Source organism: Spirosoma fluminis (assembly GCF_054778895.1).
Map to the genome: position 1 here is coordinate 1 of NZ_BAAGZD010000001.1, position 57,671 is coordinate 57,671.

Sequence of the window (57,671 nt, forward strand, 5' to 3'; positions counted from 1 at the left end):
GAGTGAGCTGGCTACGGCGTTGGTCAAGGACACTGTACCGCTAACACTGTACTGGTTAGTGGCCGATAAACACTCTGAAGGCGTGATGGCCATAGTTAGCACAGGAGCCGGGGTGACTGAGCAGGAAGCCGGTGCGGTGTAGATCAGACTAGCAGGTGTATAACCCTGTCCACTGACAGTGACCGTATGGGTGGATATGCCGGAGGTGAGCCCGCTCAGGCTGAAGTTAGCACTGCTTTGCCCTGCACTCACCGAGACTACTTGGCTCACAGTGCCATCCGTAATGGTTAAAGAACTGGCGATAGCATTGGTCAACGAAAGGCTACCACTCACACTATACTGGTTGATGGCAGATAGACACTCGGTAGGCGTAATGGCTAAGGCTAAAGCTGGTATCTGTTGGCAATTCGCTGGTGCTAGCGTAACGGTTCTATCCAGGTAGCACCCCGATGGGTTGTATACCCGCACGGTGTACTGTTTGGCCGCAGTTGGGTTTGGTAAGTTGCTGGCGATAATTCCAGTAGCGGGAACCGGTTTGGGCGAGCCCGATAACGAAGCGCTGGCGTTGAAATCACTTCCTTCCGAATACTGATACGTATACGTACTGGTGAAATTAGCTAATACAATCTGACCGCCAATTAGGGAGCTGCCGCTTACGCAACTGGTCGATACGGTTGTAACCGTGAAGCTAGGCAGAGGATTTTCTTCTATTATAAAAGGACAGCAACTGAAATCCGGACATTTCCCATCCTCATTGTCGATCGAAAGTTTGTATTCGCCGGGCTGAGTGATGTCTAAGGTATTGGTAGTGGAGGTGGTGATTTCAGTCGTTACTCCATCTACTGTACGAAACCACTGGTACTTGCTCCGGCCAGCCGGGCCCGTCAAGCGAAACGTATACTGATCGCCTGTGCAAACCGTAACCGGAACACTGGTACAGGCTACCGCAGTGTCGCCGGGTATGGTGGCTTTATTGTAGAGAACGCCAACACTATCTACTTTAACCTGATACGTTAACGACAGACTTTGTCCTCCGCTTAGTGACGTTACGTTCCAAAGATTGATCGGTGAGCCAACGGTAAAATTAGTGTTTTGGGGGGATACTGCCGATCCGGGAATGTAGGAAACCCCCTGACCGAGTGAGTCGCGAACCGTGGTTGATGCCGAAGTGCTACCGGTATTTGTTAATACTATAGTATAGGTCAGTATTCCGCCCACGCTAGCCTTTGACTTGTTAACCAGTTTGTTGAGCGTAAGACCTGGATTGGATACGCCAGGCTGCGCCAGGCTCACTAAAGAACTAAATAGCAAGGCAACTGTAAGCCACTGGAATTTAATAAGCCTGTTTGTAGTAAATGTTAGCATAATCCATCTGGTTGCATAGTTGAGCAGTCAGCATATTTGGCTAAAATGACGAGCTACTTGTCATTTTCCATTGTGGTGTGTTTTCTGAATTCGTTGTTACTCCGTCAAAAGACAAGGCGTTGGTCAGTTGATCCGTTGACCAGACGTTACCGTCAGCACGTGTCAAAATGTATGCCAACCGCACTTATTACGTATATCGGTCAATACATTTTAATTGATTGATGTATTATTAAACATAAAATATGTAAACACTTGTAATTGTGAATATTTAGTTACTTTCCGTCTTCTCGCGCTAAAGCCGTACCTTGCGAACAGGAACCAAGGTCTATATGCTAACTGGTTCAAATGAAATGAAGATTGGAAAACACGCTCTGGAAACCGAAGATCTGGTGGCTGCTAACCCGCTCATCGATACCTCTGGTACGGCTGCATCAACGAGCGCCGATCCGGCTCATGCACCGGCGGGCCGCATAAACGTATCGTCAGAAATAGGTACCTTAAAACGGTTGCTTATTCACAGCCCCGATCGGGGATTGGGAAAAGTGATCCCGTCAAAAGCGCAGGATTGGCTGTTTGAAGACATCGTTCACCTCGACATGATGCGCCGGGATGAGTATGATTACTACGTTAAAATTCTTCTGTACTTCCTTGACCCGGACAAAGTACGTGGTCAGATAAAAAAGCTGGGCCCTGATTCCAGTCGTTCATTCTTTAAACCCGACGATGACGATTACTTCCGGTCCGATAAGGTAATTGACATTCAATGTCTGTTGTCTGATATCTTAGCTGACCAGGGCATCCGTACGCGTATGGTCGCGGCTATTTGCGGCATCGAGCGTACATCGTTCCGCACGCAGCAATTGCTTAATGAATACGAGCCTGTGGAACTGGCCAAAATCATGATTTCAGGTTCGCTGCCCGACCGGACCATGCTGTTTGCGCCCCTGCCGAATTTTATTTTTACGCGCGACATCGGTATCGTTATCAACGATCATATTCTGCTGAATAAACCGGCTAAACTGGCCCGTACGCGCGAAGCGCTGTTGGCTCAGTATATTTTCTTTCACCATCCGCTTTTTGCCGATTATCGGGAGAACATTATTGAAATACCTGACAACGAGCACGCGTTTCTGTTGCCCGATGCAGATGTTGATCGCGATGTTACCCGTTCGACCCTGGAGGGCGGAGATGTGATGATGATTGCCCGGCGGCACCTGATCGTCGGTGTTAGCGAACGAACTACCTTGTACGCAGCCCAGCAGGTGATGCGGCTGGTATTTGCCAAAGATCTGGTCGATACGGTTACAATCGTTAAAATTCCCAAGAAACGCGATTACATGCACATCGACACCATTTTTACGCAGGTGAAACGTAACGTGTGGGTGTTGCTGGGGTCATTGGCGCGAACCGGCGACGAAGCCAAAAAAAGCGACGTTATTCATTTTTTTGCGCCGAAGGACGTTTCGGAAGAGTTGAAAATTTTACAGTTCACGAAAGGCCAGGAACAGAAACCTGTTGAGCTGGAGAACCTCGAAGATCTGCTGGCTTCGATCAGCGTAAACGACCTGGGCGTAACGGAGCCAGTACAGTTCATTTACTCGGGTAACAACGAGTTTCCGTTCGGAGCCCGCGAGCAGTGGACTGATTCCTGCAATTTGCTGGCCCTGAAAGATGGGGTTGTGGTTGGCTACGACCGCAACCAGAAAACCGCTGAGGCCTTTCGCGAAGCCGGGTTTGATGTAGTGGAAGCCGCTACGTTGCTGGACCGATTCGAACGGGGCGACGCAGCACCCGATACCATCAAAAATACGTTTATTATGTTGCCATCGGCCGAATTAAGCCGCGCTCGTGGTGGTTCGCACTGCATGAGCTTACCGTTGTTGCGGGAGGAGGTGTAAAGTGTCCGAGCAAGAACGTGCTTGCAGTAAAGGCCCGCCAGTTCACACTAGCGGGCCTTCTTTAATTATACATGAAAAGCTGACGCCGTGGCGGGGATAAGCGTCAGCAACTGATTTGTAGAAATTTTTAGCTTAAGCGGGCTGCGCTTCAACCGAAGCCGGATACCCTCTTGTAGCCAGGGATTCTGCCATATCCAGATAAGCCGCCGGGTCGGCCGGAGCCCAGGTTGCCAGGCCATCCACGTAACGGTTAAACATGCAGAAAGCGGCCGCAATCAATACAGTATCGTGAATATCCCGATCGGTTGCACCCTGTGCGCGGGCGTGGGCTATTTGGTCGGGCGTAACGTGTTTACCGCCTTGCCGCACACTGTCCGCTATGACGAGTAAGGTTTTTAGTTTATCGGATATCGGCGCTGTGGTAGGGTCGGCCCAAACCTGAGCTACGGTCTGATTCTCTCGCCCGAGTACGTAGTCAGCAACCGCTCCGTGACAAGTCGAGCAGAAGAAGCAGTCGTTCTGCCGGGACGTATACGAGGCTATCAGCTCACGTTCGCCCTGCGTCAGTGAGTCACTGGCGTTGGTACGTAACAATACTTCGGCTAAGGCGTTCAGGGGTTTGGTCGTTTCGGGGCTAAAAGCCATAGGCCCTACAATACCGGGTAATCCCTCGGGTAATGCAATGTGTGGCATTCGTGTAAAGAGTTAAGTAAGAAATAGGTTTTATGAATTGGGCAGGCGGAGTAAAATCGCCGGAAGATGACAACGCCAAGTTAATGATCGTTTTCAGGATAGGCAAATGCAACAGGTCTGTTTGTCAGTTAGTTCATAGGTTGATTAACGGGTAGTAGTACCGGCTTTCTGAAAAATGTACGTCTTGTCTATGGTTAGTGGGTCAGTCTTTGAACAGGCAGAGAATCGTCCGCTGCTGAACCCGGAGGCACGACGTGTAGTCAAGTCAGAACGATGCCGTTGATAAGCGAACGCAGCAGTTTTATGTACTCCGAAAAAACGGTTGCAGTGCCAAAAGTTTTGCCGACTTGGTAATCAATTGCGCTATCAATACTAATTTGCTTACTCTTTCGACAATACTGACTGATCAACTGGTTAACTTCTTATGCAATCGCAAGCTACTTCCCGTATACTCATGATTCGCCCTGTTCGCTTTGGTTTCAACGAGCAAACCGCCGAATCGAACGCGTTTCAGGACATAAAAATGGCCGCGCAGACGAAGGACGTAGCCCAGGAAGACGCCCAGCGCGAATTCGACGAGATGGTACGTCAGCTCCGGGCAATCGGTGTAGACGTTATGGTCTATGACGATACGGTAGAGCCGTACACGCCGGACTCCATTTTTCCGAACAACTGGGTATCGTTTCACGCCAGCGGTACGGTTGTGCTGTATCCGATGCAGGCCGAAAACCGGAGACTGGAACGGAGGACCGACATTATTGACGATCTGGCCAAGCGTTACCACGTAGCAAAAGTCGTTGATCTGACTCATTTCGAACAGGAAGGTAAATTTCTGGAAGGGACCGGCAGCATGGTACTCGACCGGATGCACCGCGTCGCCTTTGCCAGCCTGTCACCCCGAACGCACCCCGACGTGCTGGCAGAGTTCAGCCGCCAGACTGGTTACCGGACTTTATCGTTTCATGCCGCCGACCAAAACGGTAAGCCTATCTACCACACCAACGTACTGATGTGCATTGCCGATACGTTTGTGGTTGTGTGCCTGGCCGCGATCAGTAATCCCGATGAACGGCTCATGGTTCGGCAGGAACTGGAGCGACTCAACAAGCGGATCATCGACATTTCGCTGGAGCAGATGGCCAATTTTGCCGGTAATATGCTCATGATCACAACCCAAAAAGGCCAGAAACTGCTGGTTATGTCGACACGGGCGTTTGAGTCACTGACCGCCAAGCAGATCGATCTGCTGGACGACTATGCTACGTTGCTGCATTTTGATCTGTCGATGGTCGAAGCCAATGGCGGAGGTTCGGCACGCTGTATGATGACCGAAGTACATCTACCCCTGAAATAGATTAAGAAAGAGTTGATCGAGACTGGATAGTTGCCCGATCAACTCTTTTTTTATCTTGTTGTTTGCACATACAAATATTATACCTTACTTTTGTCTCTCAATAGACAGAAGATATATGAACCAAGACGCTAACATAGCTACGGACCAGGAGTCGAAAACTGAAACCCGCTACAGTGCGTGTTTACTGTTTTCGGCCAATGCCTTAGCAAGAGCCATCACGGCGATTGGCGACGAGGAGTTCGGACGCTTTGGTCTTTCGTACTCCCACGCTTATCTGCTGTGCGAAGTGGTTGATCAGCCCGGTATAACCCCATCCGAGCTAAGCGAAAGGTTATGCCTGACTCCATCGACCATCACCCGGTTGGTTGAGAAGCTGGAACAGAAACAACTGGTTCGGCGGGAATCGGAAGGAAAAAAGACCCTGATTTATTCCACGCCCGCTGGTGAGGAAATAAAACCAGCGGTTTCCGAAGCCTGGAATCGGGTAGGGGCCCGGTATTCGCAGTTGATTGGTGAGCAGAACGTTTGCCAGTTAACCCAGCAGGTATTCAAAGCGGCCAAGGCGCTCGATGAGCCTTAACCGTTTTTTTAATGAAAGTTATTGTATGTGCAAGCAAACTAAACAGCCAGATCATTATGAAAACTAACGACGAAACGGTATGCCTCGTGTCGGGCAAGGCAAAGGCTACCACCAAAGATGTGTGCCGACTATTGGCCAAAGAAGGGATTTCGGCTATTGTAGTCGAGAAAGACAAACATGAAATACACGAACCTGAGGCCGAAACGACCACACAGCACTGGTCCGGTCAGCCGGGTAAAGACCTGTTCTTCAATGGCTGGAAACTTCTATTCTAATTATTAAGCGATCAGGTATGCAGTACGTTATCACGGGTTCGATTGGCCATACCGGCAAGCCGATTACCGAGGGGTTGGTCAAGGCAGGCCATACCGTAACAGTTGTTACCAGTAAGCAGGACAACGTTCCAGCGATTGAAGCGCTCGGTGCAAAGGCCGCTGTGGGTACCATTGAAGACGTTGCGTTTCTGACACAGGCCTTTGCCGAAGCGGATGCGGTTTATCTGCTCATACCCGGAAAACGGGGCATCCCGGATTTGCGAACGTACCAGAACCAGATTATCGACAATTACATTGCCGCCATTCGGGCGAACGACATTCGATTTGCGGTGCTGCTGAGCAGCGTTGGGGCCGACCTGGGCGAAGGTACCGGTCCCGTTGACGGATTGTATGATGCCGAGCAGAAACTGAAACAGGTTGCGGGGCTGAATATAAAGCTGCTGCGTCCGTCTTATTTCATGTATAACTTGTCGGGTCTGATCGGCATGGTCAAGGCTATGGGGATGATGGGAAGTAACTTTGGTGAGGAGCCCATTCTCCTGACCCATACCGATGATATTGCCGAAGTCGCCCTGCAGGAACTGCTCAACCTTGATTTTACGGGCCAGCGGGTACGCTACATTTCCAGTGACGAACGAACCGGTTCCGAAATTGCCAACGTACTGGGCGAAGCCATCGGCAAACCTGATCTGCCCTGGGTTGTGTTCTCGGATGAACAAAGTACGCAGGGGTTCCTGCAGGCGGGATTCAGTCCGGAAATGGCTCAGAATTATACCTGGCTTGGGCAGTCCATGCGGGATGGAACAATGCAGGCTGATTTCTTCAGGAACAAACCTGTTTATGGGAAGATAAAGCTTGACGAGTTTGCTACAAACGAATTTGCACCGGCGTATAAAGCGTAACGCCCTCACCAACCACACCTACCAGAACCGGATGGCCGAACAGGTTATCCGGTTTTTTGTTGGCTTATCGGTTCAGGTATGGCTCCTCACCGGACGTAATCCGGAAAATAAACAGCCCCGAACGTATTGAGCCCGGTTGCTCTTTATTCCCCAGCGGATAAGCCGATAAAGAGAAAGTTCTAGTATCTTGGACTGATAGAGCAACGTTCCGGCTTCGGATTGCGTCATTCAACTAAACTTAGAACTTTTTAGAACAGATGAAACTCATTAATACGGCTTTGATTGTGGCGCTAACGGCCCTGGCGAGCCCCCTGGTGTACGGGCAGAATGCGAATGCCATTGTGGGTAATGGCGAGATCGTCAAGCAGCAGCGGACGGTCGGCAGCTTCGACAAACTAAACGTGCGGGTTGGTATGCGCGTACGTATCGTTACCGGCGACGCGGGCACGGCGGATCTGGAAGGAGAAAGCAATATTCTGGAGCATGTAGTGACCGAGGTTAAAAACGGCGAGCTGACCGTTATGCTGGCGCAGAATAAAAGCTATAACCAGACCAAAGGTGTTACGGTAACCATTCACGTACCGAAACTCGACCGAATTCTGGTGAGCACAGGCTGCACGGTCGAATCTGAACTGCCGATTAAGTCCAACAACCTGACCGCGACCGTAGAGACAGGCAGCCGCTTAACCGCTCCCATTGCGGCAAAAACGCTGAAACTAATTGTCAGAGATGGTTCCCGAGCCAGCCTTCAGGGGAAAACTACCGAAGCTGATATCCAAATGTCGGGCGCCGGAAATCTGGATGCCAGTAAGTTGACAGTAGCCCGCGCCGATATCCGACTCGACGGGGCCAGCCGCGCCGACATTCACGTAACCGAAACCTTAACGGCTGAGGCAGATGGCGTTAGCACGGTGAATTACACCGGTAACCCAACCGTGAAGTCGCAGATTGCCAACGGTCTGTCCAGGATTCGCAAGCAGGGCTAAACTGATCGGTGATTTATGAGTTACGATGTATGAGCATCTGCTGAACCTTCAGGTCGAAGGAGTCAGTAGGTACTCATACATCGTACTGCATAAATCGTTATGAAAACCGCTCTTATTACCGGTGCCAACTCCGGCATTGGCTTAGCCACGGCCAAAGCACTCGCTCAACGGTCGTTCAATTTAATTTTACTATGTCGGAACCGGCAAAAAGGGCTTGCCGCGCAGGCCGAAGTACAGCGGGCCAATCCGGCCGTGAAAGTCGACTTATTTCTGGTTGATCTGGCCGATCTTGATTCCGTACGTCAAGTGGCTCAGGATATAAAATCAACTTACCCTAAAATTGACGTACTTATCAACAACGCGGGCTACACACCTGCCCGCCTGGAGTTCGTTGACGGCATCGAAAAATCGTTTTATGCCAGCCATATCGGCCATTTTGTACTCACCCATCACCTGCTCGATGTCTTAAAAGCGGCAAAGGCTACCGGCGAACCTGCCCGAATCATTACGCTTTCGTCAGCGGCCTACCTGGGTGGCCGGACGTCCCGCTTTTTCCGGAAGATCGACGACTTGTCTCCTACCTTCGCGTATTGTGACGATAAACTAGCTAACCTGCTGTTTGCCAAAGAACTCGCCCATCGCCTGGCCAGCGAGGGTATTGTATCGTACTCGGTGCATCCGGGAGCCGTTCGCACAAATTTTGGGGCCGATACGCCGGGTTTGCTAGGGAAAGTGTTCGCGTTGGCGGGACCACTAATGCGTTCGCCGGAGAGGGGCGCCGAAACCTCGATCTTTCTGGCATCCGCTCCGCTCAAACTGATTGGGGAACGTAACAACGGCGCTCTCTTCGCCGATAGCCGACCGAAAACCACCCATAATCGGGACATTACCGACGAGAAAGCCAGGTGGCTCTGGGAGAAAACGATGCCGTTTGTGTGAGTACACAGGAGCGAAGCCACGTAACGATGAGGCTATGTGGCTAGCTAACTAAAAATTGGCAAAACAAAAATGGCAACACCCAGGCGGCCGTTGCCATTCTATAACCCACTCTATGAGAAATTTATAGGCTATCGGCCACCTAGGGGAAATATATAGCCAACGGCTGCCTGACAGAAAATTATATTCGCATCGGTGGCAAAGCCGTTGTCGATGTCGCCTAGTGGATAATGACCACGAACTTCGACTGTAAAGTGACCAGGACCCGCCAGTATAGCCGCTCCTACACCAGCAGCCGCTCCAAAGCCAAATCGGCCTGATGTTCCATCCAGCGATTCTTTCTGACCATCAGCACGGGCGCTGGCCAAATAAGAGCCATACGGCCCTACATTCAGAAAGAAACGGTTACCCTCATAGGTACCGGACGAAATCTTGAGGAATAAAGGCACTTCGATTTGATCAGCCGCAATAGTTGATGAAAATCCCAGAACAGTGATTTTCGAGCTATACCGGGCGTAATTGATTTCGGGTTGAAATGAGAGTGCCCCTTTCCCAAAAGTAAAGGATATGCCGCCCACAAACCCAACCGCTGGTTTAGCGAATGAATTTTCTTCGGTATAAGCCAGATACGTAACGCCACCCCGAATACCGATCCGAACGCCCGATGAACTGCCGTCATCCTTGGGTGAGGCCGCTGCTGATGACTGCGTTCGGCTGGACGTCTGGGCCATGACGGGCTTCTGAGTCTCGGTTTCGACGGCTGCCTGACTGGCTACCACTGGCGACGAAGTTGGTGCCTGGGCGGCTGGTTTCTTAGTTTGGCTGTGATACTGATCGTAGAGTTCCTGCCTCCGATTCGAAGAAGTCGACTGAGTAGATGAACCCGCCTGATCAGTGGAGGAGGCATCCGTCGCTGCGGGGCGAGTAGCCGGTGGTTTAACCGCCGACCGACTTGTAGTGCCCGGCTTTGTTGTGCTGTTCTGAGCGACCGATAGGCTGATGGGTAACAAACTCAGAATCAGAAATGAATAATAGCGTTTCATTGGATACGTAGTCAGATACTGGTTATGTAAGATTAGTCGCTAAAGTATCAAAATCCGTAACAGCACTGAGGAAACGGTCGGGCAGTTGAGCATACGGTTGTTTTCTGGTAAACAATTTAGGCCTCGCGGGAGTAAGATGAGTACTATGAAAACTGAACATCAACGTACGGCGCTGATTACGGGCGCTAATAAAGGCATCGGCAAAGAGATTGCCCGGCAACTGGCCCAGCAGGGATTTGCTGTATTTATTGGTGCCCGCGATATGACGAAAGGCCGGGAAACCGCCGAAGAATTGTGCAGTGAGGGCTACGAGGCCACGTTTATCCACCTTGATGTAACTGATCCGGTCAGTATCAAAAATGCCTGTGGTACGTTCTCGCAAAAAGCGGATCACCTCGATGTGCTGATCAACAACGCAGCCGTTCTGGAAGATCACGGAGAGAACATCCTGAAACTGAACGCCGAAATGCTGGAGCGGACGTTCAAGGCGAATGTTATCGGACCGATATTAGTTATTCAGGATTTTTTGCCGCAACTACAGCGCAGCCAAACCGGGGGACGCATTATCAACGTATCAAGCGGGGCGGGCGCGCTGACGAGCATGCATACGTATGCACCGGCGTATAGCATCTCAAAAACCGCGCTGAACGCCGTTACCAAGCAGTTTGCGGGTGCGCTGAAGCAGCATAACGTCGCCGTGAACTGCGTTGATCCGGGCTGGGTACGTACCGATATGGGTGGACCCAATGCGAGTCGTCCGGTTGAGAAAGGGGCTGAAACCATCGTTTGGCTGGCAACGGAAGCGGCTCAATCCGAAACCGGCAAGTTCTGGCACGACCAACAGGAAGTGGATTGGTAGCTAAAGTTGGAGTCAATTGACTAACGAGTATCAATTCGCGAACACATAAGGAACATACGTGGCCTGGTTTCGGTTAATTGTCCTGAACAGGCACTTATTAACCAGATCATCGGTTAAATTTGCACGTGTAAATGACTCCGTAGCTCAGTTGGTAGAGCAATTGACTCTTAATCAATGGGTCGACAGTTCGAGCCTGTCCGGGGTCACGTTTAAAGCAGTCACTTATGAGGTAAAACTTGTAAGTGACTTTTTATTTGTACACAGGCCGGTTTCACTTTCTCCGGTCGCCCACGACTTATATGCTGAAGTAGTTTGTTCAACTCGCCCAACGACAACAAGGGCTGATGGATGATGACGCCACTTACCTGAACGAACCTAGTGTCAACCTTTACACCCCTTGTTAGGATGTACTGTTAAATTGCAACTGTCTGATAATCAAGCATCCTTAAAAAGAGCAATTTAACAGTACTTCTGGGTTCGTTCGCTGGCGAACACGGTGGCAGTTGGGCTGCAAACCCTCCTTATCGGCGAGCGTCCTGTCGACGGGAAGCTTCCCCACCAGAGCGCACAAAACGCTCATTCTGAAATTAATTTGTTTTCTGAGACACAAGAGCAATTTGAACTGGATAAGAAAAGCCAAACGGGTAATCATGTTTGTTTCCTTCTAATTCAATTAGGTGTCCCCACATATTTCTGCTTCCAACGCCAAAAAACCATTTGGGCATTTCAATCATCCTGTCGCTGTTGTCAACACTATAGCCGGACGCCTTGGAAAGCCAAAAAAAACTGTAAGTCCCCATAAATTCTGTCTCAAGATGCATGACGACACTAACAAACTCTATGTCTTCTAAAATGCGTTCAAATTTTAGAACGTATTCTGTCCAAAAGTCTTCAACAGCTTTATAAGTAGCACCAAATGTTATAATAAGCTCCTCATAAAATAATCGCCCTGTCGTTGTTCCAACTTTAAACATTTCTGGAGAAATGTATAAAAAGGAATCATCAATCGGCATTTGTTCGAAATACGTTTTTACTTTATCAAAGTCTTTGTTGACTGTAATTCGGCCATAGACTGTCGATTGTGTTCCCACTCCTGTTTATATATTGTAAGGTTAACTAAATTACGTATAACTCGTGTCGACCGAAGCTGACAAACGAGCCCCAAAGCTCACTTTTGAGACGTGCGCCCTGTCGCCAGTAACCTGCCTTGCAAGCACATTTTGGCCGGTTCACCCAACATATACAAGTACGCCAATTCACTTAACCACATCTTGTTGATAATCAGCAATAAATAGTTAAGTGGATATGCTTTGTAATAGCTATATTTCCTAACAGACAATAGCACAATGGTAAGCTATTCGCCGTATTTCATCAAACGAAATGACTAAACGGTATAGACTGTTTTTTTGCGGGACATAAGAGATTTACATACCCATCGCCAGCTTCACCGCTTCATAGGCGTTGAGTAAGCCGCCCGAACGACTCAGGTTCTTAAAAGGGACCATATCGGCTGAGCGCCCCGGTTTTCGTACCATAACCTCCGGCTTATAGCTGCTTCTCAGGAGGATGTCTTTCACCTGTACTGCCGAGAGCTTCGGGAAGTAAGCGCGGAGGAGGGCGGCAACCCCCGCTGCGTTCGGAGCCGCCATGCTTGTACCCGAAAAGCTGGCGTACTGATTGTTCGGCAACGTAGACAGAATCTCGGTGCCCGGCGCAAACAGATCAACCGTCTCGACGCCATAATTGGAGGAGCGGCTGGGCAACCCGGACCCGATGCGCCACGTACTGTTACCAACAACCAGGACATTCTGCGCCACCTGCCCGTTCTCGTACCGGGCTGATGGATAGGCGGGGATCGAATCATAGTTCTCACCGTTATTTCCGGCGGCATGAACAATGAGCACATCCTGTTCTTCAGCGAAGCGAATGGCGGCATCAACCTGGGCTTTGAACGGCGATAATCGTTTGCCAAAACTCATATTGATGACTTTGGCCCCGTTCTCAACCGCGTAACGGATGCCGTTCGCTACGTCTTTGTCACGCTCATCGCCATTGGCGGGCACAACCGATACGGGCATAATACGTACGGCATCAGCTACCCCATCAATGCCACGGCCGTTGCCCCGTTTGGCCCCAATAATACCCGCTACGTGGCTGCCATGTACCGCCAGTTGCTGCGACTGACCAATGCGCATGGTTGGGCTTCCGTAATACCGTTCCGTAGGGTTAGTTGGATCGTCGCCAACGGCTTTACGAGCGCTGTAGTCAGGGTTGAACGCAATCTCGGCTTCCCCCGCCGACAGTTGCCGAAACCGGGTCCAGTTCTCGCGGATAATTCCAAGGTACGTATCGAACGTACCGTACTGCGGGTCGTACACGTCGGCCAGCACATTTCGGATGGCGATAGCGGCTGAATCTCGGCCCAGGTCAACGGCCCGGATGGTTTGCCGGGTGATACCGGTGCCGGGCAGCCGGGCAGAAAGCTGATTGGCTATGCGCCAGAACCGGGCGGTATCGGCAAAAGCCAGCCGTTTGGGTCGTCCGGCCTGGTAGCGTTGCAGATACTGTTTTTTTGCCGCCTGATACGTATCGTACTGCCGTTTCTCGTAAGGACTGAGTCTGGCTGGATTCGCCCTATCGTATTTGGCTTTTAGCAGCAGATACGTCTGCGTAATTTCCGGTTGGTCGTATTCATATGTAGTGCCATCTTTGGCACCCATAAAATTCCAGCCGTTTATGTCATCCGCGTAGCCGTTTTTGTCGTCGTCAGTACCGTTGCCGGGTATTTCCTTCGGATTGGTCCAGATCACATCTTTCAAATCCTCGTGCGCCAGGTCAACGCCTGAGTCGAGTACGCCCACGATGACCGGAGTAGGGGTGAGCCCTTTTAGCAACGCATACGCCTTATATAAACTCATACCAGCTACTGAATCGGCCGCTGGGTCGAGGTAAGGCCAGTTGCGGGGAGGCTGGTTTGCACTGCTACGTACCCGCGTGAACAGCGTTTTGGCATCGAAACTGTTCTGACGCTCCAGGCAGTCGTCCCGAATGGGTAGAATCGAGAACTGCTCGCCGTTGTTCAGATAAGCAATTCGATAGAAGCCTGTAATGCTGGTGCCACAGGGATTCTGACCCGCAATCTTCCGAATTGTAAGGGTATCGCCCAACTGCTCATACTGCATGGTTTCGATGGGCGTGCGGTCGGCCTGCGAGTTAATGTAAAGGGTATCGCTACGAAACGTCAGAAACACGCGTACATCCGTCAATATGGTGCCCTGCCAGCGCGAATTACGAATGGGCAGTTGAGCCTGGGCAACGTGCGAAAATCCCAGAAGACTGGATAAAATCAGCAGAGCAGCGATTCGCGTTATCATAGTATGGTCAACGGTCTGATCAGACGAACATCTCTTTGTGGAACACAATCCCTGTACCGCGCAATGTGGTTTTGCCCGTGGCGGGATCAACCACATTGCAGCTGATTTCGGCGGTGTGTCGCTTCGTGTCGATGGACTTACACTCAAACCGCGCTTCGTAGTCGGTATCCGGGTACATAGGCCGGACGAACTCCAGCATCTGCGAGAGGTGAACACCCCCCGTACCGCCAAAGTCCCGACCGAAGACGCGGGCAAATACGCTGGCGCTTAACATGCCGTGCATGATGGGGCGTTTAAAGGTCGTTGTGGCCGCAAATTCCGGGTCAAGGTGAAGCGGATTATCGTCGCCGGTTACCTCGGCGAATTTGCGGACGTCGTCCTGTGAAAAATGATACCGGTAGCTATACGTATCGCCGACTTGCATAGGTCAAAGAGTGAATAGGACCGCAACGGCGGACCGTCGCCGAAGCGGAGTGAATGAGCGAAAGGGTGACTAACGAATATCGCTCATGCAAGCACTCTTTCGCTCATTCACTCTTTCGCTCTTTATGTCTACCAACGTATCAACGCCGAGGCCCAGGTAAAGCCGCTGCCAAATGCCGATAAACAGATGAGCTGACCATCCTGAATTTTACCGGCTTGCCAAAGTTCGCTCAGCGCAATCGGAACCGAAGCCGACGTTGTGTTGCCGTAGTGCTGGATGTTGTTCCACAGTTTGCTGGCCGGTAAGTTCATCTTGCGCTGCACGCTTTCTAAGATACGCAGATTAGCCTGATGCATCACAAAAAAATCAACGTCATCAAGCGTATAGCCATTGGCACAAACCGCTTCGCAGATGACCTGCGGAAACTTTTCAAATGCTTTTTTTACGACCTGTAATCCTTTGAACACACCCGTAAACAGATGAGGCAGCTCGAACGGACCGTCGTTCGGATGGATAAAGGCGTGCTCGGCGTCGAGGTACTGCGGCTTGTATTTGTTGAAATGATAATTTCCGTGACTGCCCGGATTGATGATCGACAATTCCTCGGCATAGGTGCCATCAGCGTGCAGATGCGTCGACAGAATGCCCCGGCCCGCTTCGTCGGTAGGTTGCAGTACGACCGCTCCGGCCCCATCGGCAAATAAAACGGCTACGTCGCGACCCCGCGCACTATAGTCGAGGTTAAACGACTGCCGCTCCGCCCCAACGACCAGGATGTTTCGATACGTTCCGGTTTTAATGAACTTATCGGCCACAGAGAGCGCGTATAGAAAGCCGGAGCACTGATTTCGGATGTCGAGTGCTCCAACCTCGTTGCGGGTAATGCCTAACTCCCGCTGAAGCAGTACTCCACAGCCCGGCACTAAATAATCGGCGCTCATGGTCGCAAATACAATGAAATCAATATCGTTCGGCGTAATACCCGCCCGGTCAATGGCCATGCGGGCGGCTTCGGTACCGAGTGTCGTCGCCGTTTCTTCGCCCGATTTGGCAAATCGGCGTTCGCGAATGCCCGTTCGTTCTTCAATCCAGGCCGCATCGACCTCCATTCGAGGGGCTAACTCGGCATTCGGAACGACTCGTTCGGGTAGAAAATGACCAATACCGGCGATTCTTGAGTTGAGCATCAATGTATAATGAAATGTGCAGTGGTCTGTAGGATAACGCTGAGCAACGAGCTCGTGGGGTGTTCTAAGGACATAACTGATTTAGTGATCATTTGTCCGCAAAAAGCTAAAAACAAAAAGCCCTCCGCGCTAACGGAAGGCTTCTTTAAAGCGGTTACGCAATTGCTAGTTATCCGTAGCCAGATTGTTCAGCGCCAGTTCGGTCGACGAAATTGGCCAGATGTACCCGGATTCCGTTGGGCCTTTGGCCGGGGCCGTTCCCTTAGCCGGAATGGGCTGCAGCAAGCGAACCAAATCGTTATTTCGTAAGCCTTCGCCCAGAAACTCGATCCGCCGTTCCAGCAGAATCGCATTCGCTAAATCGGTAGCCGAGGCAAAGTTAGCTGCGGTATAAGTTGTAGCCGCATCCGACCGGTTACGTACGGCACTCAGCAGGGCAACGGCCTGCGGGTCAACGGTGTTCGTGCTGCGCACTTTAGCTTCTGCCAGGTTCAGTAACACCTCCGCGTAACGAATCACCGGCACGTAGTCGGTGTAGGGGCTAGCCGCTTTGTACTTCGTCAGCCAGCTTTTCGCCGTAGCGCCCGTGCCCGTTTGGCGGATCAGCGACCGGCGCTTGTCGGTGGCTGTCCAGCTTGGTTCGGCAATAATGCCTTTCGGGTTCAACGAGTACTCGGCATTACCGACGCCACCGTTGGCCGAAGTCGGCGAATAGTAATACGCCAGCTGGTTCTGCGTACCCGGAAAGTCGCCCGTTGTCGAGGTCATCGGCATCGAGAAAATAGACTCCGGATTGACATAAGCCGTGAACACGGTCGTGATGTCGGGCTGCAACTGATGGGCAACACCCGTAGGTGCTTTGAACGGAGCAGTCGCACTAACGATCTTATTCGCTTCCGTGATCACGCTGGCGTAGTTCTGCATCGTCAGATACACCCGCGTTTTTAGGGCAATAGCCGTGTTCTTGTGCGCACGGGTTGTGTTGTCAGAAGCTGTGGTATACGTAGCGGGCAAAGCGGCTTCGGCTTCGTTCAAATCTTTCAGGATCTGCGTGTACACTTCCGCTACGGTGCTTCTGGCCAGATTCGATTGACCCACAGTCGTAATTCCATTCAACCGCAGGGGAACGCCTGGTTTGTTGCCGTTGCCATCGGCGTACGGACGAGCGTAATACTGAAGCAGGCTGTAATAGCTCAGCGCCCGGATCAGCTTAGCTTCGGCAACGTACTTGGCGGCTGTTTCAGCACCGACTATGTTTGCACCACTGGCCGCCATACCATCAATGAAGATGTTACACTTGTTGATGGTCAGGTACGCATAATACCACAGGTTAACGACAGCCGTAGCTCCGTTGGTCGCGTTCAGGTTCCACACATCGGCACCCGTAACCAGGTTCGAGGTCTCGTTAATAAAATCTTCACCCCGGATATCGCCGTAAATCAGGTAGCGGCCGCCGTAAAAATTCCCGTCTTTCAGCGCGCCGTATAACGACAGCAGCTGGGTATTGACGCGGGTGGTGGTGCTGAACGCCGATGCGTCGGATACCGCTGTCTGCGGAATTGGGGTAAGCAAATCTCGATTGCATGAACCTAAGCCCAGCAGCAGGGTGCAAGCGAGTACTGATGAATATAATTTCGTTTTCATGATGCTCTTCTTGTAATAAAATTAGAAACCAGCTCTCAGACCAACGGTGATGGTACGTGCGTTACCGATCGTGTTCCGGTCGACGCCCTGGCTGGTATTGCTACCAGTGCCAATACCGTTCGACGATACTTCGGGATCTGGACCGGGGTATTTGGTGAGTACCGCCAGGTTCTGGCCGCTCACGTATACGCGCAGGTTGTTAATGCGGGCTTTGGTGGTTAAGCTATTGGGTAAGGTGTAGCCGAGCGTAACGCTGCGAACTTTCAGGAAATCTCCTTTAAATACGTTAATGTCCAGCGGGAAGGCGGAGCCGTTCGATACGTTGTCGTTGAAGACTGGCCGTGGGTATTTCTTGCCCGTATCGCCTTCTTTCTGCCAGGCATCGGTCAGCACATCCCGGTCGTTGTTCCAGAAGCGCTGATCGTGCAGACCGGCGTTGGTACCGTAATACACCGAAAAGCCGAGCTGGTAGGTAAGCAGAACGCCCAGATCGAAGTTCCTGTACTTGAAATTGTTGTCCCAGCCACCGTATTGTTTCGGGTTTACGTTCGCGTACATAACCGCGTCGGCAGCCTGCGTAATCGACGTACCACCCGTTGGGCTCACATACCGCGTTTTTCCGTCGGGCGTAGTCGAATAGTTGAACTGACCCGATGGCGCGTAGAACTGGTAATACACGTTCTGACCGGCTGAATTCACGAAAATCCGTTTTCCCGTTGCCGGATCAACCCCGTTCGTCCGTACTACCCACAACTGACCCAGCGAATAACCCGGAGCGGTCTGGTTAACGGTTTCCAGACTAGACGTACCGGTTTGAATCACGTTCAGGCCCGGTGCCAGAGCCGTTACTTCGTTCTTATTGAACGTAATATTGAAGTTAGAGCTCCACTGGAAATTTGGCGTGTTGATTATGCGGGCGTTCAGCGATAGTTCGAGCCCTTTGTTATACATCTTACCCACGTTCTGCGGAGGATACACAACGCTCGTGACGGGGCCAAGCGGACCCGGAATACCGGTTGATGGAGCCTGCGCTACGTTTAGAATCAGATTGTCGATATCATTTTTGTAGTAGGCTACTTCACCCGTGATCCGGTTGTTCAGCAAGCCGAACGTAAAGCCCAGGTCGGTTTTTGTACTCGTTTCCCACTTAAGGCTTGAGTTACCCACGGTCTGGAAATACAATGTAGCCGCGCCACCGTACAAACCCGAACCGTAGAGCGAGTAGGGGGTGTAATCATTGATACCGCCAATGTTGCCTACTTTGCCGTAGCTGGCCCGCAGCCGGAAGCTGGTGAAAACATTATCCAGGCTGGCTGATTTCCAGAACCCTTCCTGAGCTATCTCCCAGCCCGCCGACAGGCCATAGAACGTTCCTTTTTTGACCCCTAATGCCGAATACTCATCCTGGCGTAAGTTACCGCTCAGGAAATACTTCTCTTTAAAATTATAGTTCAACCGGCCGAAGGCAGACAGCAGATAGTTCTCGCCATACGCCAGGTTCGACGCGTTGTTGGTTACCCAACCCGCCTGAATCACGGTGTAGTCGGGATCCGACAACGTTTGGCGGGTCAGTCCGTAGCCGCGCGTGGTGGTGCGCTGCTGCTCCTGACCCAGCAGCAGGCTCAGGTTATGCGCACCGGCAATGGTACGGTCAAACTGAGCGGTGTTGGTCCACAACCAGGTTTTCAGCTTTCGGAAATTGCTGACCGCGTTACCGGTCGATGCGTAACCATCACTGGAAATTGGCGCCTGGAACAGGTCATTATCAATTAGCAGGTAGTCAATGCCGTACGTACTCCGTAGCGTGATCCAGTCCAGCGGCTTAAACTGAATATAGGCATTCGACTGAATGTGATTGTTCTCCGTATTCGACCGGTTCAGGTCTAACGTTGGAACGGGGTTTGGGTACGAAATAGACGTACCCGCAATGTTGTTGGCAAAGCCGATAGCCGAGCCGTTTACATTATACGTACCATCGTTGTTATAAGGCGAGAGTAGCGGAGGCAGCACCAGACCTACCCGGCCTAAACCGCTGGTGTTGAAGGCTTCCCCGTTGAGCGAGCCCGAAGAACCGGCGGCTAGGTTTTGCTCGTTCGAGAAGGCGATTTTACCGCCAATCGTCACCAGTTTACCCAGTTTGCTGTCGACGTTAAACAACGTATTGATGCGGTTGAAATCGTTCTTGCGCAGAATCCCCTGTTGACCCGTGTAGCCTACTGAGAAGTAATAGTTCGTGTTTTCGCTGCCGCCCGATACGTTTACGTTATGGCTTTGCGAGACGCCCTGCCGATAGATGTAATCGTACCATTTCGTGTCGATTGGGTTGCCGTTGGCGTCGTTCGTCTGCGTAAACTTCACCGCCGTAGCCGTCGGGTTGTTAGCTGCAGCTGCCGTCTTATAGTTGATATATTCCTGCGCGTTCAGCAACTGAGGCAACCGATACGTATTGGAGAAACCTACCCAACCGTCGTAGTTAACCCGAACTTTGCCCGATTTGCCGCGTTTGGTCGTGATGAAAACAACACCGTTGGCGGCCCGGCTTCCGTAGATCGCCGTGGCAGCCGCGTCCTTGGCTACGTCCATGCTTTCAATGTCGTTCGGATTGATGCTGGCCAGCGGGTTACTGGGCGCGTTGGTAGATCCCTGATCGCCGGTGAACGTAGGGACACCATCGACAATGATCAAGGGGTACGAGCTTAGCGAGATTGAATTTGTGCCCCGAATCCGGAAGACCGGCGGGTTATTCAGGACGCCGTTCGGAACCGTGATCTGAACCCCCGGTGTACGGCCGGCCAAACCAGACTCGAAGCTCTGGATAGGCATCTGAGCGATAGCCGCTCCTTTCACCGTAGCGATGCTGCCGGTGGCATCCTGCCGACTTTGGGTCCCGTAGCCGATAACGACGACTTCGCTGAGCTGCTGCGCATCGCCTTTTAAGGAAATGTTGACCGTTGACCGGTTGTTAACGGCAACTTCCTGTGAGGTATAACCAATAAAACTGAACACTAACGTGCCGTTGGGAGAAGCCGAAATCCGGAAGTTACCGTTGGCATCGGTATTCGTTCCCCGATTTGCTCCTTTTACCTGTACAGTCACACCCGGTAAGGCGGACCCGTCGTCTGATGAAGTGACACGGCCGCTAACCACTACATCCTGTGCCAGAGCTGGCAGGCAGATAAGTAAGAAAAACAGCCAAATACCTAATAAAATTTTACGCATACGATAGGTAAGTTTAAAATTATAAAGTAATTGCATTAAACTGGGATACAAATATAAGAGTAAGACTATCACTCAGAAGGATATAGTATTCTAAAATTTTACGTTCATGTTCCAGTTTATTCGGTGAAAAGCCATTAACTCAATAAAAACAAAAAGCCCTCCGTTTGGGCGGAGGACTTTAATTGATACGCGCAAAGCGGATTTTATGGAGTAATCCGGGCGCGAACCTGCTGGGTAACAATCTGGGTGTTGTCATCCAGCGTCACCAGGAAGATAAAGGCAATCTCACGGGGAGTCGCTGCCGTACCAGGCGTTGTCACTACCGCCGGATACTTCGTTTTGAAGGCCGCCAAGGTAGTTTCAAAAACCGCCGTTGTACCTGTAGCCGCAATCGGAGCTGCGTTGAAGATAGCAGCCGCTGTGTTTAGCGAACCAGGATTTATAGCCGTAGCCCCAGCCGCCACTTTTGTAATCTCCTTTATTGACCGGCCGGTGCTGGCTGGTATCGAGAGCGTAAATTTAATCGCTCCGTTACCGGCTGCGGATACCTCAATGAAAGGGTTACCACCAAAGGTAGTGGCGCCAGGGAACGTTACGGGTACCGCCGGACGATTGTCGCGAACGAGCGGACCATATTCTAAATCGTCTTTGCAGGCAAAGTTAGTGAGCACTAATGTCGCTAACAGGAAGCCTTTTATGAATGTCAGTTTCATGCGTTTTGCTTGACTAAAAACTAAGGTTTACTATTAATCGACGTCCCACCAAACTTTCACGTTTGATTGCGGTGCCGGGTTCTGGAAGTTCGGATTCCGCTCGTTCTCGAACGATACGTACACGGCACGTACCGGACGAGTCGCGTCGATACCAGCTGCATTCTGAGCAGGTTGTTGGGTTGGGTAACCCGTACGACGCCAGTCGTTCCAAAGCTCAACTCCGTTTCCGGTAAAGGCAATGTATTTCTGCGTAATGATCTGCGCCAGTTTTTCCTGCGTCGAACCGGTCAGCGTTGCCACTTTAGGGTTAGCGGTCAGATACGCATCGATTTGCGCTGCGGTTAAACCGGCCGCAGTCATCGACGCCCGAATGCCTTCTGTATAGTACGTCTGCGGATCGCCAGCCGTGCCTAACACCAGCGCCGACTCCGCCAGGATAAACGCACGCTGGAAGTTAGTGATCAGCCGAACCGGTCCTTCGCCACCAGCACCAGTTACGTAGGCATTGTACCGCGACCACGACGAAACCGGCGATGGCAGCGTACCGCGCTGACCGTTGTCCCACGTTACGTAGTTAGCCGCTGGCTTCGTGAAGAAAACCGGCAGACGGGGATCGTTCAGGCCCTGAAGCAATGTCAGGTAACGGGTACTCAACAGCAGATCGTCTTTGAACGAGCTAACGTTCGTGTATTCATAGCGCGGATCACGGCTACCTACCGCGGCACCAAACGATACGTTCAGGTCATCAGCATTCGACGTAATGAACGAGTTTGCCGCCAGAACCTGATCAATAACCTGCTTAGCCAGGGCTGGCTCTTTGCGGCTGATGGTGTTGGCGAATTTCAGCAACATGGTGTTGCCCGCCCGACGCCATTTGTTCAGATCCCCTTTGTAGATAACGTCGTCGTTACCGGGTTTGGTCGCCGACTGCTTGTCCAGATCAGCTAAGCCTTCACGAACCAGATCAAACAGGCTCTGGATATTCAACGACTGATTGCCTTTGTAAATATCTTCCTGCTTGTCGACGCGTGGCTGCGGGGTAGTTTCGCCCTGCAACGCCTGCGAATACGGAACATCACCCCATACGTCGGTAGCCAGCGAAAACGTATACGCTTTCATGATCTTGGCGATACCTGTATAGGCTGGCGAGTTCGATGCCGTAGCGATGTCGATAATTTTCTGGTAGTTCACCAGCGAACCACCGTACAATTCGAACCGCCACTGGTTACCGAAGTCGGCACCATTGGTTTGGTAGATATCGTACGTAGCCGGGCTGTTAGCGGCTCCAGCCAGTTGCTGCATGATCGTCGACGCGAAACGGTTCAACTCATTCGCGTTCGCAAATGCAGTTCCGATCTCCGATGAGGGCAACAACACCGACGGCGGCACTGCCGTAGGGTTATTGGGCGTTACGTTGACGTCCAGAAAATTTGTACAGCTCCCTAATCCGGCCAGTAATGGCAGTACTAGAGCAGCACTTCTGAATATAGTTTTCATTGATTTGTGTCAGATAATTAAAAAACTAGAACGTTAAGCGCACGTTGGCACCGTAGTTACGGGTGTTTGGCGGACCGCTCAAATCCAGACCCTGGATGTTACCGGCACCCTGTGTGTTCACTTCAGGATCGGCGAAATAATCGGGCGCGTAGAAATACAGGTTTCGCCCGCTCACACCCACCGAAATCTGGCCGAATGGGGTTTTACCCAGCAGGCTCTTCGGCAGTGTATAGTTCAGGGCCACTTCACGCAGGCGATAAACGGTAGTGCCAAATACAGCACCTTCGGAAGCCAGACCACCTAAACCCTGCCAGTACGTCTGTGCAGGTAGCTGAATGTTGTTCGGCCGGAACGTACCATCGGCATTCTGGATAACACCCGGTAGAATACGAGGCTGATCGCGGTCCACACCCGTAGCATAGATTTGACCACCATTCCGGTAATCAGCAGCGGCAAACGAGAAGAGCTGACCACCCTGACGGGTATCAACCAGGGCTGAAAGAGTAAACCCTTTGTACGAGAACGTGTTGGTCAAACCTGCGGTCCAGTTCGGATTCGGGTTCGAGATGATCTGACCAGCTACACCCGGCGCAAACTGACCCGTTAGCGGGTTAATGAGAATCTGACCAACATATTGGCCGGTCGGATCGTACGTAGCCGTATTGGTCGGATCGGTGTTCTGCACGCGTGGGTTGGCTGTACTTACGATAACACCGTAAGGCTGACCTTCTACAATAGACGACGTAATACCAATGAAGCCGGCACCCGTGATGCCCGATTGTTTCACACCCGGCGCAATCGAGATAACCTTGTTGCGAATGCGGGTAAAGTTCAGGTTAACATCCCATTTGAAACCGTTGGTACGGATGGGTGTTGCCGACAAAACAAATTCAAAGCCTTTGTTCTGTAGTTCACCTACGTTGGTCGTACGCGTGTCATAACCTGACGAAGGCGATACGGCTACGTTGAAGATCTGATTCGTCGACTTAGTCGAGAAGTAAGCAGCATCGAGGCTTAACCGATTATTAAAAAAGCCAAGGTTAACCCCTACTTCCGCCGACGTAACGAACTCAGGCGTCAGGCTGTTATTACCGATCCGGCTGCTGATGCCGAAGCCTGGAACGCTGCTGCCGCCAATCGATACGGGGAAGGCGATGCTAGCCAGGTTGTTACCATAGGTTTGCGAAACATATACTGAATTTAACAGATACGGATCCGCATCACGACCTACGCGGGCGACACTAGCCCGGACTTTCGCGTACGAAAGCAAGTCTGACTGTACCTTGAATGCGTCGGTTGGTACAAAACTAACCGATGCCGATGGATAGAAGTATGTGCTGCTCGACCGGGGTAAGGTAGACGATTGGTCAGCGCGGCCCGTTAACTCCAGGAACAGGTAGTTGTTATACGCGAACGAAGCCTGAGCATAGTAACCAACCAGACGACGCAGGGTAGAGCTTTCACCCGAACTGGTGAATACCGATGCGTTGGCTACGTTCAGGAAGCCAGGAATGGTTAACTGTTGTCCGTATACAGTAGCGTTTTGATTTTTGCGCTGGTTGATGTTGTTACCCAGCAACAGGTTCGCGCTCAGTCCTTCCAGGAAGAACTTGTTCGTTTTCGCGTTGATCAACAGGTCGCCATTAATTTCAGACCGGAAGAAGTTGTCCTGAATCACTTCGCCTTGTGGTGCACGAACAGCTCCGATGTTGTTGATGCCTTTCCGACGGTCGGTGTAGGTATCACCCGTTACGCGGTAGGTTACGTTCAGCCATTTCGTTATGTCGTAACCGAGGGTGAAGTTTCCGAAGAAACGGTCAACCTGGCTGTCGAGGGTTGCGTTATAAAGTGACCAGTTTGGGTTGTTTGCGGTCGTCAGAAAATAAATGCTCTGTCCATTGGCATCCTGATAAGTCTCATTGGGCAGATCGTAGCTGCGTGGGATACGCGAAACCTGGCCGTAGGCGCTACCACCGTTACCCAGGGCCGCACCCCGCTGAACGGTTTGTACGTACGTGCCGGTACCTGAAATACGAAGGCCGTTGTTCAGCTTAGCTTCGCCACCCAACTGGATGTTCGTCCGGCCAAACTTTGAGTTCTCCGTAATCCCTTTCTGGCTGGTGTTACCCAGCGAAATGTTGAAGTTCCGCGTAGCATCGCCACCAGCAATGCTGGCCGTGTTCTGGAAAATGCTTCCCTGCCGGAAGAAATCCCGTACGTTGTTTGGATACGCCTGGTATGGGCGCGACTGCCCTTGCAGGTTGGTGATCGACGTTGGTCCACCCACGAACGGAGGGCCCCAGGAGTTCGTAGAGGTGTTTACGAAGAGGTTGTTCGAACCCTGGCCGTAGTCGTTCTGGAGCCTGGGCAGGCCGTATACTTCCTGTACGTTGTACGACGAGTTGATGGTAACTTCCGTCTTGTTGTTCTGGTTACGGCCGTTTTTGGTCGTGATGATAATGGCACCCGCCGAAGCACGCGAACCATAGAGTACAGCCGCTGCGGGTCCTTTCAAGACGTTAACCGACTCAATGCTCTCAGGGTTAACGTCGGCCAGACGGTTTGCCGACTGCGACTGGAACAGGGTACTACCCGTTGTGTTCACGTCGTTGCTGAAGATGATCCCGTCGACAACGATCAGCGGCTGGTTCGAGCCGTTGAACGACGTAATACCCCGGATGTTGATGTTGGTAGAAGCACCAGGCGCACCACTCTGACCTGAAATGTTCACCCCAGCCAGTTTACCCTGCAGCGCGTTGAGCAGGTTCGGTTCCGAGCGTTGTGAGATCAGGCCACCCCCGATTTCCTGCGTCGAATAACCCAGCGAACGTTTATCCCGTTCGATACCCTGAGCCGTTACTACAATTTCGTCGAGGCTCTGAGCGCCACTCGACATCTTTACGTTCACAACCGATTGGTTGTTGACCGGAATTTCCTGCGTGCCAAAGCCGATGTAGCTAAACACGAGTCTGGCATTGGCGGGAACGCTCAACCGATAACGCCCGTCGGCATCTGTAGTCGCACCGCGTGTAGTGCCCTTTACCTGAATGCTCACACCGGGTAGGGTTGAGCCGTCGTCTGATGAAGTGACCTGACCACTCACCGTTACGTCCTGCGCCAGCAATGGCAGACAAAACAGTAGCGAAAGCAGCCAGCTTCCTAATAAAATTTTGCGCATCTGTGAGTAAAGATTAAATAATCATTAAAAACCCTATTAAACGGGGCAACAAAGATAATAGGTATACTAACTATTAGTTTACTACCGAACCAAGAAATTTTTCTATTATTCCTAGAAATGCCGTTATAATCCTTAAAAATAGAATAGGTCCCCTAAATTGTACAGTTTCCAGTTAATAAGTTTTTTAAAAATAGGGACAATAAACGCGCTTAAATCAGCGGTCGACGTATCCTCAGCAACTTTGTTTGGCAATGTTCGTACGAAACGAATGAATATAAGCCGGTGACAAGTTTTCATTTGATATACTTTCATATATGGGCGCCCAATGAATTGACCAGCTGCTTAAACTATGCATAGCCTCTGGTTTAGACTGTATTGCGTGAATAAGGGCAGGGAAAGAGTAGAGGCCGGCAACACTGATTGATTCTCGAGGTGATTAAATCTCTTCCTTGTTAGTAAGAAATGGATAGGGAGTAAGCTGTTCCGGTTATAACTCACGCAGGACTCCAGCCCGTTGTTATGGCCTGAATAGGTCCGGCACTATTATGAATTTTGCAGACGCTACATATATAATAAAAGCAAGAACAGCAGGTTTGATATCGAAGATTGTTCAAGTATGATTATTGTATGATTGCATGGGTAAAACGTTATGTGAGCAGAAAAAGTATGGAGTTATGTAAAAACAGTAGTGACATATTTTGCATTTGTCGTACATTGCGGATTGCGTATTAAATCATTTTAATTGTAATAATTTAATGAAGAAGTATAAATACTGTGTTTACGGACTTGTTGTTGGAGCGTTGGCGGGTCAGGTAGTTCACGGGCAAACTACTACGCTGGTCAGCCGTATGGATAAAACGGCCGAAAGTCTGGAAAAGAAGGTTGTCGCCTGGCGCCGTGATTTTCACCAGCATCCGGAATTAGGCAACCGGGAATTCCAGACGGCGGCTAAAATAGCGGCCCATCTGCAATCGCTTGGTTTAGAGGTTAAAACGGGTGTTGGTAAAACCGGTGTGGTGGGCCTCCTGAAGGGCGGTAAGCCCGGACCCGTTGTAGCGCTGCGGGCCGACATGGATGGACTGCCTGTTACGGAGCGCGTGGATCTGCCGTTCAAGTCCGAGGCCAAGACCGAATACAACGGTCAGCAAACCGGCATTATGCACGCCTGCGGACACGATACGCACGTGGCCATTCTTATGGGCGTTGCCGAAACGCTGACTTCGGTCAAAAGTGACCTAAAAGGAACGGTTAAATTCATCTTTCAACCCGCCGAGGAAGGTGCACCTGCGGGGGAAGAAGGTGGGGCGTACCTGATGGTGAAAGAAGGCGTTCTGGAGCGGCCTAAGGTCGACGCTATTTTTGGCCTGCACATCAATTCACTGACTGAAGTAGGTACGATCAAATACCGGCCTGGCGCAACCATGGCCGCTGTAGATCAGTACGCGATTAAAATTAAAGGCAAACAAACGCACGGTGCTTCGCCCTGGTCGGGGGTCGACCCCATCGTTACGGCTTCGCAGGTTGTGATGGGGCTGCAGACCATCGTAAGCCGCAATCTGCCCATTACGGATCATGCTGCGGTGGTTACGGTGGGCGCGATTCATGGCGGCATTCGGCAGAACATCATCCCCGAAGAAGTCAACATGATCGGAACGATTCGTTCGTTCAACGGGGATATGCAGAAAACGATTCACCGGCGGATCAACGAAATTGCGACCAACATTGCCGAAAGTGCCGGAGCTAAAGCCGACGTGAAAATTGACGTCATGTACCCTGTTACGTATAATGACCCTAGGCTGACCGAGCAGATGGTACCAACACTGGAAGCCGTGGCCGGTAAAAACAACGTAGTGATAACCCCCGCGCAGACGGGCGCTGAAGATTTCTCGTTCTATCAGCAAAAGGTGCCGGGGTTATTTTATTTCCTGGGCGGCATGAGCAAAGGCAAAAAGGTAGAAGATGCCGCTCCGCACCACACGCCCGACTTTCAGATCGACGAAAGCTGTTTTGTGCTGGGCATGAAGTCGCTCTGTCACCTGACCGTGGATTACATGGAACAGGCAACCAAATCATCGGCCAAGGCAGGTAGTGCCAGTGGGCGGTAAAGGCTCATAAGTTTGGTGTTGAGTTCGCGTTCGAGTGTAATTCAACACCAAACCGGTTTTAAGCCCCTTCCCGATTTCTCAGGATTCGGGACAATAGACCCGGTAGGTAGCGTTTCAGGTAGATACCATACGTTTCTGTGCCGCCAATATAAACCTCTTCTTTTTGGGCTAACACCGCTCGGAGTAGCTGCTGCGCAAACTCGTCGGCGGGCATGCCCTTTGCCTGGTTCGTATCCATCTTGCCGTGAACCTGCCCGTGAGCCGCGAGTGCATGTAAGGAGAGGGGAGTGCGGATGTAGCCAGGACAAACCAGGGTAACCCGCAAACCATTGGCATAGGTTTCGGCCCGGAGCGCATCAAAGAAACCATGCAGAGCGTGCTTGCTGGCGCAGTACCCTGATCGCTGTTTCGTCCCTAATTTACCGGCTACACTGCTGGTTACCACAAAATGGCCGCTGCCCTGGGCGAGCATGATGGGCAAAATCGCTTTGGTTAGTGCCACGACTCCGAAAAAATTGACGTCCATCAGTCGTTTATACGCCGAAAGATTGGTGTCGATCACTTCGCTTCGCTGACTGATACCTGCGTTTTGAAATACGTAGTCGATCCGGCCAAACCGCTCCAGGACGGTTGTTACGTGATCGTGTAAGCCATCAACCTCCGTCATATCCATCGGTAAGATCAGCACATCCGATGCCGGTAAGCCGGTTTGGTCGGCCACTCGCTGCAGCTCATCGGTCCGCCGGGCCGACAAAATCAATTTGGCTCCATGATGGGCTAAGTCAAGGGCAATTGCTTCGCCGATGCCCGACGACGCTCCGGTTATCCAGACAACTGATTCGGCAAATCGACGCATGAGCAGACCATTTATAAAGTAAGAAAGGTAAGCGAACTATGTGGACTGTCCACCGATACGGTCACGGTAAGTCCAATCGGTAAGGCCAGGTTATAATCGACGTGACCCGCTGGAGCGTTGAACAGAACCGGATAAGAGTACCCAGCTACGGCCTCCGCAATGATGGCGTAGGCCTCCTGCTCAAAAGGGAGCGAGTGGTTTACCCGCATATCACTAAACTGTCCAACGACTAAACCGGCTATCTGCGAAAGCCGCCCTGACCGCCGTAATTGCCTCATCATCCGGTCGAGGGAGAAAAACGTTTCGTCGATGTCCTCGATAAACAAAATAGCTCCGTTAAACTCTACATCGGTTGGCGTGCCGAGTGAGTTCACTAACATCGTCAAATTTCCACCTACGAGCGGACCACTAACCTGACCCGCTCGATTGAGCGGGTGCGCTGGCACTACGTACTGCGCTGGGGTTTCGCCAAACAACCACTGCCGCAAGGATTCCAGCGACTCCGCTTTGGCAGGATCACCAAATTGCCGAGCCATTAAACCATGCAGACTAACCAGATTGTGCCGGTACAGTAGACTGAGCAGTACCGTTACGTCGCTAAAGCCAACCAGCCATTTAGGGCTGGCTTTCAGGTTCGTCAGGTCCAGTTCATCCGCAATGCGATAGCAGCCGTATCCCCCCCGTGAGGTAAATACAGCCCGAATAGCAGGATCATCGAAAAAGCGTTGTAAGTCGGCCCGGCGAACATCGTCTGAACCGGCGAATGGCCCATCCGTAGCTTTCAGACTGTCGCCTTCAACGACCGTAAGCTGCCAGTCCTCCCGTAAAATACGAAGCCCATCGGTTAATTCTTCGTAGGGAAACCGGCTGGCTGGTGAAACGACCGCGACTGTATCGCCAGGGCGCAGAAAAGGAGGAAGAATCATTCGGAATCGGTTAATAGCCGGTAGTCAGTTCGCTAAGGGGGAGTATGTGTTTCGAGTCTGTTACCTGCTTTTGGCTGGGTTTGCCCGTTTTGAAAACTGAGTTATTCATTCCCCGCAACAAAATTAAGAATTCGATACCGCATTCTTTCTGGTCTGTCCGTGCACAGGGATTTTAGGTGGGATTGGGTGCCACAGCGTTCGGCTCGTTAGTAGGAACGTAATATGATTTATTCATATAGCCGCTTGTAGGCCATATCTAACCAGATTGTTAGCAGCCTCATAAAGGCTTTGACACCTTATTTAGTTCATCGGTTTGTCTTCGCTGACTTTAAATAGTGAGCAGTTAAATTAAGGAAATGATGACGTTTTAAGATAAGTTTAATAAACGCGGTATAGCTATATATGAGTACTTATACTTATTTTAGCAAAAATTTATGAGCACCCCCGTAACGCTCCTTAACAACGCAAATAGTATGAAATCGTATCACCGGATGATAAGCCTGGTCGTACCTGCTTTTAACGAGGAGGAAAATTTACCTGTCTTAGTTCATCGGCTCATGGCGGTTATGGAACCGTACGGAGCTTATGAAATCCTGATCGTAGACGACGGCAGCTCTGATCAGAGTCGTTACGTACTGCGTCAACTCAGCAAAGCTTACCCTGTGGTGCGCTTCGTGTCGTTCTCCCGCAATTTTGGCCATCAGATGGCACTGCGGGCCGGTTATCAGCATGCGCGGGGAGAAGCCGTTATTTGCCTGGATGCTGACTTACAACACCCACCGGAACTAATTCCTGCCTTAATTAAAAAATGGCAGGAAGGCTTTGAAGTGGTTTATACCGTTCGGCAGGCCGATCCCAAGCTGTCGCTTTTTAAACGAACTACGTCTAAATACTTTTATAAACTCCTGCGCCGTGTCTCTAACCTGAATATCGAAGACGGTGCGGCTGACTTCCGATTGCTTGACCGCAAGGTCGTCGATACCATCAATCAGTTTAAAGAAAACGATTTATTTCTGCGGGGCGCTATCTCCTGGGTTGGGTTCCGGCAGTGCCGGGTGCTTTACCAACCGGCAGCCCGGTACGCGGGCCGCTCAAAATATTCGTTTCAGAAAATGCTGAAGCTGGCTGCTATGGGAATCACCTCGTTTTCGACCCGGCCGCTATATTTATCGGTGCTGCTAGGGTTTGGCATGTCGTTGTTTGCTACGTTATTTGGGGCGGAGGTGTTGTATGAGTACTTTTTTACCAATGCAACCGTTTCGGGCTGGACAACTCTCGTTGTCTTAATGGCACTGATCGGTGGTGTGCAGTTCATCATGATTGGTATTATTGGTGTCTATTTAGGAAAAACCTTTGTTGAGGTAAAGCAGCGGCCCGCCTACATTATTGACGATACGAGTGATATAGAGGAGACAACAACTACATGGGAAGCCCAGATCGAGGAAAGCGTATACTATTCACCGTTGATGTAGAAGAGTTCGATACAGCCGTTGAATTCGGACATAACATTCCGATGGAGGAGCAGATGGCCGTATCGACGCGAGGATTGGCGTTACTGGCTGAGCGATTTGACACTATAGGAGCCCGTACTACGCTGTTCACCACGGCTAATTACGCCTTACATGAGTCTACGTTTATAAAAGACCTTTCGCGCAAGCACGAGATAGCCTCACACGGTTATTATCACACTACGTTTGAACCGGCAGACTTGTTGAAATCCCGGCTGGCTTTACAGGAATTACTTAATAAGCCAGTGACCGGATTTCGGCGGGCGCGTATGGGTTTTGTCGATCCAAACGACGTTCAACAGGCTGGTTATCATTACAACTCCTCCCTGCACCCTACCTGGTTGCCGGGCCGTTACAACCATTGGGGAGAGCCCCGGCTGCCGTTTCGGGAAGCGGGGGTCTGGCAGATTCCGGCCTCAGTTACCCCGACGTTACGCCTGCCTTTATTCTGGTTAAGCCTGAAAAATTTTCCGATCACGTATTACAAACAACTTTGCCGGCGCACCTTACAGGCCGATGGTTTTCTGAATCTCTACGTCCATCCATGGGAGTTTACCGATTTGGCCGCCTACGACAAGATTCCAACCTACGTTCGTCGTTACTCCCGCGATGAGCTGCTGGATCGGGTAGACGATTTACTCCAGTTCCTTCGGCGCTATGGCGAGTTCAGTACGATGGGCGAGTTCGCCGAATCCTTATAGTCTTCACCAGGCAGCGATAAAATATCGCTGCTCTTGATCTGCTCTTCAGTTGTGTTGTTTCTTTTCAGTAATTTGGGTTGTATTCGCGAGCCGCTTCGGCGTAAATCGATACTGTCGGTACGTTCTTAAGATGAGTTCGGACTGGTATACAACTACTTTTTAGTACCTACATGACTTCCACCTGGCTTGATTTCTGGCAGAAAGAGAATGAGTTTGACGACTCGATGACGACTAATTACGCGTACTTTCTGGCCAGAGTCGAAAAGTATATTTCGTTATCAACGGCGAAGAAAGTACTGGACATCGGTTCAGGGCCGGGCAATCTGGAGGATGCCTGGTACAGTCGCGTCGGCGAAATTCACGGCCTGGACATTTCCAAACGGTATAATGAAGTCGGCCGCGCTAAACATGCCGGGCATTCAAATGTTTATTTCCATGACTTATCCGCCGATGATTATCTGAACTTCAGCGCCATAGCCGGGCAGCAGTTTGATATTATCATTGTCATGAGCGTAGTTCAGTATTACCGCAATGCGGCCGAAGTTGAACAGTTACTGGCCAATATTAAGCAGGTAGCAGCGCCGGGTGCTAAAGCACTCATTTGTGATCTGATTGTGGAGGAAGGGGTGTTGAAGGATGTCATCAGTATTTTGGGCAGATCGCTCCGGCAGGGAAAGTTGCTGTCCATACTGAAGCTGTTAGTTCGGCTGCGCTTCTCGACGTACTACACCATCCGGAAAGAAAACGGGTTTCTGGTTATACCGCGGCAGAAGTGGCTGGACATGTGTCAACGCCTGTCATTACAGGCTCAATTTCTGACGGAACCGATCACCTTACAGCAGGAACGCCAGACTCTGCTGATTCAATTTTAAATCTCTAGCCTAGGTGGCTCCCAACATAACGTTCGGGGCAGGCCAGATTAACCGGCTAAACGTTGTGTTGGGCCATTAAATGATACGAATCATAGATTAAGACAAGGGCGATTTAAACCAGTGCCGACTTTTGCAACAGCCACGTCACTTATACAACTGCTGACTTTACTTTGCCCATGACCCAATAATGTTCGCTAATCGAATGAAAATACTTCTTGCAGTACTAGCTACCCTGATTTCCGCCTTTTCCTTTGGGCAGCCAAAACAGGTGTCCAGTAAAACCAATATTGAGCAGGAAATCACTGAAATTGAGAATCAACAAGTAGGGCTCGTTCAAAAAAACGATTTTAAAGCTCTGGCCCTATGGCTTGATAAAACGTTGACCGGCAACTGTACAGTGATACATGGCAATGGGGATCTAGAAGATAAAACGAATCTAGTAAAACAGACGATCGCACTCGCTACTAATAAGGATCCTAATTTACTCTATGAGACGTTTAGGTATGTTGAGCAAAAAGTAGAGGTGTATGGCGATGCAGCTATTTTTTCAGCCAAAGCACTGTCACGATCACAACCAGCGGCCAAAGCAGGCAGACCACTTATAGAATCTCGTCTTACCCACTTTTTTGTAAAGCAAGATGGAGGCTGGCGGATAGCCAAAATGCACATAACACATTTACCAATTAAATAAATTAGCTAAAGTAGACAGGCTATTCTGCTTTAACGTATTTGTTTGTTTTATTTCAAGATTGAGTCCATAGAGCAAGCTGCACCTTTTCACGACTTTTTCTCTTATTGATCCGTGAATTAGTCCGTAAAGCCCTTAGCTCACAGAAGTTAGTCAACCTAGCCGGAAGCCACAGTGGTTAGTTACAAACTTTACAGACTTACTCACGGATCGATAACACAAAAATAGTGGCGGTTGCCAAAAGTCGGCACTTCTTTGAATCACCACCGTCAGCCCCCTGTTTTCGAAGTAAAAAATAGGCGAATCAGGCTCAACTAGCAAGCCTGACTAACCCCTTTCGGGCTTTTGCAACAGCCACAGAATGTATAGGACGCAAGCTTCTTTAGACCGGATCATGCAGTAGACAACCCGCAGGGCATCCCTTTTAGCACAAATTGATAAGGTTACGCGAGCTAACCTTATCAGTTCGCTCCACCAATATCTGTACTGGCCAGAATGAATTCTTTTGAATGCACAGCCTTATTTGACCGTATCGGCGATGTTAAGGTGGGTGTAATTGGTGATTTTGCCCTTGATCTGTACTACTCCATTCAGACTGAAACCGGCGAGTGTTCCATCGAAACCGGGGAGGAGGTGCATTGGGCGAGTCAACCAAAAGCGTCGTTGGGGGCAGCTGGTAACGTAGTGCAGAATCTGGCCGCGCTCGGTATTCGACAAATTTACGTATTTGGCTGCGTCGGCAACGATTTGTTTGGTCGGGAGATTCGAGCCCTGTTTCAGCAGGCCGGTGTTCAGACAAAGCACCTGCTTGCTCCAGCAAGCGGTTGGGACACCTGTGTGTATACGAAACCTATGCAGGGCAACCGCGAGTTGAATCGAATTGACTTCGGCATTCGCAATGAATTGACGGATGAGGCATTCAACGAGTTGCTTGTGGCCCTTAAACAGGCTTTAGCTTATATCGATGTGCTCATTTTGAATCAGCAGTTTGCCAATCCGTTGCTCAGCCAGGAGCGAGTCGATAGGCTCAATGGCCTGGTCGACGCATTCCCGAACGTCAGGGTCGTAGCCGATATGCGCCATGTTGGTAGGCAGATCCAAGGGGCAATTCTTAAAGTAAATACGGTCGAGTTAGCCAGGTTTCTGGGTCAGAATGCACCCGATGAGCCTAACCTGGATTGGTGTTTGCAACAGGGGCAGCAGTTTCGGGCGCTACGTAACGGACCACTGATCATCACTCGTGGGGCTCAGGGCATTTTGTACCTGGATGAGCACGTAACGGAAGTTGTTGATGGACTACGTCTCGAAGGCGAATTAGATACGGTAGGCGCGGGCGATACCGTTGTGGCAGCTCTGGCTGCCTGTATGGGCGCAGGTGCTGAACCCGGGCAGGCGTTGGAAATCGCCAATTTAGCCGCGGCCGTAACCGTTCAAAAACTGCAACAGACCGGCACGGCCAGCCCCGCCGAAATACTGGCGCTTCAGCGAATTTACTCTCCTCATGAATAAGGAAACGATAGGCCATTGTCGGCGCGAACTCTACAACCACCTGACGCAGGCGCTTTTGCCGTTCTGGATCAAGCGCACGGCCGACCGGGAATACGGCGGTTTCATTACGCATTTCGATCAGTACGGAAACGATTCGGGAGAAGACGAAAAGTCGCTTATCGCTCAAACCCGTTCCATTTACACGTATGCATCCGCCCATCGGGCCGGGTACGGCAATGGGGTTCTGGCCGAATTGGCCCGGCATGGGGTCGATTACCTGATTAGCCGCATGTGGGATGACGAACACGGCGGTTTCTTTTGGATGACCAACCGAAAGGGCGAGGTGCTGATCGACCAGAAGATTATATATGGACATAGTTTCGCGATCTACTGCCTGAGTGAATACACACTGGCAACCGGCGATCCGCGCGGGGCTGAATACGCCCAAAAAGTATTCGATCTTCTTCATAAATACGCTGCTGACACTACGTATGGCGGTTATTTCGAAATGTTCGAGCGCAACTGGACCTTAAAAGGACCGGGCTCGGCGGGAGGAGACCGCAAAACGCTCGACGCGCACATGCACCTGATGGAAGCTTTTACCACGCTCTACGAATGCACGCAGCAACCCATTCACCGCCGGAAACTGATTGAGGTGATTGAGCTGCTGACCCGGCGGATGATGCACCCGGACTCTGGCACCGGCCTACCACAATTCTGGGCCAACTGGCAGGTAGCTCCTCAGATCAAGTTTGACATCATTTGGGGCTGGGACCGCTTTACGGAAGACGGTATGAAGCGGGCAGCCGATGACAATACCAGCTACGGCCATAATGTCGAGTTCAGCTGGCTGCTGCTGCACGCGCTCGACGTATTAAAACTATCGCCTGCTACGTATCAGAATCAGTTGCATAAGGCGTTTTCGCACGCTGTCGAGCATGGCGTTGACTGGGAATTTGGCGGAGTTTTCGTGGAAGGGTCGCACAGTGGTGAGGTATACGACCGGGAAAAGGAATTCTGGCAACAGGCCGAAGTCCTGATTGGTTTTCTGGATGCGTATCGACTTCTCAAGGATGAACGCTACTGGAACGCCTACGAAAATGTTCATCGCTTTGTGATGGATAAACTGGTGAACCGTCCGGTAGGAGAGTGGTGGCCGCTTACCACCCGGCAGGGTGTACCGATCTGGACGCACATGAGCCACTCCTGGAAGATCAATTACCACACCGTACGGTCCATGGTCCAGACCATCGCCCGGCTTGATCAGTTGTTAGCTGCCGAAGCCTGACTGCTCGCTTAAAAACAAAAACAGCCCTGACCGTTACGTTGTCAGGGCTGTTCGTTTGAATGGATTATCGCTTATAAGTTGCCTTTGCGTAGCTCTTTAACCGCATAGTCAGCCGCCCGGGCCGTAATGGCCATGAAGGTCAGCGAGGGGTTCTGCGTGGAGGTAGAAGTCATGCAGGCCCCGTCAGTTACGAATACGTTCTTACAGTTGTGAAACTGATTCCACTTGTTCAATAGCGACGTTTTGGGGTCTTTGCCCATCCGGACACCCCCCATTTCGTGAATATCAAGCCCCGGCGCTTTGTTAGGGTTATCGTGCGTTTTGATGTTTTTAAAACCGGCGACGGTCAGCATTTCGGTCATCTGCTCATGGAAATCGAGGATCATCTTCTCGTCGTTGTCGTCGTAGGCAACCGAGATTTTCAGTTGCGGAATGCCCCATGCATCGTTCAGGGTAGAATCCAGGGCTGCATAATTGGTTTCCTTCGGAATGGTTTCGCCCATCATGTGTGAGCTCACCCGCCAGTTGCCGTATTTAGGCTGCATCAGGCTCGCCTTAAGGTCGTCGCCCATTCCCGACGTATCGACACTGGTCGCCCGGCTTGAGCCAAAACCGGCTGCGTAGCCACGAAGGAAGTCCGTTTCCTGTTTGAGTACGTTGCGGAAACGCGGAATGTAGCTGCCATTTGGGCGAATGCCTTCGGTCGTAGTATCCTGAAATCCGTCGTGCTCGGCCGAGATCGTCGTGCGGAAATTGTGGAACGCTACGTACTTACCCAGCAGGCCATTGTCGTTGCCCAGCCCGTTCGGGAAGCGGTTCGATTTAGAATTCAGAAGAATCAGGTTGCTGTTCAGGCAGGCAGCGTTGACGAAGATAATACGGGCGTAGTACTCGGTCATCTCTTTGGTATGCGCATCGATGACCCGCACGCCTGTCGCTTTGTTTTTCTTCTCGTCGAAGATGATGGAGTGAACCACCGAATCCGGACGAAGCGTCATTTTGCCGGTTTTGGCGGCCCAGGGCAGGGTAGACGAGTTACTGCTGAAGTACCCGCCGTAGGGGCAACCCCGCTGACAGAGCGAGCGGTTCTGGCACTGGCCCCGCCCTTGCTGATAGTGAATCGGCTGCGGTTTTGTCAGGTGAGCGCAACGGCCGATAATAACGGGTCGGGTACCATTATACTGCTTGGCCATCTGCTCGGTGAAATGCTTTTCCACGCAGGACTGCTCGTGCGGGGGCAAAAACTCACCATCGGGCAACTGGGCTAACCCATCTTTATTCCCCGAAATACCGGCGAACTTCTCGACATAGCTATACCAGGGCGCAATGTCATTGTAGCCAATAGGCCACTCAACGGCGAACCCGTCGCGGGCTGGTCCTTCAAAGTCATACTGCGACCAGCGCTGGGTTCCCCGCGCCCACATCAGCGATTTACCACCGACGTGGTAGCCCCGAATCCAATCGAAGGGTTTGTCCTGCACGTAGGGATGTTCGGCATCTTTCACGAAGAAATGACTCGCGTCTTCGCGGTTCGCGTAGCACCGGCTGGCAATCGGGTTCGCGTCCCGGTATTCTTTGGTGAGCTGGCCTCCGTGGGCAAACTCCCAGGGCTGCATCATCGTGGTTGGGTAGTCGGTAATGTGCTTAACATCCCGGCCGCGCTCGAGCACAAGAGTACGCAATCCTTTGCCGGTCAGCTCTTTGGCAGCCCAGCCTCCACTAATGCCCGAACCAACCACAATGGCATCGAACGTACGCTCTTTAACGGAATCTATATTGAGAAAAGACATGAAATGCTGAATTAAGGACAAACAAACTAGTCGGATTATTTCGTGCCGTTAACGGCTATCTTCTGAACGGGCACGCAGCCGTGGTAGAAACCAGGAGCCATATTGAACTTCTGAACATTCACCAGATAATACTCCGAGTTGGTATACCCCTGTATGGTTAAATTCTTGATCAGCGTGACAAAGGCTTTGCCCGCCGGGTCAGCCGATGCGTTCAGGCGGGTCAGTACGTCCATTCGTTGTGCTTTATCACAGTCCGCGAATGCTTTGGTATACGCTTCCTGCGCCGTTGCTTCCGTTAGGGCAATTCCTTGCTTTAAGGTTGTCTGCGCCTGTTCGCCGTAGCAGTCGTTGATCATCCGAAGTGCGAACTGGTGCACTTTAAGCGATTTTGCGCCCGGAGTATCCGTTTCGGGAATAAACGTCTCTACAATTTCGCCCAGAAGAGACTCTTCATCGAGAGTGACTAAAGACGTTTGACCAATTGAATCGGGTGTCCAGCTTGAGGCCCATGCCGGAAGGCTTACTAGGCCGCCAACGGTGAGTGCTAAGCTTCTTAATGCGGAACGTCGTTGCATAGGAAACGCGCTGAGAGTTAAGCTTGATCAGGGGTAGTTACTTTTTTGTCCAAATTTAGCCTTGAAAATTGACAAGGCCGTCTGTTTTAAAGACAATTTTGTCAGTTAGGCTATTGGCTGCCTGCTAATAAAGTAGAGTTATGCCAGCCAGATGATCTATATATTATAAACGGTTGACCGGGCAGAAAAGTCTCTTGTCGATCAGCCGTTGAGTGAGTAAGCCATGTATTAGTTTTTGTCAAGACTCCTAAAAGCGTCTGCGTAGTCATGGGCGAAGTCGGCAAAGGTACGCGGTGGCTGGCCGGTAACGTCTTGCACTGCCGACGTAACAACGGACGCTTCGTTCCGGCTGTAATGCGCGTAATCTTCCAGCAGCCCATCGGCTTGCCAGTCTGGGAAACCGGCGGCTATTAAGGCCTCCCGCATAGCCGCTGGTGGTACGTCCACGAATGTCACCGGGCGGTCGAGAGCTGCGGCTAATGTGTCGGCCATCTGAGCGTGGGTCAATGCTTCCGGACCAGTAATAGCATAAATTTTCCTCTCGTGACCGAACTCGGTTAAGGCGGCTGCGGCTATGGCGGCAATATCGCGTATATCTACAGCGCTGATTCGGGCCTCACCAACGGAAGCAAAGAATGTTCCCTGCCCGACGATCGACTTTCGGAATCCCAGCAAACCCTGCATGAAGAGGTTTGGGCGCAGGAACGTGAACGCCAGACCCGACTCGCGAATGGCCTGTTCGACGGCGGCATGATACCGCAGGAACCGCACCGGAGAGTTTGTATCCGCTGCAAACTGCGATAGTTTGACCAGGTGCCGAACCCCCGCCCGTCGGGCTTCGTCAACAAAATTTCGTTGCAGGGCTTCGGTCTGCTCGGAGGAATTGGTTAAGAGAAACGCACGCTCAATACCACGTAGTGCCTGGGCAATGGCTGCGGAATTGGTAAAGTCGCCCTGCACAATCTGCGCGTTCGTCAGCGCCGACAGTTTTTCGACATCGTTCTCCGAGCGGACCATCGCCCGAAAGGGAACACCGCGCTCCGACAAGATTTTTATCAACTCAGCCCCCACGCTGCCAGTTGCCCCGGTGACGAGAATCGTAGGCGCTTGAGCGGAGGAACTAGAAATTGGTGGCGTGTTCATGGTTTTGTTTGGTTAAAGCCCCAGTTGGTCTGAGCAGACATGCGCTGGCCTGATGGAGCCGATTGGTGATTAAATTTGTTAAGACGCTACAAAGGTCGATACGCCCGCTGAAGAAAAATTGTAAGAAAACGAAACGGACCCTGTTCATGAACAGCCAACTGATTGACGCCGACGAACAACTGGCTACTGTGTTTAGTCACTTTTACTGTGTTCAGCTGGAGGCTCAGGACCCACCGACTCTACAGCAGTTGCTGCCCAATTATGAAATGCTGCTGGTATTTAACTTTGGTTCGGAGGTGCCGATACGTATCGGCGATGAGCAGCATGTGATCCGACAGACCGCCGTACTGGGCCCTTTGCAGAAGGTGCTGGCGTATGAATTACAGCCGGGAGCTAACCTGATCGTGGTTAATTTCACACTCAACGGGTTTTATCGGCTGCTGCGGGTACCCATGCATCAGTTGAAAGGGGAGGGCCTGCATAACCCGGACGTACTGTTGAACAAAAGCTGTTTTAGTGATTTATGGGCCCAGCTAGTCTCGATGAGAAACCTGGCCGACCGGTTACAGTTGATCCGCGAATACACGCTGAATTATGCCGCACCGGTTGACGAGTCGACCCGCTCTTTGCTGGACAGTATTCCGTACTTTACAAATGCCGCTCTTGAACCTGTAAACGTCTTGGCCGGGAAGCACCAGGTATCGACCCGAAACATTCAGTTACGCTTCCGGACGCAGTTGGGGTATTCAGCGAAGGAACTGGTGCGTTTTCTGCGTTTCAAAAAGGTACTCGCTGTTTTGTGTCAGCAGCCTTTTGACGCTGTTGATTGGCTAAGCCTTGTTACCCAATACGGCTATTATGATCATAGCCATCTGATCAAAGACTTTCAGCATTATATGGATATCAGTCCACGCCAGTTTATAAGTCAGTTAAGGCAAGATGGTATGTGCATGAGCAAGCCGGGCCGATTTTATTGATTCAGAAAAAGCAAATGACCTGTGGGTGAGCAGATAAGAGATCAGCTCACATCCAACTTTAGTTGGGATAGAAGTTATATAGTCACTTGGTAATAAGCCCGATCGCCAATTCGCTGATTACTATTTTGAAAAGCCTCCCGAATACCTAAAAATCAATTATTAAGATTTATTCTAAATAAAAATTGCTTCTCGTTGATTGCTTCATACATTTGCATTGCTATTTAAAATTAGTCTACATAAAAATTAAATTCCGTGCTCAGGTACGTCAACACTATAGCGCTAACCTGCTTGCTGATGAGCCCCTGATTTCTTCTCAGCTTCATGCTAATGACCAGCATGAAGCCCACAATAACCTGCCAAGCCCGAATCAAGAACATTTATGAAAACGCTATACGTACATCGGCTGTCTGCCTTATTGACCTTATTAGTAGTAGTGTACTCACCGATACTCCGGGCGCAGGTTACTACCAATGGACGTATAGAGGGTACCGTTATTTTATCCGACGGCAGTCCGGGAGTAGCGGCAACGGTACAGATCAAATCGCTGAAGCGAGCGACAACCGCCGATAACAACGGGCGTTTTACGATAGATGGTTTAGCTACTGGTCGGTATGAAGTTCAGTTCTCAATAGTAGGCCATGAGCTTGTCCAACAAATTGTTGATGTCGAAACCGGCAAGCCGAGTGTTGTCTCCGTCCGTCTGAAAGCAGTGCAGAACCAACTGGACGAAGTCGTGGTAACCGGTCAATACGAGCCTCAATCCATGAAAAAGTCAGTTTACCAAATACGGGTCATTAACAGTGAGCGGATTCGATTGCGGGGTGCGGTTAACGTAATGGGCGTGCTGAACAACGAATTAGGCTTTCGCTTTTCCAGCGACCTGACGCTCGGTACCACCGACGTTCAACTAATGGGTATGTCGGGACGTAACGTGAAAATTCTGCTGGATGGTTTACCGATGGTTGACCGGGGCGACACGCGCGAGAGTCTGAACCAGATTGACATTAATTCCATCGAACGTATTGAAATTGTAGAAGGCCCGATGTCAGTTTCGTACGGTTCGGATGCTCTGGCGGGTGTTATCAATATTATCACGAAAAAGCCTGGTAGTGAGCGGCTTGGCGTTAACGCCCGGATTCAGGAAGAAACCGTTAGCAACGACTATAATCTCTTGGCCAATCAAGGGTTGCACCTGCAGACTGCGAACGTAACGTGGCAAAAGAAAGGCTGGAACGTATCGGCGGGTGCCACAAACAATACGTTCGGCGGCTGGCAGGGACAGGCGATCGGGCGCGTTAAAGACTGGCTTCCGAAAGACCAGTTGTTCGGGCACGGTAAACTTGGCTATCGCAACGAAAACCTGAACGTATACTATCGGCTGGATGCGCTAAAAGAAAATCTGTTGAGCCAGGGGCCAGAAAATGTGAATACGCGCCAGGCCCGCGATCAGAAATACATTACTCACCGCTACGTCCATCAACTACAGGGCGACTGGAAACTAAGCGAACGATTCCAGCTCAATGGTCAGGCTGCCTATACAGACTACCAACGACGCACGCAGACAACGATTCTGGATGTGAGCACGGGCCGACGGACCCTTTCGCTGGGCGAAGGTGAGCAGGATCTATCCGTATTTACCAGTCAGACCTACCGCGCGACGGCATCGTATAAGGTTTCGTCGGCGGTTTCGGTACAACCTGGTGTCGATATCAACCTGGATGCCAGCTCCGGAGCGCGTATTTCAGGGTCGCCCGCCATCAACGACTATGCGTTTTTCGTCTCGTCGACCATCAACCCAACCGCTAAAATCAGCATTCGTCCGGGTTTGCGCTTCATCAAAAACTCGGTCTACGATGCCCCACCGGTTATTCCTTCCCTGAACACCAAATTTGTGCTAACTCCCACGCTTGACCTACGTTTGTCCTACGCACGCGGGTTTCGCTCGCCTGCCCTGCGCGAACTGTATTTTAACTTCTTCGACGCCAGTCACTCCATCAAGGGTAACCCGAACCTGAAAGCTGAAACCTCGAATAGCGTTAACGGGTCGCTGGTATGGCAGGCAGGTCGGCGGTTTAAATCTACCCTCGGCGCTTTTTACAACGTCTTTAACAACCTGATTAGCTACGGGATAGATCCAAACGATCCGAGGATTTCGATGAACATTAACATCGATAAATTCAAAACGACGGGTATGACATTGGAGAACGTCTTCTCCTGGAAAGCGCTTCAGGCAACAGTCGGATTCTCGTACATCGGCCGCTACAACAATCTGCTAACGACACCTGACACGACAATATACGAAAGCAGCTTACCTCAGTTTATGTGGTCGCCCGAAGTCAATACGAACCTGACGTACACATTGCCGAAGATCGACACGAAGGTTAGTCTCTTTTACAAATATTCGGGCAACCGGCCTAGTTATCAGGCGACCGTAACGGCAGATAATCAGGTATCGGCTACACTCACCCAGATAGCCCCGTTCCATTGGGCCGACGTTACGCTTACCAAGCCAATCGCCAGGTATCTGACCCTTACGGCAGGGGCTAAAAACCTGTTCAACATCACACGACTAGCCAATACGTCAACGGATACCGGCAGCGCTCACAGTTCGGGTGGAGCAGCGCCAGTGAGTTACGGACGCTCTTACTTTCTGGGGCTAAGTTTTCAGTGGCACAAAAACTAAACAGCTTCGATCCACACCTGAATCTCTCTTTCAAACCAAACAGACCTCATTATTTAGTCAGGGTATCAAACCACCACGTTTCATGAAAAAATCCATTGCACTTCTGTTCATTTTAGGCGTAACCACACTGAATGCCTGTAAGGAAAGCGATCCACCGCTACCCGACAATTTAATCCAGTTCGAAAGTGCGGAACAGGGTATGGATGCGGCCACTAAAGAAGCCACTATTAAATTAAAGTTGTCACGCGCTGTCGATACGGCTACTCCCGTAACTATTCAGCTAGTACCCACCGGCATTACGTACGGAACGCAGTTTACGACGACTCCCGCAACGACCAGCAATACGTTGTCGCTGACGGTTCCGGCGGGTAGCAGCGAAACATCGTTCAAGCTGGCGAAAGCCGACAACCTCTTTTTGAACGGCACCGAAACCATCGGCCTGACCATTGCATCAGCAGGGAGCCCGGTGCTGGTTGGAACGACGAAGCAGCAAACGGTTAAGTTCACCTCAATCGTTTCGAACGGTACTAACCTGACGCTCGACGGCGGAACGGGTGGCGCCAGTGCTATCAACGCGGTATTCGTCGATCTGAGCAACAACGCTCAGAATCCGGTAAAGCGTGCCAGCTGGGATTTAGGCTTCTACGCGGGAACCGAGTTTCGGGTTATCCTCAACAACATGACCGGAGCAACCACCATTGCGCTGGCTAAGAATGATTTAACGCAGGTCACGGCGGCCGATACGGTTGGGGTAGCGCTTACGTTAGGCTTCGACCCATCCGGTTTGAAACTGGTTGATGACGTATCGGGCGACATTACGAAAACAGTGATCCCTGCAATTTCAGCAACCGACGCCGACAATAAGGTATACATCATCAACCGGGGTATCAGCGGTGGCATCCCCGCCAAAGGCTGGATGAAAATCAGAGTGTTACGGAACGGCGCTACAGGCTATACGCTCCAGTATGCTGGCATTAAAGAGGCTACCTTTAAAACCGTTTCGATTCCAAAAGACAATGCCTATAATTTCAGATACGTATCGTTCGATTCGGGCGCGCTGGTCGATGTAGAACCCGCCAAAACACGTTGGGATATTGTCTGGTCGGGCGCTTTAAGCAAAACCAGCGATGGTACGAATGATATTGCCTATTATTTCGCTGATCAGGTATTGATTAACGCGCTGGGCGGGGTAACGGCTGCGGAAGTATTGACCAGCGCTGTTACGTACGACGCCTACGCCGAAAGCAACATTGCGACCACTACGTTCAAGAACGATCGTTCAGTCATCGGTTCAAACTGGCGGGCAACGACGGGCACCGTTGGGGTAAAAACTGACCGGTTCTACGTCGTGAAGGACGCCACAGGGAACGTATACAAAGTCAGGTTTCTCAGCTTCACTTCGCAGGATGGTGGTGAGCGGGGTAAGCCCAAACTGGAATACAAGCTGGTTAAGCAAGTCAATTAATCGATCTCTCGCTGAAGTGTCGGTTCGTTATGTCTGACACCTCAGCCTTATCAACTAACCATCTCCATGAATAAAACATCTGCTTTCGCCCGGTGGCTTACCTGCCTTCTGCTGGGCATCTTGGCCAATAATTATGTAGCTCAGGCAACCATCCCCTCCAAAAACGAGCCGGTTCGGATTGTCTCGCTGGATGGTACCGTTAGCGAAATTCTCTGCGACTTAGGATTACAATCGCATCTTGTTGGCGTCGACGTGACCAGTACGTATCCTGAATCGCTGCAAAAGCTACCGAAGGTAGGCCACAACCGAAACATCTCTGCCGAAGGTGTCATTGCGCTGAAACCGACCCTGGTTCTGACAACGCAGAACGCCGGAACCAAATCCGAAGTCATTGCGCAAATTAAATCGGCGGGCATTAAGGTCATTTCTTTTCAGCAGGAATACAGCATTACGGGCGCAAAAAAACTGATTCAGGACGTAGCCGCAACCTGTCAGGTCGGTTCTAAAGCCAGGCCGTTGATCAGGAAACTGGACACAGACCTGGCTCAGGTAAAAAAAGCGATCAATAGCCCCAAAGTGCTGTTCATTTACGCGCGGGGTACGGGTACAATGATGGTGTCCGGCCGGGGAACGCAGGTTGATAAAATGATTGAACTGGCGGGCGGAGTAAATGCTACGCCTGATTTCGAGAATTTTAAACCGCTCACGGCTGAGGCATTGGTAACGGCTAACCCCGACGTAATTCTGCTGTTCGATAGTGGACTCGAAAGCCTGGGCGGCAGCGCAGGGCTGCTGAAAGTTCAGGGTGTGGCGCAAACCAGCGCGGGCAAGAACAGCCGGATTATCGAGATGGATGGGCACCTACTGACGGGTTTTTCCCCGCGTTTAGGCAAAGCCTTACAGGAGTTAAGCCAGAAAATTGCTCAAAAGCCTAAAGCGTAAGCCTATGACGACGGCAACACTTGACCCGCCCTCGACCACCCGCTCAGCCCGGAAACCGGCTTTCCGAACAACCGCCAATCCGTGGTTGATGCCAACGTTAGGCATTGGGCTAGCAGCAACGATTGTGCTGTCGGTCGGAGTTGGGGCCGTGCGGGTATCGCCTTACGAGATCGGGCTCATCATCAGCAACGCTTTCGGGTTTGCAACCGAAGTTGATAGTACCAAAGAAGCGATCCTGTTAGCCATCCGCTTACCACGAGTATGTCTGGCGGTGCTGATCGGGGCCGGATTAGCGATTTCGGGAGCCGCTATTCAGGGGTTGTTCCGTAACCCACTTGCCGATCCCGGACTGATTGGGATTTCGTCGGGTGCATCGCTGGCAGCGGTAATGATGATTGTGCTGGAAGTCAAGTTTTTCCAGACACTCACGGGTATACTGGGGATGTATGCCTTATCTGTTGTGGCATTTTGTGGTGCCTGCGCTACTGCTTTTCTGGTGTACCGCATGGCCCGACTGGCGGGAAGGGACGTAATCACGACGATGCTGCTCACCGGAATTGCCATCAACGCCTTATCCGGTGCACTGACGGGCATTATGACCTATCTGTCCACCGACGAACAACTCCGCAACATTACGTTCTGGAGCCTGGGCAGTTTGGGCGGGGCTAGCTGGACCGCGGTGCTGGCCATCCTGCCGTTTACCGTAATCGCGCTGGTGGGCATTCCTCGCTTAGCCAAATCGCTGAACTTACTGGCGCTTGGCGAAAGCCAGGCACGTATGCTGGGCGTTAATCTCAAAACGATCAGGCGGCAGGTGATCATTTTCTCGACCATGGCCGTTGGTACGTCCGTGGCTGTGGCGGGTGTGATTGGGTTTGTCGGACTGGTTATTCCGCACCTGATTCGGATGGGCGCCGGTTCTGACCATCGCCGGGTGCTGATCGGATCGTCGCTGGGCGGAGCAATCGTTCTTACGCTGGCCGACACCCTGGCCCGTACGCTGGTCGCTCCTGCCGAACTGCCGATTGGTATTCTTACCGCCTTAATCGGAACGCCTGTTTTCCTGTGGATCTTATTTCGGGAGAAACGCCGGACAGTCGCCTAACTCATACTGCTATGCTAGACGTTAAAAACCTGTCTTACTACGTCCGAAACCGGCAACTTCTCGATGGGGTTTCCTTTCGGGCCAATCCTGGTGAGCTGCTGGCGATCATTGGGGCCAACGGAGCGGGTAAATCAACCCTGCTGAAGCTATGCACCCGAGAACTAGCCGCAACGGAAGGCGAAATCCGGCTACGTAACCAACCCATCAATACGTATTCCGATAAAGAATTAGCCTTACTCCGGGCCGTATTGCCGCAGCAGAACGCGGTTAGTTTTCCGTTTCTGGTTAATGAGCTAGTCTTGATGGGCCGGTATCCACATTTCGACTTTCATCCCTCCACTCTGGACTATGACATCGCCGAACTGGCGCTCAGGAAAGTAGGCATGTGGGATTTCGCCAACCGTGTTTTTACAACCTTATCGGGTGGTGAACAGCAGCGCGTCCAACTCGCTCGCGTATTGGCTCAGATCTGGGACGTACCGCAGGGAGTTTTATTCCTAGACGAGCCCACGACGGGACTCGATCTACTGCATCAGCAGCAATTGCTGGAAGTAGCGCGTGAATTCACCCGGAAAGGTTTTTGCGTCGTCGTGATTCTGCACGACTTGAACCTGGCCGCTCAATACGCCGATCAGATCATCATGCTACGGAATGGCCAGGTAGAAGCCGCCGGGACGCCCCGAGCGGTGATTACGTCCGAAACTATTCAACGCGCCTTCAACTTAAAGGTACGGCTCATGGAGCATCCCGAAATGGACTGCCCGATAATCGTTCCTCATTACAACCAAACGTCTAATAATCAACAACCAACTCAACCTGTCTATACCCCATGATCACAACGCAAAGTCTCAAAGAACGCTGGGCGACTTTCAAAGAACAAAACCCCAAGACAAGAATCCGTGATGCAGCCAAAGAATTGAGCGTCAGCGAAGCGGAACTACTGGCTACGCAAACCGGCGAAACGGTACAACGGCTGGAAGGCGACTTCCGCAATCTCCTGAAGGAGGTTCCGACATTGGGCTACGTAATGGCTTTAACGCGCAACGACAACCTTGTGCATGAACGGAAGGGCGTGTATGAGAAGGTATCGTTCAACGAGCATACCGGCTTAGTACTCGGGCCCGACATCGACCTGCGGTTGTTTATGTCGCGCTGGCATTTGGGCTTTGCCGTCGACGAAAACGGCCGCAAAAGCCTTCAGTTTTTCGATCAGGATGGCACAGCCGTTCACAAAATCTACCTGACCGACAAATCGGATGAAGCCGCTTATGAAGCTTTAGTGCAAAAATACCGGGCTGCCGACCAGACCGCGCCCGTCGTAACCGTGCCTTATCCAGAAAAAGAAACCGAGACCGTCAACGATGACATTGACGTTCAAGGGTTTCAGAATAGCTGGCTGGCCATGCAGGATACGCACGAGTTCTTCGGTCTGTTACGCAAATACAAGGTGGGGCGCGAGCAGGGGATTAGTCTGGCCCCAGCCGGTCATTCTCAGCAGATTACTCTTGATCAGCTTCTGAAAATCTTTGAAACGGTGGCGCAGCGCGAATTACCGATCATGATTTTTGCATCGAGTGCGGGCTGCATTCAGATTCATACCGGACCGGTCAGGAAACTGGTCACTATGGGCCCCTGGTTTAATGTACTTGACCCCGAATTCAATATGCATTTGCGCGCCGATCAGGTTCACAGCATCTGGGTAACCCGCAAACCCACCAAAGACGGTATTGTCACCGGGCTGGACCTGTTCGATAAGGAGGGTAACAGCATTGCGCTGATTTTTGGCAAACGCAAGCCCGGCGTTCCCGAAATGAAAGAGTGGCAGGACGTAGTGAACAACGTACTGGCCGCTTGATAAGCCAATTCTTTCAGGCGGTGGCCGCTTAGCAGCCATCGTCTGGAAGAATTGGCAGTATAGATTAACCCAGTTCTGTTTCTCAACTCAACCGTTTTATGCAATGGAGCACAATCATCAATTTCGCCAATTCGCCCAAAATGACCTTGGCTACGTTGGTATATGCGACGGCTGCAAGGTAGTTAATGTAGCATTTCAAAATTCGCTGTTTTGCCTGACCCTCAATCAGTTTGACGACTTTCGCGAACTGATCCACGACCGGCTGGCGATGAAACCGTTCTGCACGAGCCACGGGAAAGAACTGCTGATGGTGACTCCCATGCCCAACTATTTTCTTTTATTTTCAGAAGCAGACCTGACTTCGCTGGGCGAATTGTTGCGGGAAGCCGCTCCGGTACTAGAAGCCGAGCGTATCCTGAATCTGAAATCTGTATAGAGCATCATGGCCACATCGTTGGTTTAGTGCTGAAAGCCATAAATCGCCGGGTGACCATCCTTACGGGAAGGAATCTTAGCGTATCCTTGATTTGAAATCATAACTGAAAGCCAAAAAACGAATCGGTTCATTTTATACCCAGCACTTATTCCCCTAAGTTTGCTCCGTCTGCTGGTTATTGGAACAGGTTACTTAGCCTGCTCTGTCAGAATTAAACCGCTGTTCGTTCCACGATGGACAAACTCCATACGCTCTACACCGTACTTGATCTGGTTGGCACGTTTGTCTTTGCCATTAGTGGCGCTACGGCCGCCAAACAGCGGGGACTTGACCTGTTTGGCATTGCTACCATTGCCTTTACAGTGGCCTGTGGTGGAGGTATCATTCGGGATCTTTGCATCGGTGCTATTCCCCCTACGGGCCTATCTGTCTGGTATTATCTGGCCACTGCACTGCTGGCCGCAGCCATCACAACCGGTTTGTATTCGTTTGTGCTACGGATTAACCGCCCGGTGATTCTGTTCGATGCTATGGGGCTAGCCTTATTTGGGGTTACGGGTGCTGAGAAAGCCCTTTCCTATGGCCATAATGCGGAAGTAGCTATTCTTTTAGGCACTACTACTGCCGTCGGCGGAGGAGTGCTACGCGATGTTTTACTGAACCGGGTGCCCATTATTTTACAAAAAGAGATTTACGCATCGGCGGCCCTGCTGGGGGCTTCGGTAGTGGTGGTCGGTAATCACCTGGCGTGGATACCGACAGATTGGGTTTCCATAGTAGGGTTGAGTCTGTCTTTCACGGTACGTATGTTAGCCCTTCGTTATCACTGGAACCTGCCGGGTTCTCCGCCCGACAAAACCAGCTCTGACTAAATTGCCGGATTTATATCCTGTGCTCGCTTAACCGATGGTAACCCGTGACTCCGACGGTTGACCAGGACTACAGAAAGACGTTTCGTACACAAAATCCTGTAATAAGCTGAGCGATGACGGTTGGTATTTTGCGAACGTTTGCGGAATATTGATACGTACTGTTAATCGATTCCGTTTCGAGGATAACTCCCTGTATGTGTAATTCCCGCTACTTGGCTACCTGCTTCTTCCTGCTGCTTTTCGGTTTGGTTCGATTGGTCTCGTCCGCTCAGACAACGCCCACTTATACCTGGTGGAGACCCGCCGGTAGTTCATTCCCGGTCGTCGACGGGCAGGCGTGGCCAACAGAGATGCAGGATACGCTCCAGCGACTTCCGCCCAGAGCGAAACCGGTGGTCAGGAAAGCTGTCTGGGATTTGTCGCGGCAAACGGCGGGTTTGTCGATTCGGTTTGTGAGCAACGCCCCCGAGATCATCGTCCGCTACAACGTAACGGGTGCGGTTGCCCTGCCCCACATGCCCGCTACGGGCGTCAGTGGCGTGGACCTGTACGGGATCGACAGCGACGGAACGTGGCACCTGGCGTCCGGGAAGTACAGTTTCAAAGACACCGTTCAGTATACGTTTGCTCAGCTAAAGCCGAACGATACGTACCACGCGCTGGGTCGTGAGTACCGCTTGTACTTGCCTTTGTACAATGGCGTGCGGAATCTGGAAATCGGCGTACCTGCGGGTAGCCAGTTTACAGCATTGCCGCAACGTACCGAAAAACCGATTGTCGTGTACGGTACGTCCATTGCCCAGGGGGCCTGTGCGTCGCGTCCCGGCATGGCCTGGACGAATATTCTGGCTCGCAGGCTGGATCGGGCGGTTATCAACCTCGGCTTTTCGGGCAACGGGCGGCTGGAGAAAGAAGTAGTCGAACTGGTCAACGAGATCGACGCGAAGATATTTGTACTCGACTGCCTGCCGAACCTGATCGAGACCGTTGTGAGCCGCGCCGAGTTACAGAAGCGCATTGTGGAGTCCGTCAAGGCAATACGGGCCAGGCATCCATCGACGCCTATTCTGCTGACCGACCACGACAGCTACACGGAAGGGTATCTGATGCCACACCGCCAAACGCTTTTTGAAAACGCAAATCAGGACCTGAGCGAAGCATACAGACAGCTGGTAGCCGACAACGTAACCGGTATTTACCGGCTCTCGATGGCTGAAATTGGTATGGATCTCGACTGTATGGTGGATGGCACCCATCCCAACGATCTCGGCATGGTGCGGTATGCCGACGCCTACGAGAAAAAACTTCGGGAGATCCTGTTGCAACCTATTGGCACGATTAAGACGCAGATACCGACCCGGCAGAACCGGGAGCCGGGAAGCTACAACTGGGAAGACCGGCACAACGACATGTTGAAGCTGAACCGGACCGAGTCAACGCGGATTGTGCTCATCGGCAATTCGATCACGCACAATTGGGGTGGCAAGCCCTTGAACAACCGCATCGCAGGCGCTGACTCCTGGCAGAAATACCTGGAGCCGTTGCAGGTACGTAATTTTGGCTTTGGCTGGGACCGGGTCGAAAATGTACTGTGGCGGGTGTACCACGACGAACTGGACGGGATCTCGCCCGAGCAGATTGTCATCAACATCGGTACCAATAACCTGCACCTGAATACTGACGAGGAGATTATCCAGGGGCTTACGTTGCTGGTGCAGGCCATCCGGCTCCGTCGGCCGACGGCAAAACTTACGTTGCTGGGCATTTATCCGCGCCGTGAGCAGGAGGGACGGGTTGCGGGTCTGAACAAAGGCATCCAGGCAATGACCCGGTCAGCAAACATCGGCTATCAGGACATTGGCAAACGCTTGCTGCTGGTCGGCGGCAAGATCGACGAAGGGCTTTTCTCCGATGGCTTGCATCCGAATGCGGCCGGGTATGAACTGCTGGGCAAGGAGCTGGAAAAGGTGTTGCGTGCACGATAACGAAACCGCTGCCAGCTTTCTTTCCTGCTTACCGCAGCGCGTAGCGTCGGGCGCAACTATAAAAGTTACGGGACTATACCCATGCTGACATAGGGCTGTCAGTAAGCGGGTTTTTCTTTGTAGCATCCATTGCAGGCCGACCAGCATACAGCGGCCGGGTAGCATTTAGAAAAGAGTTGCCTGGTAGATAATCTGAAATCCTTTCGCAATCCATGAATTTTGTTTCGACCCGAATTATCACCGCAGATGTCAAGCGGCTTGTTCAGTTCTATAAGCATGTCACTGGCATGGCGGTAACCCAGTACACCGACGATTTTGCGGAGCTGAAAACAAATTCCGCAACCTTAGCTATCGGCAGTACGCGCACTTTGCCCTCCGTTGGAGATGAACCAAGGACGACTACCGCGAATAACCACGCCGTCATTATTGAATTTCGCGTGGACGATGTGGATGCTGCCTATCAGAATTTGGCTAGTCTACCCGGCAACACGCTCGTGCAGGCACCAACTACCATGCCCTGGGGCAACCGTTCGCTGTTATTCCGCGATCCAGATGGCAATCTGATTAACTTCTTCGCACCCGTTACGCCAGAAGCCCTAAAGAAGTTCGATGGATAAGTGGTTAATTATCAGCCTATTGCAGGCCTGCCAATCTTTTCCAGAGCGACATGTGCCGGACTACGTATACTGCGTCGGGAATGGCATCATTCGCTTTTGGGCAGGAGGATAAAGAACGTAGAGCCTTCGCCGGGTTCGCTGTCGGCCCATATATAGCCCCCGTGGTTGCGAACAACCTTCTTAACTGTAGATAACCCTACTCCCGAACCTTTGTATTTAGAAGCTCCATGCAGGCGGGTAAATACGTCGAAAATGCGCGCTGCGTCTGATCTATTGAAGCCAATTCCATTGTCCTGGATGCGAACCAGATGAAAGTCTGTTGACCGATCGGTTTGGGCAATGGGTATTGTTACGTCATGGCCGCTGACAGTAGTACAGTTGATGTGAATACAGGGCGGAGTCGTCGGTTTTGAATATTTGAGAGCATTGCTCAACAAGTTCTGAAATGCCTGTTCCCACTGGCGACGGTAGCCCTTAACCACGCATAACTCACCAACCAGAACGGTTGCTCCTTTTTGCTCTATTTCATACTCTAAATCAATCAGGACCTGCGCTACTACATCATGCAGGGGAACCTCTTCCCGGGTGGCCGATTGCTGATCCAGTGCCGAATAGGCCAGCAAGGCTTCGATAAGCGTATTCATGCGCATCGCTGCGGTTTGAATCCGATCAAAATAAACTGTTGCGGTGTCAGACAGTTGACCTCCCAGCGATGTTTTTAAGAGTTCAGAGAATGCCTGAATCTTTCGGACAGGTTCTTTTAGATCGTGCGAAGCCGCATGGGCAAAATCTTCTAGCTGCTGATTGGAGCGCTTCAATTCCTCAATTTTGCTCTCAAGCTGGAGTTGCAGATGCCTTAACCGCGTAAAATCAGTAAAATGAATCACCACTTCGTCATCCAGCTTTGACGTACTCATTAAGTTATAGAGATCAAGCCCGTCTTTGTCGTAGTGGATCTCAAACGTAAGGGGCTGGCCAGTTGTGTACGTTTCAACCGGGTTGGTAAAGCTTATCGTTTCGAAGTAACCGGGAAAAACCTCGCCCACCCGCTTACCCTGTAATTGTTCGGGGGTAGTGTTGGTATAGGCGGCATAGGCCTGGTTCGTGAGTTTAAACCGAAAATCAATGATTTTACCATCCTCAACCACCGGCTGCAGAATCTGCAAAGGCTCTTTGAAGCCGTTGATAATGGTTTGCAGGTACCGATTGGCCTCGGCAATCTCCATCAACTGCACTGCGTGGGTGATGTCTTCGATCGTGTGGAAGATATAGGCTACTTCATTATCGCTGCCAATAACGGGTTTGTTAACCGACCGCCAGGAACGGGATTCCATGGCTCCCGTTTGTGCATTAGGCCACTCCTGCCAGAGGTCAGCCATTGCATGAAGCTGCTTAGTCTGGATTACCTGAGTCAGCGATTGAAGGAGTTGCTGAACCGTGGTCTCGTTCCGGCCATCTTTGAAGAATACATCAAGCAGGCCATTACCCAGTAATGAATCCCGGTGAACGCCAACGGATGCCAGGTAGTCGTCGGATACGGCCACAATGGTAAAGGTCGGCGCGTCAGGCAACAGCACCAGATGATTGCCGGGCATGGCATTAAGTAATAGCGAACTAATGCCTACGCTATCGGAGCTAGTTGCTGATATACTCATCGGTAAAGACCTTCCTGTCATTGAGGGATTATGGTCGTTATCTGTCGACTGGTACGCGGGAAGCAGTCAATGCGCAGCTACTTACCGCCGGGTCTAAATTAGGCAAAAGATAGCTATTTACATGAACAGACTTATTTTAAACAGGATGGCCTCCTCATAGAGCCGTATCCAAGTAGTCTTGTGGTTACGTTTTGTTCTGGAAATGAGAAAATTTAAGCTGTGTCAGGTGTTCGTAGAAAGCTAATGGCTAGCGAGCGTACTTCGCCTGCATCGCTTTAATGAATTTCAACCCGTTTTCGGCGATGTCCCAGGGATCGTTGTATTCGCGCCAGACGTTGATTGAGTTGGCAAAATCAACATCGTTACGGGTAAAGGCTTCAATAGTCATCCAGCCGGTGTAGTCTAATTCCGCTAACGTGCGGAACGTATCATCCCAGGGAACGTGTCCGTCGCCGGGTGTACCGCGGTCGTTTTCGCTGATGTGTACGTGAGCCAGTACCGGCGCAATGGTACGTATCGCGTCCGGAAAGCGCTTCTCTTCCATGTTCGCGTGGTGCGTGTCGAACATGGCCCGTACGTTCGGATGGTCAACTCGGTTTATTAAGTGTAACAACTGCTCCATCGTGTTGCACAGGTAGCACTCGAATCGGTTGAGCGCTTCCGGTGTCAGTACGATGTTTGCCTGCCTGGCGTATTCACCGGCGGCATGGAGTACTTCGGCGCTGTGAGCGTATTCATCCATCTGTGGCTCACGTCGGCTGAACGTAGCGAAGGCCGAATGCATAGGGCCGCAGATCACCGTAGCACCCATCGCGTGTGCCCGATCGATGGCACCTTTCAGATAGGCAACCGCTTTTTCGCGAACCTGTGGCGAGTCACTGGCCGGGTTCTCGTCGGGGCCAACTACCATTACGGCCGTGCTCTGCAAACCGAGTTGTTTTAAATGATCGCCAAACTGGCGGTAAGCGCTGACATCCTGATTGTCGATGAAACACTCGATACCATCGTAGCCGATATGCTTAAGACGCTCGGCAATCGGGTGCATCTTTTCGGATATGGGTGCCGACCAGGCTAATAAATTAAATCCAATAGGTGAACGTTGCGCTGAAGTTGAGGTTGATAAAGGCATACGGGACTAGTTGTAGTTTCAAATTCAGGGTTGAGGAACTGAATTTTAGAATAGTATTTACCTGACGTGGCATTTTCATCTTGCCCTAGTTTAGCACTAAAGACCCTTCATGCGTATTCTTTCTAAAGAAAGGTATAGCTGAGGTTGTCCATCGATACCAGGGTGTTTTATATACTTATAAGCGTGATAATACTTTCCGCTAAATATAACTTTTAAGGTACTTCGTTTAAACTCGTTAGGCATGTTGCATACATAGCCAAACCATTGATTATCTGTCGCGTTAGGTACAGTGTATACAAGGCAATACAGACTCGATCTTCCAGTAAATCGAACCTCTCCTTCCCAGTTTTCTGCGTGAGCGATGACGGGCCCATCGATATGACAAGCTGTGTCAACTGGTGTTATTACCGAATCGATTGCAACTAGTTTTGCAAACGTCCTTACTGATGGAGGGCTCGTAGTCAAAGACGTTTTCTTTGTGCAAGTTATCAGTGACAACAGTACTAAAGGCAATAACAAATAAAGCTTGTTCATAAAGATCGAGTCATCCTCAACAATTAAAAGGTCAGAGTTAGCCTTTGCCACGTAATGATTGTAGAAGAGTAGCTTGACCGCTTATCTTCTACAATCATTACGTGACTATTTGACCACTAATCAATTCGTTAAGATCTGAAGCTATAGCTTAATACTTCGTACAAAAGACCTCAGCGCGAAGACATATCCTTTTCCATAGGGTGTTCTTTCAGCAGTTGATCCGGCGAGTAAAAGTCTTTTTTGCCTTCGATCGAGGCTCTAACTTTCTTAACCTTATCGGGGTAGACAGGCGACGACTGGTTGCCAAAGGCATTGCGTACGTAGGTTAGCACAGCAGCCACCTCTCGGTCGTTTAGCAGGCCGCCGAAGGGTGTCATGGGCACTTGTCCAGGATACGTTTTCCCGTTTACCTCAATCGGCCCCATCATGCCTTTCAAAACAATCTTAATCAACCGTTCTTCATCACCCTGTACCCAGTTCGTGCCCGAAAGCGGTGGAAATCCCGATGCGGTCAGGCCTTTCCCATCGGCCTGGTGACAGGTGATGCAGTACCCTTCTTTGGCAAAGATTTGCTTACCCATCGTGTGCAACGCCAGATCTTCTCCGCGTAGATTTGAGGTGGTAGCTATCTCTTTTTGTTTTTTGACAAGTTCGCCTTTCAGGTGCGCAACGGCGGCTTCGTGGGCGTGGATCATCCAGTCGTCCATTGGTTTTTTCTGCGCTTCGGCCAGGATCGGCAGTCCCTTTTCCTTGCCAATCCAAGAGGCCGCAACAATCGCAGCCAGCCGAACACGGCTGTTGTCGTCGCGAACGGCTTGCATCAGCAAATCAGCCTGGTGGGTATCGCCCAGTTGATGACCCGTGTAACGAACGACCTGAACGGCGGCAGCTCGGGCGTGATAATCGTTCGCCTTGAGCAGTTGCCGCAAAAGCTTTTGATCGACTTTGTTCATACCCCAGCTTACCCACAAGCCTTCGAGCAGATGATGTTCGTAACGAGGATCGTTCTTATCGAGCTTCGCTACCCAGGTATTTAGTTTAGCTTGTACCTCATCGGCGTTACGTCCCCGCAGTTCACTGCGAGTGCGGTAGCGGGTGCGGTATTCAGGTAATTTCAGATTGTCGAGCAGTTCGTCGATGCTGGCACCGGCTACCTTAGCTGGCTGTACCAACGGCCGCGATGGATACGTAATGCGATACACACGCCCGTGCAGGTGGTCACGCAGCGGGTCGCGGGCGTTGTGCTGCATGTGCCCGATCAGGATATTGTGCCAGTCGATGACGTACAGCGAACCATCGGGTGCAAACTCCATATCGACCGGGCGGAAGTTACGGTCGTCGCTCACGAT

48 protein-coding genes and 1 tRNA gene (1 of these 49 running past the window's edge) are annotated in these 57,671 nt (G+C 51.2%); 29 read left to right on the forward strand and 20 right to left on the reverse strand.

All coding sequences use genetic code 11. The annotated features are described in order from the left end of the window. Positions 1-1,365 (reverse strand): hypothetical protein (locus ACYVBJ_RS00005; RefSeq protein WP_460980250.1); only part of this gene is annotated, 1,365 nt, incomplete at its 3' end. A gap of 350 nt (positions 1,366-1,715) precedes the next feature. Between ACYVBJ_RS00005 and ACYVBJ_RS00010 the strand changes: the two genes are divergently transcribed. Next, on the forward strand, positions 1,716-3,263 hold the full coding sequence (locus tag ACYVBJ_RS00010) for an arginine deiminase family protein (protein WP_460980251.1): 1,548 nt from the start codon (positions 1,716-1,718) through the stop codon (positions 3,261-3,263). 132 nt (positions 3,264-3,395) lie between these two features. On the opposite strand, the gene ACYVBJ_RS00015 is transcribed toward ACYVBJ_RS00010, so the two are convergent. Further along, the gene (locus tag ACYVBJ_RS00015; RefSeq protein ID WP_460980252.1) at positions 3,396-3,956 is read right to left on the reverse strand and encodes a carboxymuconolactone decarboxylase family protein; all 561 of its coding nucleotides are present in this window, start codon (positions 3,954-3,956) and stop codon (positions 3,396-3,398) included. A gap of 424 nt (positions 3,957-4,380) precedes the next feature. Between ACYVBJ_RS00015 and ctlX the strand changes: the two genes are divergently transcribed. The 7 genes from ctlX to ACYVBJ_RS00050 all read left to right on the forward strand — a co-directional run bounded on the left by ctlX (position 4,381) and on the right by ACYVBJ_RS00050 (position 8,992). Then, positions 4,381-5,310, forward strand: a complete 930-nt coding sequence (gene ctlX / locus ACYVBJ_RS00020) for a citrulline utilization hydrolase CtlX (RefSeq protein WP_460980253.1) — start codon at positions 4,381-4,383, stop codon at positions 5,308-5,310. A gap of 115 nt (positions 5,311-5,425) precedes the next feature. Beyond that, positions 5,426-5,890, forward strand: coding sequence for a MarR family winged helix-turn-helix transcriptional regulator (locus ACYVBJ_RS00025; protein WP_460980254.1), 465 nt, complete (start codon positions 5,426-5,428; stop codon positions 5,888-5,890). A gap of 56 nt (positions 5,891-5,946) precedes the next feature. Then, entirely contained in the window at positions 5,947-6,165 is a 219-nt protein-coding gene (locus tag ACYVBJ_RS00030; RefSeq protein ID WP_460980255.1) for a hypothetical protein, read from the forward strand. A gap of 17 nt (positions 6,166-6,182) precedes the next feature. Then, positions 6,183-7,067 carry an NAD(P)H-binding protein gene (locus ACYVBJ_RS00035; RefSeq protein WP_460980256.1) on the forward strand — a complete coding sequence of 295 codons (885 nt, stop codon included), beginning with the start codon at positions 6,183-6,185 and terminating at the stop codon, positions 7,065-7,067. Beyond that, positions 7,045-7,197 carry a hypothetical protein gene (locus ACYVBJ_RS00040; protein WP_460980257.1) on the forward strand — a complete coding sequence of 51 codons (153 nt, stop codon included), beginning with the start codon at positions 7,045-7,047 and terminating at the stop codon, positions 7,195-7,197. The genes ACYVBJ_RS00035 and ACYVBJ_RS00040 overlap by 23 nt, the downstream gene beginning before the upstream one ends. Positions 7,198-7,324: 127 nt before the next feature. Beyond that, on the forward strand, positions 7,325-8,053 hold the full coding sequence (locus tag ACYVBJ_RS00045; protein WP_460980258.1) for a head GIN domain-containing protein: 729 nt from the start codon (positions 7,325-7,327) through the stop codon (positions 8,051-8,053). A gap of 99 nt (positions 8,054-8,152) precedes the next feature. Beyond that, a complete protein-coding gene (locus ACYVBJ_RS00050; RefSeq protein ID WP_460980259.1) occupies positions 8,153-8,992 on the forward strand; it encodes an SDR family NAD(P)-dependent oxidoreductase in 840 nt (279 codons plus the stop codon). Between the two features lie 128 nt (positions 8,993-9,120). Here ACYVBJ_RS00050 and ACYVBJ_RS00055 read toward each other — a convergent pair whose 3' ends face one another. Next, the gene (locus tag ACYVBJ_RS00055) at positions 9,121-10,032 is read right to left on the reverse strand and encodes a porin family protein (RefSeq protein WP_460980260.1); all 912 of its coding nucleotides are present in this window, start codon (positions 10,030-10,032) and stop codon (positions 9,121-9,123) included. A gap of 145 nt (positions 10,033-10,177) precedes the next feature. Here ACYVBJ_RS00055 and ACYVBJ_RS00060 point away from each other — a divergent pair, with 145 nt between their 5' ends. Further along, positions 10,178-10,891: an SDR family oxidoreductase gene (locus ACYVBJ_RS00060; RefSeq protein ID WP_460980261.1), complete on the forward strand. Its 714-nt coding sequence runs from the start codon at positions 10,178-10,180 to the stop codon at positions 10,889-10,891. A gap of 133 nt (positions 10,892-11,024) precedes the next feature. Continuing rightward, positions 11,025-11,097 (forward strand) — tRNA-Lys (locus ACYVBJ_RS00065). Between the two features lie 381 nt (positions 11,098-11,478). Here ACYVBJ_RS00065 and ACYVBJ_RS00070 read toward each other — a convergent pair. From ACYVBJ_RS00070 to ACYVBJ_RS00110, 9 genes are all read right to left on the reverse strand, one after another. Further along, a complete protein-coding gene (locus ACYVBJ_RS00070) occupies positions 11,479-11,982 on the reverse strand; it encodes a hypothetical protein (protein ID WP_460980262.1) in 504 nt (167 codons plus the stop codon). A gap of 333 nt (positions 11,983-12,315) precedes the next feature. Further along, positions 12,316-14,265 carry a S8 family serine peptidase gene (locus ACYVBJ_RS00075; RefSeq protein WP_460980263.1) on the reverse strand — a complete coding sequence of 650 codons (1,950 nt, stop codon included), beginning with the start codon at positions 14,263-14,265 and terminating at the stop codon, positions 12,316-12,318. Positions 14,266-14,284: 19 nt separating this feature from the next. Further along, positions 14,285-14,689, reverse strand: a complete 405-nt coding sequence (locus tag ACYVBJ_RS00080; protein ID WP_460980264.1) for a MaoC family dehydratase — start codon at positions 14,687-14,689, stop codon at positions 14,285-14,287. A 128-nt stretch (positions 14,690-14,817) separates the two neighbouring features. Then, entirely contained in the window at positions 14,818-15,876 is a 1,059-nt protein-coding gene (locus ACYVBJ_RS00085) for a 3-oxoacyl-ACP synthase III family protein (protein ID WP_460980265.1), read from the reverse strand. A 165-nt stretch (positions 15,877-16,041) separates the two neighbouring features. Then, a complete protein-coding gene (locus ACYVBJ_RS00090) occupies positions 16,042-17,520 on the reverse strand; it encodes a RagB/SusD family nutrient uptake outer membrane protein (RefSeq protein WP_460980266.1) in 1,479 nt (492 codons plus the stop codon). Positions 17,521-17,541: 21 nt separating this feature from the next. Further along, the gene (locus ACYVBJ_RS00095; protein ID WP_460980267.1) at positions 17,542-20,739 is read right to left on the reverse strand and encodes a SusC/RagA family TonB-linked outer membrane protein; all 3,198 of its coding nucleotides are present in this window, start codon (positions 20,737-20,739) and stop codon (positions 17,542-17,544) included. Between the two features lie 203 nt (positions 20,740-20,942). Then, positions 20,943-21,452 (reverse strand): hypothetical protein, encoded by a 510-nt coding sequence (locus ACYVBJ_RS00100; protein WP_460980268.1) that lies wholly within the window; start codon positions 21,450-21,452, stop codon positions 20,943-20,945. Positions 21,453-21,485: 33 nt separating this feature from the next. Continuing rightward, entirely contained in the window at positions 21,486-22,949 is a 1,464-nt protein-coding gene (locus ACYVBJ_RS00105) for a SusD/RagB family nutrient-binding outer membrane lipoprotein (RefSeq protein WP_460980269.1), read from the reverse strand. 25 nt (positions 22,950-22,974) lie between these two features. Beyond that, the gene (locus ACYVBJ_RS00110; RefSeq protein ID WP_460980270.1) at positions 22,975-26,127 is read right to left on the reverse strand and encodes a SusC/RagA family TonB-linked outer membrane protein; all 3,153 of its coding nucleotides are present in this window, start codon (positions 26,125-26,127) and stop codon (positions 22,975-22,977) included. Between the two features lie 755 nt (positions 26,128-26,882). Here ACYVBJ_RS00110 and ACYVBJ_RS00115 point away from each other — a divergent pair. Next, the gene (locus tag ACYVBJ_RS00115; RefSeq protein WP_460980271.1) at positions 26,883-28,232 is read left to right on the forward strand and encodes an amidohydrolase; all 1,350 of its coding nucleotides are present in this window, start codon (positions 26,883-26,885) and stop codon (positions 28,230-28,232) included. Positions 28,233-28,290: 58 nt separating this feature from the next. Here ACYVBJ_RS00115 and ACYVBJ_RS00120 read toward each other — a convergent pair whose 3' ends face one another. Beyond that, positions 28,291-29,088: an SDR family oxidoreductase gene (locus ACYVBJ_RS00120; RefSeq protein WP_460980272.1), complete on the reverse strand. Its 798-nt coding sequence runs from the start codon at positions 29,086-29,088 to the stop codon at positions 28,291-28,293. A gap of 11 nt (positions 29,089-29,099) precedes the next feature. Continuing rightward, positions 29,100-30,014: a S66 peptidase family protein gene (locus ACYVBJ_RS00125; protein ID WP_460980273.1), complete on the reverse strand. Its 915-nt coding sequence runs from the start codon at positions 30,012-30,014 to the stop codon at positions 29,100-29,102. Positions 30,015-30,487: 473 nt separating this feature from the next. On the opposite strand from ACYVBJ_RS00125, the gene ACYVBJ_RS00130 reads away from it, so the two are divergent. The 6 genes from ACYVBJ_RS00130 to ACYVBJ_RS00155 all read left to right on the forward strand — a co-directional run bounded on the left by ACYVBJ_RS00130 (position 30,488) and on the right by ACYVBJ_RS00155 (position 36,559). Then, the gene (locus ACYVBJ_RS00130) at positions 30,488-31,486 is read left to right on the forward strand and encodes a glycosyltransferase family 2 protein (RefSeq protein ID WP_460980274.1); all 999 of its coding nucleotides are present in this window, start codon (positions 30,488-30,490) and stop codon (positions 31,484-31,486) included. Further along, positions 31,438-32,223 (forward strand): polysaccharide deacetylase family protein, encoded by a 786-nt coding sequence (locus ACYVBJ_RS00135; protein ID WP_460980275.1) that lies wholly within the window; start codon positions 31,438-31,440, stop codon positions 32,221-32,223. The genes ACYVBJ_RS00130 and ACYVBJ_RS00135 overlap by 49 nt, the downstream gene beginning before the upstream one ends. Before the next feature lie 170 nt (positions 32,224-32,393). Further along, entirely contained in the window at positions 32,394-33,095 is a 702-nt protein-coding gene (locus tag ACYVBJ_RS00140) for a class I SAM-dependent methyltransferase (RefSeq protein WP_460980276.1), read from the forward strand. Positions 33,096-33,297: 202 nt separating this feature from the next. Continuing rightward, complete coding sequence (locus ACYVBJ_RS00145; RefSeq protein ID WP_460980277.1) at positions 33,298-33,786, forward strand: YybH family protein; 489 nt, start codon at positions 33,298-33,300, stop codon at positions 33,784-33,786. Between the two features lie 492 nt (positions 33,787-34,278). Then, entirely contained in the window at positions 34,279-35,292 is a 1,014-nt protein-coding gene (locus tag ACYVBJ_RS00150; protein WP_460980278.1) for a bifunctional heptose 7-phosphate kinase/heptose 1-phosphate adenyltransferase, read from the forward strand. Continuing rightward, the gene (locus ACYVBJ_RS00155) at positions 35,285-36,559 is read left to right on the forward strand and encodes an AGE family epimerase/isomerase (protein WP_460980279.1); all 1,275 of its coding nucleotides are present in this window, start codon (positions 35,285-35,287) and stop codon (positions 36,557-36,559) included. The genes ACYVBJ_RS00150 and ACYVBJ_RS00155 overlap by 8 nt, the downstream gene beginning before the upstream one ends. 71 nt (positions 36,560-36,630) lie before the next feature. On the opposite strand, the gene ACYVBJ_RS00160 is transcribed toward ACYVBJ_RS00155, so the two are convergent. The 3 genes from ACYVBJ_RS00160 to ACYVBJ_RS00170 form a co-directional block, all read right to left on the reverse strand. After that, positions 36,631-38,349, reverse strand: coding sequence for a GMC oxidoreductase (locus ACYVBJ_RS00160; protein WP_460980280.1), 1,719 nt, complete (start codon positions 38,347-38,349; stop codon positions 36,631-36,633). 35 nt (positions 38,350-38,384) lie between these two features. Next, entirely contained in the window at positions 38,385-38,924 is a 540-nt protein-coding gene (locus ACYVBJ_RS00165) for a gluconate 2-dehydrogenase subunit 3 family protein (protein ID WP_460980281.1), read from the reverse strand. Positions 38,925-39,152: 228 nt separating this feature from the next. Continuing rightward, complete coding sequence (locus ACYVBJ_RS00170; protein WP_460980282.1) at positions 39,153-40,067, reverse strand: SDR family oxidoreductase; 915 nt, start codon at positions 40,065-40,067, stop codon at positions 39,153-39,155. Positions 40,068-40,213: 146 nt separating this feature from the next. On the opposite strand from ACYVBJ_RS00170, the gene ACYVBJ_RS00175 reads away from it, so the two are divergent. The 11 genes from ACYVBJ_RS00175 to ACYVBJ_RS00225 all read left to right on the forward strand — a co-directional run bounded on the left by ACYVBJ_RS00175 (position 40,214) and on the right by ACYVBJ_RS00225 (position 53,004). Further along, positions 40,214-41,044, forward strand: a complete 831-nt coding sequence (locus ACYVBJ_RS00175; protein ID WP_460980283.1) for a DUF6597 domain-containing transcriptional factor — start codon at positions 40,214-40,216, stop codon at positions 41,042-41,044. A gap of 379 nt (positions 41,045-41,423) precedes the next feature. Next, positions 41,424-43,727 carry a TonB-dependent receptor gene (locus tag ACYVBJ_RS00180; protein ID WP_460980284.1) on the forward strand — a complete coding sequence of 768 codons (2,304 nt, stop codon included), beginning with the start codon at positions 41,424-41,426 and terminating at the stop codon, positions 43,725-43,727. An 82-nt stretch (positions 43,728-43,809) separates the two neighbouring features. Next, entirely contained in the window at positions 43,810-45,192 is a 1,383-nt protein-coding gene (locus ACYVBJ_RS00185; RefSeq protein WP_460980285.1) for an HmuY family protein, read from the forward strand. Positions 45,193-45,258: 66 nt separating this feature from the next. Further along, on the forward strand, positions 45,259-46,134 hold the full coding sequence (locus ACYVBJ_RS00190; RefSeq protein WP_460980286.1) for a heme/hemin ABC transporter substrate-binding protein: 876 nt from the start codon (positions 45,259-45,261) through the stop codon (positions 46,132-46,134). A gap of 4 nt (positions 46,135-46,138) precedes the next feature. Further along, entirely contained in the window at positions 46,139-47,239 is a 1,101-nt protein-coding gene (locus ACYVBJ_RS00195) for a FecCD family ABC transporter permease (protein WP_460980287.1), read from the forward strand. A gap of 11 nt (positions 47,240-47,250) precedes the next feature. Continuing rightward, the gene (locus ACYVBJ_RS00200) at positions 47,251-48,072 is read left to right on the forward strand and encodes a heme ABC transporter ATP-binding protein (protein WP_460980288.1); all 822 of its coding nucleotides are present in this window, start codon (positions 47,251-47,253) and stop codon (positions 48,070-48,072) included. Next, complete coding sequence (locus ACYVBJ_RS00205) at positions 48,069-49,094, forward strand: hemin-degrading factor (RefSeq protein WP_460980289.1); 1,026 nt, start codon at positions 48,069-48,071, stop codon at positions 49,092-49,094. Before ACYVBJ_RS00200 ends, ACYVBJ_RS00205 begins: the two co-directional genes overlap by 4 nt. 103 nt (positions 49,095-49,197) lie before the next feature. After that, the gene (locus ACYVBJ_RS00210) at positions 49,198-49,530 is read left to right on the forward strand and encodes a DUF6686 family protein (RefSeq protein WP_460980290.1); all 333 of its coding nucleotides are present in this window, start codon (positions 49,198-49,200) and stop codon (positions 49,528-49,530) included. A gap of 233 nt (positions 49,531-49,763) precedes the next feature. Continuing rightward, positions 49,764-50,402, forward strand: coding sequence for a trimeric intracellular cation channel family protein (locus tag ACYVBJ_RS00215; protein ID WP_460980291.1), 639 nt, complete (start codon positions 49,764-49,766; stop codon positions 50,400-50,402). 194 nt (positions 50,403-50,596) lie between these two features. Continuing rightward, a complete protein-coding gene (locus tag ACYVBJ_RS00220; protein ID WP_460980292.1) occupies positions 50,597-52,387 on the forward strand; it encodes an SGNH/GDSL hydrolase family protein in 1,791 nt (596 codons plus the stop codon). Positions 52,388-52,599: 212 nt separating this feature from the next. Continuing rightward, on the forward strand, positions 52,600-53,004 hold the full coding sequence (locus ACYVBJ_RS00225) for a VOC family protein (protein ID WP_460980293.1): 405 nt from the start codon (positions 52,600-52,602) through the stop codon (positions 53,002-53,004). Between the two features lie 86 nt (positions 53,005-53,090). Here the strand turns inward: ACYVBJ_RS00225 and ACYVBJ_RS00230 are convergent, their stop codons facing one another. Next, positions 53,091-54,599, reverse strand: a complete 1,509-nt coding sequence (locus ACYVBJ_RS00230; protein ID WP_460980294.1) for a sensor histidine kinase — start codon at positions 54,597-54,599, stop codon at positions 53,091-53,093. Positions 54,600-54,621: 22 nt separating this feature from the next. On the opposite strand from ACYVBJ_RS00230, the gene ACYVBJ_RS00235 reads away from it, so the two are divergent. Continuing rightward, a complete protein-coding gene (locus ACYVBJ_RS00235) occupies positions 54,622-54,756 on the forward strand; it encodes a hypothetical protein (protein WP_460980295.1) in 135 nt (44 codons plus the stop codon). Between the two features lie 150 nt (positions 54,757-54,906). Here the strand turns inward: ACYVBJ_RS00235 and ACYVBJ_RS00240 are convergent, their stop codons facing one another. Together ACYVBJ_RS00240 and ACYVBJ_RS00245 are read right to left on the reverse strand one after the other, a co-directional pair. Beyond that, positions 54,907-55,788: a sugar phosphate isomerase/epimerase family protein gene (locus tag ACYVBJ_RS00240; RefSeq protein ID WP_460980296.1), complete on the reverse strand. Its 882-nt coding sequence runs from the start codon at positions 55,786-55,788 to the stop codon at positions 54,907-54,909. A 704-nt stretch (positions 55,789-56,492) separates the two neighbouring features. Next, positions 56,493-57,671, reverse strand: the final stretch of a protein-coding gene (locus tag ACYVBJ_RS00245; protein ID WP_460980297.1) for a PVC-type heme-binding CxxCH protein. Its footprint extends 2,031 nt past the window's final position; only the last 1,179 of its 3,210 coding nucleotides appear in the window; its start codon lies beyond the right edge, outside the window; the stop codon is at positions 56,493-56,495.

Coding starts and splice junctions, on each gene's coding strand:
- ACYVBJ_RS00085 (WP_460980265.1), bottom strand. CDS start 15,876: ATGCTCAACTCAAGAATCGCCGGTATTGGTCATTTTCTACCCGAACGA.
- ACYVBJ_RS00100 (WP_460980268.1), bottom strand. CDS start 21,452: ATGAAACTGACATTCATAAAAGGCTTCCTGTTAGCGACATTAGTGCTC.
- ACYVBJ_RS00060 (WP_460980261.1), top strand. CDS start 10,178: ATGAAAACTGAACATCAACGTACGGCGCTGATTACGGGCGCTAATAAA.
- ACYVBJ_RS00080 (WP_460980264.1), bottom strand. CDS start 14,689: ATGCAAGTCGGCGATACGTATAGCTACCGGTATCATTTTTCACAGGAC.
- ACYVBJ_RS00175 (WP_460980283.1), top strand. CDS start 40,214: ATGAACAGCCAACTGATTGACGCCGACGAACAACTGGCTACTGTGTTT.
- ACYVBJ_RS00215 (WP_460980291.1), top strand. CDS start 49,764: ATGGACAAACTCCATACGCTCTACACCGTACTTGATCTGGTTGGCACG.
- ACYVBJ_RS00235 (WP_460980295.1), top strand. CDS start 54,622: ATGCCTACGCTATCGGAGCTAGTTGCTGATATACTCATCGGTAAAGAC.
- ACYVBJ_RS00240 (WP_460980296.1), bottom strand. CDS start 55,788: ATGCCTTTATCAACCTCAACTTCAGCGCAACGTTCACCTATTGGATTT.
- ACYVBJ_RS00155 (WP_460980279.1), top strand. CDS start 35,285: ATGAATAAGGAAACGATAGGCCATTGTCGGCGCGAACTCTACAACCAC.
- ACYVBJ_RS00120 (WP_460980272.1), bottom strand. CDS start 29,088: ATGCGTCGATTTGCCGAATCAGTTGTCTGGATAACCGGAGCGTCGTCG.
- ACYVBJ_RS00075 (WP_460980263.1), bottom strand. CDS start 14,265: ATGATAACGCGAATCGCTGCTCTGCTGATTTTATCCAGTCTTCTGGGA.
- ACYVBJ_RS00195 (WP_460980287.1), top strand. CDS start 46,139: ATGACGACGGCAACACTTGACCCGCCCTCGACCACCCGCTCAGCCCGG.
- ACYVBJ_RS00045 (WP_460980258.1), top strand. CDS start 7,325: ATGAAACTCATTAATACGGCTTTGATTGTGGCGCTAACGGCCCTGGCG.
- ACYVBJ_RS00025 (WP_460980254.1), top strand. CDS start 5,426: ATGAACCAAGACGCTAACATAGCTACGGACCAGGAGTCGAAAACTGAA.
- ACYVBJ_RS00150 (WP_460980278.1), top strand. CDS start 34,279: ATGAATTCTTTTGAATGCACAGCCTTATTTGACCGTATCGGCGATGTT.
- ACYVBJ_RS00105 (WP_460980269.1), bottom strand. CDS start 22,949: ATGAAAACTATATTCAGAAGTGCTGCTCTAGTACTGCCATTACTGGCC.
- ACYVBJ_RS00125 (WP_460980273.1), bottom strand. CDS start 30,014: ATGATTCTTCCTCCTTTTCTGCGCCCTGGCGATACAGTCGCGGTCGTT.
- ACYVBJ_RS00115 (WP_460980271.1), top strand. CDS start 26,883: ATGAAGAAGTATAAATACTGTGTTTACGGACTTGTTGTTGGAGCGTTG.
- ACYVBJ_RS00225 (WP_460980293.1), top strand. CDS start 52,600: ATGAATTTTGTTTCGACCCGAATTATCACCGCAGATGTCAAGCGGCTT.
- ACYVBJ_RS00035 (WP_460980256.1), top strand. CDS start 6,183: ATGCAGTACGTTATCACGGGTTCGATTGGCCATACCGGCAAGCCGATT.
- ACYVBJ_RS00205 (WP_460980289.1), top strand. CDS start 48,069: ATGATCACAACGCAAAGTCTCAAAGAACGCTGGGCGACTTTCAAAGAA.
- ACYVBJ_RS00160 (WP_460980280.1), bottom strand. CDS start 38,349: ATGTCTTTTCTCAATATAGATTCCGTTAAAGAGCGTACGTTCGATGCC.
- ACYVBJ_RS00210 (WP_460980290.1), top strand. CDS start 49,198: ATGGAGCACAATCATCAATTTCGCCAATTCGCCCAAAATGACCTTGGC.
- ACYVBJ_RS00140 (WP_460980276.1), top strand. CDS start 32,394: ATGACTTCCACCTGGCTTGATTTCTGGCAGAAAGAGAATGAGTTTGAC.
- ACYVBJ_RS00180 (WP_460980284.1), top strand. CDS start 41,424: ATGAAAACGCTATACGTACATCGGCTGTCTGCCTTATTGACCTTATTA.
- ACYVBJ_RS00200 (WP_460980288.1), top strand. CDS start 47,251: ATGCTAGACGTTAAAAACCTGTCTTACTACGTCCGAAACCGGCAACTT.
- ACYVBJ_RS00190 (WP_460980286.1), top strand. CDS start 45,259: ATGAATAAAACATCTGCTTTCGCCCGGTGGCTTACCTGCCTTCTGCTG.
- ACYVBJ_RS00015 (WP_460980252.1), bottom strand. CDS start 3,956: ATGCCACACATTGCATTACCCGAGGGATTACCCGGTATTGTAGGGCCT.
- ACYVBJ_RS00165 (WP_460980281.1), bottom strand. CDS start 38,924: ATGCAACGACGTTCCGCATTAAGAAGCTTAGCACTCACCGTTGGCGGC.
- ACYVBJ_RS00110 (WP_460980270.1), bottom strand. CDS start 26,127: ATGCGCAAAATTTTATTAGGAAGCTGGCTGCTTTCGCTACTGTTTTGT.
- ACYVBJ_RS00220 (WP_460980292.1), top strand. CDS start 50,597: ATGTGTAATTCCCGCTACTTGGCTACCTGCTTCTTCCTGCTGCTTTTC.
- ACYVBJ_RS00185 (WP_460980285.1), top strand. CDS start 43,810: ATGAAAAAATCCATTGCACTTCTGTTCATTTTAGGCGTAACCACACTG.
- ACYVBJ_RS00050 (WP_460980259.1), top strand. CDS start 8,153: ATGAAAACCGCTCTTATTACCGGTGCCAACTCCGGCATTGGCTTAGCC.
- ACYVBJ_RS00095 (WP_460980267.1), bottom strand. CDS start 20,739: ATGCGTAAAATTTTATTAGGTATTTGGCTGTTTTTCTTACTTATCTGC.
- ACYVBJ_RS00170 (WP_460980282.1), bottom strand. CDS start 40,067: ATGAACACGCCACCAATTTCTAGTTCCTCCGCTCAAGCGCCTACGATT.
- ACYVBJ_RS00030 (WP_460980255.1), top strand. CDS start 5,947: ATGAAAACTAACGACGAAACGGTATGCCTCGTGTCGGGCAAGGCAAAG.
- ACYVBJ_RS00135 (WP_460980275.1), top strand. CDS start 31,438: ATGGGAAGCCCAGATCGAGGAAAGCGTATACTATTCACCGTTGATGTA.
- ACYVBJ_RS00145 (WP_460980277.1), top strand. CDS start 33,298: ATGAAAATACTTCTTGCAGTACTAGCTACCCTGATTTCCGCCTTTTCC.
- ACYVBJ_RS00055 (WP_460980260.1), bottom strand. CDS start 10,032: ATGAAACGCTATTATTCATTTCTGATTCTGAGTTTGTTACCCATCAGC.
- ACYVBJ_RS00130 (WP_460980274.1), top strand. CDS start 30,488: ATGAAATCGTATCACCGGATGATAAGCCTGGTCGTACCTGCTTTTAAC.
- ACYVBJ_RS00010 (WP_460980251.1), top strand. CDS start 1,716: ATGAAGATTGGAAAACACGCTCTGGAAACCGAAGATCTGGTGGCTGCT.
- ACYVBJ_RS00230 (WP_460980294.1), bottom strand. CDS start 54,599: ATGCCCGGCAATCATCTGGTGCTGTTGCCTGACGCGCCGACCTTTACC.
- ctlX (WP_460980253.1), top strand. CDS start 4,381: ATGCAATCGCAAGCTACTTCCCGTATACTCATGATTCGCCCTGTTCGC.
- ACYVBJ_RS00090 (WP_460980266.1), bottom strand. CDS start 17,520: ATGAAAACGAAATTATATTCATCAGTACTCGCTTGCACCCTGCTGCTG.